Origin of the sequence: Gordonia namibiensis NBRC 108229 (genome assembly GCF_000298235.1) — a bacterium.
Taxonomy (GTDB): domain Bacteria; phylum Actinomycetota; class Actinomycetes; order Mycobacteriales; family Mycobacteriaceae; genus Gordonia; species Gordonia namibiensis.
In genome coordinates this window covers 1-57,671 of the sequence record NZ_BAHE01000023.1, presented here as the reverse complement: position 1 = coordinate 57,671, position 57,671 = coordinate 1, and the positions used below count along the sequence as shown (strand labels likewise).

Here is a 57,671-nt window from a genome sequence, read left to right as displayed (position 1 = left end):
TCGGCACCAACAACGGCATCGCCGGCCAGGTGCTGGTGAACTTCGGCACCGACGAGCAGAAGGCCGCCTGGCTGGAGAAGATCGCCTCCGGTGAGGTCGTCGCATCCTTCGCACTGACCGAACCGGGCGCCGGCTCGGACCCCGCGGGCCTGCGCACCAAGGCCGTTCGCGACGGCGACGACTGGGTCATCTCCGGCGAGAAGCGCTTCATCACCAACGCGCCGCTGGCCGACCTGTTCGTCGTGTTCGCCCGCACCCGCCCGGCCGACGAGAACGGCACCGGCATTGCGGTGTTCCTCGTCCCGGCCGACTCGGCCGGACTCACTGTCGGCGCCAAGGACCGCAAGATGGGCCAGGAGGGCGCCTGGACCGCCGACGTCCACTTCGACGGTGTGCGCGTCCCGAACGCCGCACTCATCGGAGGCAGCGAGGACGTCGGCTACAAGGCCGCGATGATGTCCCTCGCCCGCGGTCGCGTGCACATCGCCGCACTGTCGGTCGGTACCGCCCAGCGCGCGCTCGACGAGTCGATCGCCTGGGCCGCGACCGCCACCCAGGGCGGCAACCCGATCGGCGAGTTCCAGCTGGTCCAGGCCATGCTGGCCGACCAGCAGACCGGCGTGATGGCCGGTCGCGCCCTGGTGCGCGAGGCCGCCCGGGCCTGGGTCGACAACACCGACCGGCGCGTCGCACCGTCGGCCGCCAAGCTGTACTGCACCGAGATGGTGGGCAAGGTCGCCGACCTCGCCGTCCAGATCCACGGCGGCAGCGGCTACATGCGCGACGTCCCGGTGGAGCGCATCTACCGCGAGGTCCGCCTGCTGCGCCTCTACGAGGGCACCAGTGAGATCCAGCGCCTCATCATCGGACGCAACCTCTACAAGCAGGGCACCAAGAACGCCCAGCGCTGAGCTCATGACAAAGCGGCCGGCCCATCCTCCTCAGAGGTGGGCCGGCCGCTTTGTCTGTGCAGGTCCGGAGAAAGATATAGCCCGAAACCGCGCTGAGCGCGGTTTCGGGCTATGAGGTTTCGACGGGGCTCAACCGGCGGAACCGCGAGGGCTCAACCGGCGGAACCGCGAGGGCTCAACCGGCGAAGAGGGTCAGGCGTGCGTCAGACGCTCGCGCAGGGCGACCTTCTGGATCTTGCCGGCTGCCGAGGTCGGCAGTTCGTCCACGACGACGACGTCGCGGATCTTCTTGTACGGCAACACCTGTTCGGCGACGAACGCGGCTACCGCATCTTCGTCGACAACGTGGCCGTCCTTGGGGACCAGGAACGCCACCGGTTCCTGGCCGATGGGTCCGGCCTCGCGTCCGACCACCGCGGCGGCCGCGACATCGGGGTGGGTCACCAGGATCTCCTCGAGCTCACGCGGATACACGTTGTAGCCCTTGTAGATCAGCATGTCCTTGGCGCGGTCGCAGATGTAGATGTAACCGTCTTCGTCGCGGAAGGCGATGTCGCCGGTGTCGAGCCAGCCGTCGACGAACTGTTCCGCGGTCTTCTCGGGATGTCCGAGGTAACCGTCGGTGACCTGCGGTCCACGGACCCAGAGCTGTCCCCGTTCCCCCGCCGGCAGGACGACGGTCGGGTCGTGTGCGGCGCGGATCTCGACCTCGGTGTCGAAGGTCGGGAGTCCGACGCTGCCGAGCCGGTACTGACCTTCGGCGGTCAGCGGCGCCGAGGACACCAGGCAGGTCGCCTCGGTGAGGCCGTAGCCCTCGATGATCGCCGCGGCGGGGAATGCCTTCTCGAGCTGTTCGAGCGTCACCAGGTCGATCGGCGCGGCGCCCGAGGACACGACCCGCACCGAGGTGAGGTCGCGTGACTCGACATCGGGGTGGACGGCCAGCGCATGCCACATCGCCGGGCTACCGGTCACATACGACGCCCGGTACTGCTCGATCAGCGCGAGCATCCGGCCGGGTTCGAATCGTCCGGCGAGCACATGCGTTGCACCACACAGCAACAGGAACGTCATGTTGATCAGCGCGTGGGCGTGGAACAGTGGTGACACGACGACGGTCGCGGCGTCACCCGGAACCACTCCGCGATCGGAGCCCGGGCGCGGAGTCAACCGCAGCAGGCCGTCGTCGCCGACCTCGACCGCATGCCCGGCACGCCAGCCGATCATCTGGGTGGCGTTGCCGAGAACGTTGCGATGAAGTACCCGAACACCTTTCGACACACCGGTCGTCCCGCCGGTGAACGCCAGGTGCGCGACGTCCTCGGTGGTCACGGTGACGGCGGGCGCCTCACTGTGTCCGACGACGAACTCGTCGAGCGAGGTGACCCGCACGCCCTCGACCTGCACGCCCTCGACCGCCGCGGCCGAACCGTCGACGACCACCACGGTGGAGAGTGGCGAGTCGGCGGCGGCCGACAGGAGCCGATCGGACTGCTCGACCTGCGTGAAACCGGCCACCGCGCCCGTCTCGACGATCTGGCGATGCAGGCCGGGAATCGGCTGCAACGGGTTGACGAGGGTGACCGTGGCACCGGCCCGCAGCGAACCGTAGTAGGAGACAACGAATTCGATGCTGTTGGTGAGGTAGATCAGCACGACGTCACGTTCGGCGACACCCGCCGAACGGAGCGCAGAAGCCACCGCCGCCGAACGCGCGTCGAGTTCGGCGTAGGTCAGCGTCGTGTCCCCGTCGACCACCGCGGCACGATCGCCGTACAGCGCGGCCATGCTGGCCGGCAGCACCGCCATGCTCGTGTCCGGGTAGTTGAGCGTCGTCGGCGCCCCGGCGCTCATCGCGGTGCCATGCGGATCGCGCCGTCGAGGCGGATGGTCTCGCCGTTGAGGTAGGCGTTCTCCAGGATGTTCGCCGCGAGCTGCCCGAACTCCTCGGGGCGGCCGAGGCGCGACGGGTTGGGGATGCTCGCCGCAAGCGACTCGCGCACGTCGTCACGCAGGCGGGCCAGCAGCGGGGTGTCCATGGTGCCGGGCGCGATGGTGTTGACGCGGATCAGCTTGCTGGCCAGATCGCGGGCGGCCACGAGGGTCATCCCGACGATGCCGGCCTTCGAGGCCGAGTAGTTGATCTGGCCGATCTGGCCCTCGAACGCGGCGACGGAGGCGGTCATGACGATGGCGCCACGCTCGCCGTCGATGGGCTCGAGGCGCGCGATGCGCTCGGCACCCAGCGACAGTGCATGGAACGAGCCGACGAGATTCAGCTTGATGACGAACTCGAAGTCCTCCGCCGACCCGGCCTTGCCCTCCTTGTCGAGGATGCGCATACGACGGCCCGCGCCGGCGCAGTGCACGAGGCCGCGCAGGCCACCGCGCTCGTCGGCGACGTCGAGGGCGGCCGCGAACTGTTCGGCGTCGGTGATGTCGGCGGCGGCGAAGCTCGCCGACGCGCCGAGACCGTCGGCGACGGCTTGGCCGTCGGAGGTCGGGAGGTCGATCAGGGTGACGAGGCCGCCGGCGTCGAGGACACGCTTGGCGGTGGCGAGGCCCAGACCGGAGGCGCCGCCGGTGATGGCGACCGAGAGTCCCTTGAGTTCCATTGTGCTGATGTGCCTTTCAGTGCTGGCTGACTTCTGGCCGGCCGGCGTGGAGCCGGCCGGCTTCGAGCAGAGGGGTCAGAGGAGTTCGAGGATGGTGGTGTTGGCCATGCCGCCGGCCTCACACATCGACTGGAGTCCGTAGCGGATCCCGTTGTCGCGCATGTGGTGCACGAGGCGGGTCATCAGGATGGCGCCCGAACCACCGAGCGGGTGGCCGACGGCGATCGCGCCGCCGAGCGGGTTGAGCCGTTCGATGTCGGCGCCGGTCTCGGCCTGCCAGGCCAGCGGCACCGGTGCGAAGGCCTCGTTGATCTCGAAGGCGCCGATGTCGTCGATCGACAGACCGGAACGCTTGAGAGCCTTGGCCGTCGACGGGATGGGGCCGGTCAGCATGACGACCGGGTCGTCGGCGGCGACGACAGCGGTGTGGATGCGCGCGATCGGGGTCAGCCCATGCGACTTCGCCGTCTCCGACGACATGATCAGCAGTGCACCCGAACCGTCGGAGATCTGCGAGGAGTTGCCGGCGTGGATGACGCCGTCCTCGGCGAACGCCGGCTTGAGTTTGCCGAGCGACTCCAGGGTGCCGCCACGGCGGATGCCCTCGTCACCTTCGAGCACACCGGAGATCGGGGCGAGCTGTCCGTCGAAGGCACCGCGGTCGACGGCAGCAGCCGCGAGTTCATGTGAGCGCAGGGAGTACTCGTCGAGACGGGTGCGGTCGAAGCCCCACTTGGAGGCGATGGTCTCCGCCCCGAGACCCTGGCTGAACTTGTCGATGCCGTAGCGGTCGAGGACGGTGGCCGGCTGGTGCTCGCCGTTGGGGGCCGAGCTGCCCATCGCGACGCGGCTCATCGACTCGACGCCACCGGCGATGACGATGTCCTGCTGGCCCGAGATGACCGCGGCGGCGGCCTGGCTGACGGCCTGCTGGCTCGAACCGCAGGCACGGGTGACGGTGGTGCCGGGCACCGATTCCGGCCATCCGGCCGCGAGGATCGCGGTGCGGGCGATGTTGCCGGCCTGCTCCGACGACTGGCTGACACAGCCCCAGACGACGTCGTCGACGACTGCGGGATCGAGCCCGGTCCGCTCGACGAGAGCCTCGAGGACGTGGGCGGACAGGTCGGCCGGGTGGATTCCGGACAGGGCTCCGCGGCGGCGTCCGATCGGGGCGCGGACGGCGTCGACGATCACTGCATCGCGCATGAGGTCTCCTAAGAAGGTCGGGCAGTGGATTGCGTTGTGGATGGAACCGAGGACGTCCGTGAGCGGAAATCACCCGTCCTATCGAGCCGACCATGAACAGGTCTGGCGGACAAGTCGATTCCCGCTCACGGACGATGAGGTGCTGCCTATGGGCCTAGGCGGTCAGGACCGCGTTCGGGCGCAGACGCTTGCGGTCACGCACGGGGTTGGCGAAGACCAGCGCCAGCACGGCACAGACCGAGGCGACCAGTCCGAGGACCTGGAACGCGGTGGCATATCCCTCGGCCGGAGTGGCCGCGGCGTCGACGATGACGCCGGTGGCGTACGGCGCGACGAGGCCGCCGATGGCCATGATCGCCAGGAACACACCGAGGGTGCCTGCGGTCTGACGCGGCGGGCAGATCTCCGCGACAGCGGCGTTGAGCAGCGGGAACACCATGGCGGCGAAGCCATAGCCGACCGACAGGATCAGGACGCAGACGATCGGGGCGCTGATCGAGGGCAGCAGGAAGAGCAGGACACCGGAGATGAGGACGCCGACCGACGGGACGACGATGCGGAGCACCCGCGGGGATGCACCCTTGGTGATCATGCGGTCGCTGGTGACCGAGCTCAGCAGCATGAGAGCGAGGCCGACGATCGACGGGAAGGCGAACATCGAACCGGACTGCAGCTGGCTGTATCCCAGGCCGTCCTCGAAGTACGACGGCAGCCAGGTCAGCACGACGGACACCAGTGCGTAGACGCTCATGACCAGCAGGGCGCCGGTGATGAAGGTCGGCGCGAGGAAGATCTTGATCCACGGGGTGGCCGGTTCGGCGTCGGCCGGGGAGGCCTCGGCCTTCTCGGTGTCGTCGACCTTCTTGGTCTTGCCGCTTGCGATGTACGGGCCCGGGCGCCAGACCGTGAGCCATGCGACGGCCCAGACCATACCGGCGGCGGCCAGCGAGAACAGCGCCCAGCGCCAGCCGAAGCTGACCGTGATCACGGTGAGCAGCGGGGCGATCGCGATTTTGGAGATCGATGCGGAACCGGCGAGGAGTGCACCGGGCAGTGCGCGGCGGGCAGGCGGATGCCACGCGTAGGCGGCGGTGTGCAGCAGCGCCGACGACGGCCCCTCGGCGAGGCCGAGGAACAGCCGGCTGATGAGGAGGACCGCGAAGCCCGCCACCGCGATCATCGGCAGCATGGCCGCCGCCCAGCACAGGCCGAGGAGGACCAGCGACCAGCGCAGCGTCATCCAGCGGTTGAGCAGACCGGCGAAGAAGCCGCCGATGGTGAAGGTGAGGAAGAACAGGCTGCCCACGAGACCGATCTGAGCTGCGGTGAGGCCGAGCTCGACACGGAGCGGCTTGGCGATGATGCCCAGCACGGCCTTGTCGGCGTAGTTGATGACGTACAGGCTCACCAGCAGGGATGTGAGCCCCCAAGCGGTGAGGCGGCGTTCGCCGAGCGGGCCGTAGCCGCCGCGCGGGGTGGGAACACTCTCGAAGTCGGAGGTGATGGGGGCGTCGGCAGCAGCGGACGCCGAGGGCTTCCTGCCGGAGCCGGAGCCGGAGGCGGTCGTGACCGTCATGAGGGTTACCTCTTCCAGGGGGAATGGAATCGGGGGGTCTGAGGACGATGCCGATCCAGTGGGATGGATCACATCTGCACCTGATTGAACGGGCCGTGATCCCGTCGCCGCAACAGGCGCTCGGTGAACGCTCCGACTGCCACAGCCTATGTGTCAGCGATCACAACGCCCTGAGCAGCGTTCATTGGTCGGCCCTATCGGAGGGTTAGGCGCGAACACTGTTCGATCCGCCTTCGGAGACGGCGTCTGTCATTGGCCCGCGCTATCGCACCCTTAGCGCATCGCGTCTACTTCGGGCGGCCGCCGGACGGCATGCTTGGTTACGTTGCGTCCCACATCCACCCGTCGGTGCGACCCCGCACCGCCCGTTCACGGGAGAGAACACACCACCATGACCCGTCTCGCGCAGACCCTGGGCCTCACCGAGATCCAGACCGAGATCGTCGCCAACGTGCGGTCTTTCGTCGACAAACAGATCATCCCGAATGCGCAGGAACTCGAGCATGCGGACGAATACCCGCAGGCCATCGTCGACGGCATGAGCGAGATGGGCCTGTTCGGCCTGATGATCCCCGAGGAGTACGGCGGCCTCGGCGAATCACTGCTCACCTACGCACTGTGCGTCGAGGAACTGGCTCGCGGCTGGATGAGCGTCTCGGGCGTCATCAACACCCACTTCATCGTCGCGTACATGCTGCGCCAGCACGGAACCGACGAGCAGAAGCAGCGTTTCCTGCCGCGGATGGCCACCGGCGAGGTCCGCGGCGCGTTCTCCATGTCCGAGCCCGAACTCGGCTCCGACGTCGCGGCCATCAAGACGACCGCCAAGCGCGACGGTGAGGACAACTACGTCATCAACGGCCAGAAGATGTGGCTGACCAACGGCGGGTCGTCGACTCTTGTTGCGGCCCTTGTCCGTACCGAGGAGGGCGAGGAGCGCCCGCACAAGAACCTGACCACCTTCCTGGTGGAGAAGCCCGCCGGTTTCGGCGAGGTGGTCCCGGGCGTGACGATCCCCCGCAAGCTGGACAAGATGGGCTACAAGGGAATCGACACCACCGAGCTCATCTTCGACGGGTACCGCGCGCCCGCCACCGACATCCTCGGCGGCGTGCCCGGCAAGGGTTTCGTGCACATGATGGACGGGGTCGAGGTCGGCCGCGTCAACGTGTCCGCCCGGGCGTGCGGAATCGCCCAGCGCGCCTTCGAACTCGGCGTGAGGTACGCCCAGCAGCGCTCCACCTTCGGCAAGCCCATCGCCGAGCACCAGGCCATCGCCTTCTCGCTGGCCGAGATGGCGACCAAGGTCGAGGCCGCGCACCTGATGATGGTCAACGCCGCCCGCCTGAAGGATTCCGGCGAGCGTAACGACGTCGCGGCCGGCATGGCCAAGTACCTGTGCAGCGAGTACTGCGCGGAGGTCACCCAGGCGTCGTTCCGCATCCACGGCGGTTACGGCTATTCCAAGGAATTCGAGATCGAACGCCTGATGCGCGATGCGCCGTTCCTGCTCATCGGCGAGGGCACCAGCGAGATCCAGAAGCAGATCATCTCCAAGGGACTCCTGCGCGAGTACCGCGAGCAGTAACCCAATCCTCCTCTTCACCAACACCTTTAGGAACCGATATGCAGCGTCGCATCTTCACCGAGGACCACGAGGCCTTCCGCAAGACGATCCGGGACTTCATCGCCAAGGAGGTCACGCCCGTCTACCACGACTGGGAGAAGCAGGGCCATCCCCCGCGCGAGTTCTACAACCGGCTCGGCGATCTCGGCGTCCTGGGTATCGAGGCCCCTGAGGAGTTCGGCGGCGGCGGGGTCAGCGACTTCACCTACTCCCTGGTGATCGCCGAGGAGACCTCCGCGGCCGGCGTCACCTTCGGCAGCTACTCGGTGCACTCGAACCTGATCCTCCCCTACCTGATGGAGTACGGGACCCAGGAGCAGAAGGAGCGCTGGATCCCCGGATTCTGTTCCGGAGACATCATGTTCGCGATCGCGATGACCGAGCCCGGCACCGGTTCGGACCTCGCGAACATCGCCACCACCGCGAAGCTGTCCGAGGACGGCTCCCACTACGTGCTCGACGGCGCGAAGACCTTCATCACCGGCGGCGCCCTCGCCGACCGCATCCTCGTCGTCGCCCGCACCACCCCCTTCGATCCCGAGAACCGTCGTGCGGGTCTGTCGATCCTGGTGGTGGACACCAAGTCCGAGGGTTTCGCGGTCGGCCGCAAGATCGAGAAGATCGGCCTCAAGGCGTCCGACACCGCCGAGCTGTCCTTCGACTCGGTGAAGGTGCCGGTCGAGGATCTCCTCGGCGAGGAGGGTGCCGGCTTCAAGTACCTCAGCCACAATCTCGCCCAGGAGCGTCTGACCATCGCGATCGGCGCGTCGGCCACCGCCGCCGCAGCCGTTCAGCACGCCATCGCCTACACCAAGGAACGCGACGTCTTCGGCAAGCCGGTCGCGGCGTTCCAGAACACCAAGTTCGTGCTCGCCGAGTGCTCGGCCGAGGTCGAGGCGATCCGCGCCATCGTCGACCGTGCCCTCGAGCTGCACAACGAGGGCGAGCTGACCGTCCCCGACGCCGCACGCGCCAAGCTGTTCGCGACCGAGACCGCGGGCAAGGTCATCGACAAGTGCCTGCAGCTGCACGGCGGCTACGGCTATGTCCTCGAGTACCCGATCGCCCGTCTCTACGCCGACACCCGCGTCACGCGCATCTACGGCGGCACCAGCGAGGTCATGAAGACGATCATCGCGAAGGATCTGGGACTCTAGGTTTCCGCTCAGCGATCACGTTGCGTTTTGTGTCGCTTTCCGGGACAAAACGCAACGTGATCACCCGGCGCCGTAACGCCGACCCTCCCGAATGCGAAATCAGTGCCGAGAAGCAGCACCGATGACGCACTCTGCGCACGCGCGTGATCTGCTTGCCTTAATATTCGCTGAGCGAAGCAGTGGGTCGGGACGTGGGAAAGTGCGGGAAACAGTTGGTGCGGAAGTCTAAGCGCGGGGTACGCGTCCTGGCGGCGGTCTTGATCACCGCATTCGTGACGGCACTGGTGGCGGCGACCGCATCCCCTGCGCAGGCGGCACCCGTCCGCTACTCCGGCGGCCCGTACATCGCGATGGGCGACTCACGTGCGTCGGGCGGGTTCTTCACGCCGACGCCGGACTACTTCGACGGCTGCAAGCGGTCGGCGCTCAACTACCCGAAGTACGTGGCGGCGATGACGCTGCCGCGGCGCTTCGTCGACATCTCGTGTGCCGGGGCGCAGTCGACGCACCTCTATCGCACCGTGCAGCACACCCCGCGTGGCGCGAAGGCGGTGCAGCTGAACCTGGTCCCCCGCGACGCCCAGCTCATCACCGTCAGCATCGGCGGCAACGACATGCAATGGGCCGCGATCCTCGCGCAGTGCAAGATCCGTCAGCCGCTCACCGACCGACGCTGCCGGAACAATCCGCAGCTCGAGAACGAGGTCCGGTGGCGCGTGCAGCGCATGGAGGACCGCGTCACCCCGGCGCTCCGGGCGATCCGCAAGAAGGCGCCCCGCGCGCAGATCATCGTCGTCGGCCTCGGCGGTTTCATCGGCAACAGCGGATGCTGGCCGCTGATCCCGCTGAGCGACCCCGACGCCCGGTGGATGCGACAGGTCTTCCATCGCGCCAACGACGCTCTCCTGCGCGCCACGACCAAGGTCGAGGGCCGTTTCGTCGACGCCAATCGCGGGTCACTCGGACATGATCCGTGCAATCTGATCAATCCCTGGTACGAGAGCGCGCTGTCGAACCGGATCGCGATGCCGTATCACGTCAACCAGGCGGGAGCATTGGCGATCGCCATGATGGTCAACGGCGCGATCCGCCGGTAGCGCGCGCATGACCGGTCACTAACCTGGTCGGCGTGGCTCATCTTCTCGGCGCGGAAACCCTAGGTCTGGAATACCCGACGACCAAGGTCTTCGACTCGGTCTCCCTCGGCGTCAACGAGGGCGATCGGATCGGCATCGTCGGGCGCAACGGCGACGGTAAGTCGAGCCTGCTGGCGATGCTCGCCGGCCGCAAGCAACCCGACTCCGGCCGCGTCACCGTTCGCGGCGGGGTGCGCGTCGGCGTCCTGGACCAGGTCGACCGCTTCGACGACGACGAGACCGTCGGCCACGCCGTCGTCGGCGACCGTCCCGAACACGAGTGGGCGGGCGACGCGAAGGTCCGCGACGTGATCGGCGGACTGCTCGGCGACGTCGACTGGAACGCTACGACGAGCTCCCTGTCCGGCGGTCAGCGCCGACGCGTCTCGCTCGCCCGGCTTCTCGCCGGCGAACACGATGTCCTCGCGCTCGACGAGCCGACCAACCACCTCGACGTCGAGGCCATCACGTGGCTGGCCGATCACCTGAAGCGCCGCTGGCCCGCCAACGCCGGCGGACTGCTGGTCGTCACCCACGACCGCTGGTTCCTCGACGAGGTGTGCACGGTGACCTGGGAGGTCCACGACCGGATCGTCGAACCCTTCGAGGGCGGATACGCCGCCTACATCCTGCAGCGCGTCGAACGTGACCGGCAGGCCGCGACCATCGAGGCACGCCGCCAGAACCTCGCGCGGAAGGAACTCGCCTGGTTGCGTCGCGGGGCTCCGGCCCGTACCTCCAAGCCGAAGTTCCGCGTCGACGCGGCCAACGCACTCATCGCCGACGTCCCGCCCGTCCGGGACAAGGTCGCACTCCAGTCACTGGCCACCGCGCGCCTCGGCAAAGACGTCGTCGACCTCCTCGACGTGTCGGTTTCCTACGGTGACCGCGACGTCCTCGACGGAGTCGAATGGCGTCTCGCCCCGGGTGAACGGACCGGCATCCTCGGAGTGAACGGTGCAGGCAAGTCGACGCTGCTCGGGCTCATCGCGGGCACGGTCGAGGCGACCGCGGGAAAGGTGAAGCGAGGCAAGACCGTCAAGGTCGCCACTCTCACCCAGCGGCTCGACGACCTGAACCGCTTCCTCGACGACCCGGTCCGCAAGGTGATCGCCGACCTGCAGACCACCTACACCTTCGGCGCCGGCTCGAAGGCACAGGAGCTCTCCCCCTCGCAGCTGCTCGAACGCCTCGGCTTCGACAGTGCCCAGCTGTCCACTCCGGTCAAGGACCTGTCCGGAGGGCAGAAGCGTCGTCTGCAGCTGCTGCTCATCCTGCTCGACGCCCCCAACGTGCTGATCCTCGACGAGCCGACCAACGACCTCGACACCGACATGCTGGCCGCCCTCGAGGACCTCCTGGACTCCTGGCCCGGCACCCTCATCGTCGTCTCGCACGACCGCTACTTCCTCGAGCGTGTCACCGACCAGCAGTTCGCCGTGATGAACGGCAAGTTGCGCCACCTCCCCAACGGTGTCGACGAGTTCCTGAAACTCCGTGCGGCACAACAGAAAGAAACGGCTTCCGCGACGGCGTCCGGCTCGAGCGGCTCGTCGAGCGAACCCACCTCTGCACTCAGCGGTGCGGAACTACGGGCGGCGAACAAGGAGCTGGCGTCACTGGAACGTCGGATCGACAAGCTGCACAGCAAGATAGACGAGGCCCGCACCGCTCTCGCCGACCACGACCAGTCCGACTATCAGGGTCTGGCCGCCGAGACCGAACGCATCCGGGAGATGGAGTCCGAGCTCGCCGAGATCGAGGAACGCTGGATGGAGCTCGGCGAAGCCATCGAGTGACCTCGATACCGAGCAGATCCCGCTGGTCGAGGAGCCGAGGAGCCTGCGACGAGGCGTATCGAAACCGCTACCGCCCGAAAGCTTCCCGGACCGCCGTCATGACATCGGGCAGCGACCCGTCGACGACGCTGCTGTGGTTTGCGCGGGCGTAGGTCTTCAGGTCGACGTTCGTGCCGCCGCGCTCCATCGACGACCGCAGCGAACGGCTCAACGGGTACGGCAGGATCGGATCGAGCATGCCGTGGGCGATGGTGACCTTCGCCGGGTAGCCGGCGGTGGGGACCTCGGCGTAGGCCCGTAGCGCGTCGCGGAATTTCTGGTCCTTCGTGAACGACGACGCGACAAGCGATCCCGGCGATACCGACCTCAGCGCGGCGACGACGTCGCCGTTGCAGCGGGCGCGGGACCGGTCCAGGAACCGCTTGCCGCTGTCGGTGAGGAAGTCCCCGATCTTCAGCTCCGGCTGCGAATGGTCGAGGCCCGCGAGGGTGTACAGGAACGGCGCACTCAAGCCGTTCAGGGCGCCGAGCCCGGGAATCCGGGGTCCGAACAGGCCGAACAGATTCTCCAGGTTCGAGACCGGGGCGATCGCGACCGCACCCTTGACCGGGAGCTCCGGGGCGTACGCCGGTTGACGGTGCGCCGCATGCAGTGCCGCGTGACCCCCCTGGGAATGTCCGACCGACACCCAGGAGCTGCCCAGCGCGGCGTCCACCGAACGGGCGGCGCGGATCATGTCGATGATCGAGTACGCCGCGGCGGCACCGCCGAGATAGTCGGTTTCCCCGGCCGATCCGAGTCCGGCGTAATCGGTGGCGGTCACCGCGTAACCCGCGTCGAGCGCGGCCCGGACGGGTGCCTCGACCCCGTCCCCCAGTCGGTGCTTCGTCGGCGCACACTCGTCGGCGATACCGACGGTGCCGTGTGCCCAGGAGACCACCGGCCAACCCCCGGCCGGCGGTGTGCCGCGCGGGACCCAGTAGACACCGGTCGCCATCGCCGGACGGCCACGCTGATCCCGCGTGGCGTAGGTCAGACGGGTTCCGGCGGCCGCTGCCGACGGGAGCTGGTCGTCAGGGACGTCGGTGGTGGTGAAGACGAATCCGTTGTCGGGGGCCGCGGCCGACGACGGCGGCGTCGACGCGAGCGACCCGACGCCGACGAGCACTGCGACGACGAACGTCACCACGGCGGTCAGGAGTCTGCGGAGCACCCGGACAACTGTAGTGACTCCCGCGAGAAGACGAGGTCAGGGAGTCGCGGCGGTCTCAGTTCGTGCCGAGGACGCGGGTTCCCGGTGCGGGGCCACTCGCGGTGCGGACCGCGCGGGCGACACCCGCTCCCGACAGCTCGGCGGCCACGTTCACCGCGGACTGCTCGTCCGCACAGAGGAACGCACACGTCGGGCCCGACCCCGACACGATCCCGTTGAGGGCACCTGCGTCGACACCGGCCCGCAGTGTGCGACGCAGCGTCGGCTGGAGGCTCAGCGCGGCCGGCTGGAGGTCGTTGTGCAGCAACGGTGCCACCGCGCGGGGGTCACCGGAGGCGAGGGCCTGCATCAGGTCGTCGGGGGAACGCAGGAAGTCGCCGTCGTCGTCGACGTCACCGGACCTGCTGTCGCGCAGCCGGTCCAGCTCCTTGTACACCGCCGGGGTCGACAAACCCTCGCGTGCAAGGGCGAGCACCCAGTGGAATTCGCCGCGGGAGAGCACGTGCATCAGTTGCTCACCGCGGCCGGTGCCCAGCGCGGTGTTGCCGTGGAGGGCGAACGGGACGTCGCTCCCGAGATCGGCGGCGATCTCGGCTAGTTCGTCACGGGAGATGTCGAGCTTCCACAGGTGCGCGAGCGCGACGAGCGCACCGGCCGCGTCTGCGCTGCCGCCGGCCATACCCCCGGCGACCGGGATCGTCTTCTCGATCTGGATGGCGACGTGCCCCGCACGGTCCGCCCACCCGGCCAGGGCCTGTGCCGCACGGGCCGCGAGGTTGGAGGCGTCGGCGGGCACCGAACCGGCGCCCTCACCCCGGACCGTCACGGACAGCTCGTGAGCGCGGGCCACCCGGATGTCGTCGTGCAACGACAGTGCTTGGAACACGGTGACCAGATCGTGGTAGCCGTCATCGCGGCGCGGGCCGACACCGAGGTGGAGGTTCACCTTCGAGGGGGCGCGCGCGGTGACCGAGTCGGTTACCACCGACAGCGACGTTCGCGACACAGTGAGTCAGACTAGTCGGGCCGGTGCGGATACGCGCTCAGGGCTGCTGCGCGGCGACTCAGGGCCGCCATCCACGTCGCGCGAGTTCCCCGACGTGGTCGACGACCAGGACGGCACCGGCATCGCGGAGTTCGGCCTCGGCGAATCCCCCGGATCGGACCGCGACGCACGCGGCGGGGAGCCGATGAGCAGAGGCGACATCCCACACCGTGTCCCCGACGACGATCGCCCGCGCGCCGCCGGCCTCCTTCAACGCCACCTCGAGAATGTCGGGTGCCGGCTTCGAATCGTCCGCGTCGTCCGACGACGTGACCGCCGCGAGATCGGCCCGCTCGAAACCCATCACTTCCAGTGCGGCGTCGGTGAATTCGGCCTTGCCCGACGAGGCGAGCGCGACCCGGTAGCCGGCGTCGAGCAGTCCCCGGACGAAGTCGACGGCGCCAGGCAGCGGCCGGACGTCGGGTAACAGCTTGCGGTAGTGCCGCTCCCAGTCGTCACGAAGGGTGTCGCCCAGCGACTCCTCGACATCATCGCCGCAGATCTCGCCGACGAGCCGGTCCCCACCCATCCCGATGGCGCGGTGGACCTCCCACCACTGCGGCGTGAGATCGCGCGCGGTGAAGGCCTGCATCCAGGCGAGCGCGTGAAGATAGGTCGTGTCGATCAGCGTCCCGTCGACGTCGAGCAGCACGGTGTCCACATCACTCGAGGTGGTGTCTGGCATCTGCGCTTTCCTTCCGGATAGAGAGAATCCGGTTTACCCAACCGGCTCGGGGGCTACACCGCAACGACCGATCATCGTAGAGACGTACCGCCAGAGGAGTCCCCATGCCAACCCGATTCGGGTACACCCTGATGACCGAGCAGGCCGGCCCCAAGGACCTCGTCCGCTTTGCCGTCGGCGCCGAGGGCGCCGGTTTCGACTTCGAGGTGTCCAGCGACCACTACTTCCCGTGGCTGTCCTCGCAGGGGCACGCCCCGTACGCGTGGTCGGTGCTGGGCGCGGTGGCCCACGCGACCGAACGCGTCGAGCTGATGACCTACGTGACCTGCCCGACGATCCGCTATCACCCGGCGATCATCGCGCAGAAGGCCGCGACCCTGCAGATCCTCGCCGACGGCCGCTTCACCCTCGGGTTGGGTTCGGGCGAGAACCTCAACGAGCACGTCGTCGGTGCGGGCTGGCCCGCGGTCACCGACCGCCAGGACATGCTCGCCGAGGCGATCGAGATCATCCGCAAACTGCACTCCGGCGACCTCGTGGACTTCCGCGGCGAGTTCTTCCAGGTCGACGCCGCGCGCATCTGGGATCTCCCCGAGCAGCCCGTGCCGATCGGCGTCGCGGTGGCCGGCGACGCCGGGATCGAGACCTTCGGTCCGCTGGCGGATCATCTGATCGCGGTCGAACCGAACGCCGACCTCATCTCCTCCTGGAACGCGCAGGCGGCCACGGGGACGATCGACGGCAAGGGCACCCGCGCCATCGGGCAGATCCCGATCAGCTGGGGCCCGGACCGCGATGCCGCCGTCGAGAGGGCCCACGACCAGTTCCGATGGTTCGCCGGCGGCTGGGATGTCAACGCCGACCTCCGCACCACCGCGGGCTTCGCGGCCGCGACCCAGTACGTCACCCCCGACGACGTGGCCGCCAACATCCCGTGCGGGCCCGACCTCGACAAGATCGTCGAGGCCGTGAAGCCCTACTGGGAGGCCGGATTCACCGACGTCGCACTCGTCCAGATCGGCGGCGAGACGCAGGACGACTTCCTGCGGGACGCCGCCCCGGAGCTGTTGGAGAAGTTACGCGCGGCGTCGAGCTGAGAACTCAGACGCCTCCGTGGTTTTCCAGATCGAACAGCGCCACCGTTGCGGCGAGCGGTCGTCGTCGACGCGGAGTACGGCTGAGTGGACCTCTGCCACCGCCTCCCGCCCGTACTGGCTGAAATCCTCGAATCGAGTACCCGTGAAACGGAATCCGGCCGACGCCGCCAGGCGCGCCGATACCACGTTGTCGGTGCGCGCCATCCACTCCACACGTCGCACATCCGCGCCGTCGGGGTCGAAGGCGTGGTCGAGGACCGCGCGCAGCGCCTCACCCAGATAACCGCGCCCACGCTGCCACGCGGCACACCAATAACCCAGTGACGCAACGCCTTCACCGCGGGAATGGAGTCCGGTGACGCCGACGAATCCGCCGTCGAGAAGTTCGATCGTCCACACGCGCGAGCCCTCCGCGCGCGAGATCTCGCGTACGAACTTCTCGGCATCGGCACGCGTGAAGGGGCTCGGCAGCAGGGTGAACCGCTGGATTCCGGGGTCCTGACAGGCCTCGACGATCGGGTCGATGTCACGGTCCTCGGGTGGGCGCAACCGCAGGCGCGGCGTCGTCAGGGTGGGCGCTTCGGACATGACAGACCTCGGTCGGGGATCGTTCGTTGTCCCTACCACGGTACGACCGCACTCGAGGGGCGGGCCAGCGGGTTTCGTCAGACGGTGCGGGCCAGGCGCACGAAGTCGTCGACGTCGAGTTTCTCGCCGCGGATGCCGGGATCGATGTCGGCGGCGCGCAACCGGCGCTCGGCCTCGGCCGGGGAGCCCGCCCAGCCGGCCAGTGCCGACCGCATCGTCTTGCGGCGCTGTGCGAATGCCGCGTCGATCACGGCGAACACCGTCTGTCGGAAGACCGGGTCGATCGGGTAGTCGTCGGTGCGTTCGATGCGCACGAGTCCGGACTCGACCTTGGGTTCGGGCCAGAACACGTTGCGCCCCACCGCACCTGCGCGACTCACGCGGCCGTGGTAGCGAGCCTTCACACTCGGCACGCCGTAGGTGCGGCTGCCGGGCGGCGCGGCGAGCCGGTCGGCCACCTCCGCCTGGACCATCACCAGGGCGGTCGTGATCTCGGGGAACAGTCCGAGCAGGTGCAGCAGCACCGGGACCGAGACGTTGTACGGGAGGTTGGCGACGAGAGCCGTCGGCACGACGGGCAGATCGTCGCGGGTCACCTGCAGGGCGTCGGCGAGCACGACGTCGAAGTTGCCGCTCTGCGCCGGCGCGTATTCGGCGACGGTGTGCGGAATCCGTTGCGCCAGAATCGGATCGATCTCGATGGCGACGACCCGGCCCGCCGTGCCGAGAAGGGCGAGGGTCAGCGAACCGAGTCCGGGGCCGACCTCGAGGACGACGTCGTCGGAACCTACGCCGGAGGCCGTGACGATCCGGCGCACCGTGTTCGCGTCGTGGACGAAGTTCTGACCGAGGGTCTTGGTCGGCCGGACACCGACCTCGGCGGCGAGCTCGCGGATCTGCGCGGGTCCGAGGAGCCGCGGTGCGTCGCCTGGCGTGTCGTCGTTCAGCGGAGACCCAACTTGGACGTGCACGACGGCCATGCGCCCCAGCCCTGGGCGGCCTGAGTCTTCTTGGCGATCGCGATCTGCTCTTCGCGGGTGGCGAGGTCGGCGCGCGGTGCGTACTCGAGGCCGCCCCAGCGCTCCCAGGTATTCTGGTCGAACTGCACGCCGCCGTAGAACCCGTTGCCGGAGTTGATGGCCCAGTTGCCGGTGGCCTCGCACTGCGCGAGGGCGTCCCACACGGAGCCCGGCGGGACGTACGGAGCACCCGGCTTGGTGCCGATACGGACGGTGGCGGCGACGGGCTCGCTGAGCACCTCGCTCGTCAGCTTGTCGCGCTTCACGACTCGTCCGTTCACCTTGGTGACCTTATACGTCACCCGCGCCTCACCGGGGGTGCCCTTCTTTTCGACGACCTTGCGGTCGCGGACGAGGGTGGGATCTTCCTTCTTGATCTCCGGCGGGGCGACCGGCTCGGTGACGGTGACGTCCTCGGTCTTGATGCGTGTGACGACGATCTTCAGGTCGGGGGTGACCTCGGTGTCGGCGGCCGGCACGACCTTGTCCTCGGCGCCGAGCGGCGTGCCGAGGGCCTCCAGCAGGTCCTTGACGGTGTGGGCGGCGACGACCGGGCGCTTCTTGGCCGAACCGTCCACCAGGTGCACCGGCTTGGGGAGGGCGACGTCGATCTTGCCGCCGTCGACGGGCAGTTCGTCGGTGCCGAAGTCGGCTTCCTCGGCGGCGTGCTCCAGGCCCCGCTCCTCGAGCAGCTGGTCCACGGTGGAGGCGTTGGTGATGATGGTCTCGCGCTTGCCCTCGATGTCGAGGGTGAGCTTCTTCAGACGGTTGACCTTGATGGTCTGACCCTCGCCGAAACCGGAGTCGAGCGACGGGCTGACCTTGTCGCCGTCGGCCGGGGCGAGACCCTCGGACTCGAGCAGGCTCTCCACCGACATCGCCATCGTGGACACCTGACGGGTCTGCCCGTCGACGTCGATGGTGACGGTCTTGTGCATCGCGACGCCCATGACACCACCGGCGGCAACGGTCGCGCAGACGGCTCCCACCGCCAGGCGGGCACGCAGGGAATCGGTCCCGTTGATCTTGGAGAAGACCGACTTGGGCGACACTGAGGGAGGCAGAGAAGGCAAGGCACAACAATCTGGTCGGGAACAAGGCGCCGCCGCGACCGGGAGACCCATCCGAGCTGTTCGGGATGCGTGCGCATCACAAGACTGAACCGCTGAGAGCCGGATGTGTCGCTCTGGCCGAGCGGGATCACAGTACGATAACGAACCGGCCAGATTATGGCAAAGGGATGTTGTAGACGCGCCGCGCATTGGCGCCTAACAGAAGCGCCATCTCGTCCTCGGACACTCTTCTGACCTCAGCGATCGCCCGTGCCGTGTACGGCAGGCAGTACGACTGATTCGGCTGGCCACGGTAGGGATGCGGGGTCAGGAACGGCGCGTCGGTCTCGACGAGGATCTGTTCGTCGGGTACGAGTTCGGCGGCGACGCGCAACTCCTCGGCATTGGCGAAGCTCACAGTCCCGGCAAAGCTCAGGACGTACCCGCGGTCGACGCATTCACGGGCCACATTTCGGTCACCGGAGAAGCAATGCATGATCACGGTGTCGGGAGCGCCCTCGGCGGCCAGGATGTCGAGCAGATCCCGATCCGCCTCCCGGTTGTGGATCATCAGCGGCTTGCCGACCCGCTTGGCGAGGTCGATGTGCCACCGGAACGTCTCGTGCTGCACCTCCGGCGACGCGCAGTCGTCGGACTTACCCGGCCAGTAGTAGTCCAGACCCGTCTCACCCACCGCGACCACCCGCGGATGACGGACCATCTGCTCGAGTTCGGCGGCGGTCTCGTCGTTCAGATCGCCCGCATGCATCGGATGCAGCGCGACGGCCGCGTAGACCCGGTCGTCCCACTCCGCCGCGGCGACCGCCCAGCGGGCGTCGACCATGTCGTCGGCGACCGTCACCACCTGGTCCACGCCGACCCCCTGGGCGTGGTCGAGGATGGCGCGGACCGAGTCGGCGTCCCGCCCACCGCACGCCGCGAGGTGGGTGTGGGCGTCGACGAGCCCCGGCAACGGCGTCGGGTCCGGCGGCGGCTCGCGCCGACGACGCTTCTTTGCCGCCTTGTTGCTCAGGGTCTCGGCAGCCGCGTCGGTGGGGGCGCCGGTGGGGGCTCCGTCTGCGGCGTCGCTGGCGTCGCTCATGGCAAACACCTTGGCACAGATACGCGACGTCTCGTGCCCGACTACAGCGCGACTGTGCCCTCGATCACGGTAGCGGTGTCGCCACCGACCCAGATGTTCTCCCCGTCGTCGTGGACGTGGACGCGACCGGCGCGACCGATGGCCCCACCCTGGGCGGCGACATAACTCTCCGGCGCCTGCCCCGTCGCCCGCAGCCAGGTCGCGATCCCCGCGTTGAGGCTGCCGGTGACCGGGTCCTCGGGCACGCCGATGCCCGGGACGAAGGCGCGGACCTCGGCGAAGACGTCGCCGGACGAGTAGAGACCGAGCAGGCCGACCTCGTGGCCGCCGAGGGCCGGGATGTCGGGGCGGACCTCGAGCACCCGCTCCCCCGATCCCAGCTGGATCACCATCCACCCGGGACCGTTGTCGACCCATTCCGCCGCGAGCACCTCATCCCGATCGACGCCGAGTGCGGCGACGACCTCGTCGACGGTCTCCGGGGCGACCGGACCCGACCGGCGCAGCGGCGGCGCGGCGAAGGCGAGTCGTGGACCCGATCGGCGGATGCGGACCAGTCCGACGCCGCACTCCTGCACGACGTCCTCCCCCTTCGGCCGGCCGCCCGAGGTCAGCCAGGCGTGCGCCGATCCCAGGGTCGGGTGACCGGCGAACGGCAGCTCCCCGTCCGGGGTGAAGATCCGCAGCTTGTAGTCGGCGGCCGGATCAGTGGGCGGCAGCACGAACGTGGTCTCCGAGAGATTGGTCCAGCGGGCGAACGCCGCCATCCGGTCCTCGGCGATGGGAGCGCCGGGCCCACCGCCGTCGACGACCACCGCCACGGGATTGCCCTCGGTGCCGGTGGAGGAGAACACATCGACCTGAGCGAAACGACGAGTCATGGCGCCATCGTCTCAAAGGGGTTCACGCATCGGCCACGGAGTTTCCCGGGTGAACGGATACCGGCCGGTAGGGCCCTGCGGCGGTTAAGGTCGATTGACCGACGCACACGGACGGAAGAGTCGATGACGCCCGGACCACTACACAGGACACAGCTGGCCGTCGAGGTGGCCGACTACCTGCGCACCCGGATCATGACCGGAATCCTGCGACCGGGAGACTTCGTCCGGCTCGACGAGACGGCGTCGGCACTCGGGTGCAGTGTCACCCCGGTCCGCGAGGCGCTCGCGACCCTCCGTGGTGAGGGACTGGTGAAGCAGGCCCTGCACCGCGGCTTCATCGTCGAGACGCTCACCCGAGGCGACATCGTCGACATCTTCTGGATACAGGCCGAACTCTCCGCGCGCCTCGCGAGTCATGCCGCCGAGAACCCAGACCTGGAGCAGCATCTGGGCGAACTGGCCGCACTCGCCGACGACCTCGACGCAGCCGTCGACTCCGGACGCGCCGAGGAGGTGCTGTCCGCGGAATTCGCCTTCCACCGCAAGGTGCACCTGATGGCCGAGAGCAGAAAACTCGCCTGGTTCCAGTACTCCGCCAGCAAATACAATCCGCTACAGCTGTATTCGAGCGACACGGAGTGGGGCCGGTCCGCGGCGGCCAGCCACCGACGCCTCATCGAGCTGCTGCGCACGGGCGACACCGCGGGCATCAAGGCCGAGATCGTCGCCGCCTTCGAGGACGCGCGCGACCGCCTGATCGCGCAACTGGAATCGATCGGTTTCTGGGATGAAGGCCGTTCACCGACAACCGAAGCACACACCGTCGGCTCCGCCTGACGCGCGCTATCGCGCTTCACCGCGACTTACCCGACTCGGGCGGGTAGCGTTGCGAATCGTGTTGGGATTGCCAGAAGTGATCACTGTCGCGCTCTTCGATCTCGACGGGGTCCTCACCGAAACCGCGGTGCTCCACCGCAAGGCATGGAAGAAGACGTTCGACGCCTTCCTCGCCGAACGGGCGGGCGGCGTCGACGCGCCCGGTTTCGCGGAGTTCACCGACCAGGACTACCTCGACTATGTCGACGGACGCCCCCGGGAGGACGGTGTGCGGGCCTTTCTGGCGTCGCGCGGGATCACCGACGTCGATCCCGCGACCGTGACCGCGATCGGGAACGGCAAGAACGACATGTTCCTCGTCAGCCTCGCCGAAGACGGTGGTCATGCCTATCCGGGTTCGGTGCGATACCTCAATGCGGCACGCGAGGCGGGTCTGCGCATCGCGGTGGTGACGTCGTCGAAGAATGGAGGACCAGTGCTCGAAGCTGCCGACCTGTCGGAATTCGTGGAGGTCCGCGTCGACGGTCTCGAGATCGCCGCGCGTGGACTCAACGGCAAACCCGCCCCCGACTCCTATCTCCTCGGGGCCGAACTCATGGGTGTCGAGCCGACGGCGGCCGCGGTGTTCGAGGACGCCATCTCCGGCGTACAGGCCGGTAGCGCAGGCAAGTTCGGCTACGTCGTGGGGGTCGATCGGGTCGGCGGCGGACAGGCCGAGGCGATGCGCGCCGCCGGCGCCGACATCGTCGTCAACGATCTCGACGAATTGCTGCCCGCATGAGCGCGGACAAGCCACACGGGTTCGAGATCCACCCGTGGCAGCTGAAGTGGAGCGGCGGAGTCGATCTCGACATGCTCGGCCGCACCGAGACGTTGTTCGCGTTGTCGAACGGACACATCGGTTTACGCGGCACCTTCGAGGAGGGTGAACCGGTCGACCACCCGGGCACCTACCTCAACGGCTTCTACGAATTGCGCGGCCTCCCCTACGCGGAGAGCGGCTACGGCTATCCCGAATCGGGCCAGACCGTCGTCAACGTGACCGACGGCAAGATCATCCGTCTGCTCGTCGAGGACGAGCCGATGGATCTTCGGTACGGCCGTACCGAAGAGCACGAACGGACCCTGGACTTCCGCACCGGCACGCTGCGTCGACACACGCTGTGGACGTCGCCGACGGGCCGGACCGTGCGCATCAAATCCGAACGACTCGTCTCGTTCACCAAGCGCACCATCGCGGCCATCCGCTACGAGGTGGAGCCCGTCGACGAGGACATGAAGCTCGTCCTGCAGTCCGACCTGCTGGCCAACGAGCCGGTCCCCGCCCCCGGCAACGACCCGCGTCTCGCGGCGGCGCTCGACGCCCCGCTGGTGTCGGACCTCGCGACCTGCCGCAACTACTGGGGCATGCTGGTCCACCACACCAAGCAGTCCGGCCTGCACATCGCGGCCGGCATGGATCACGAGATCTACTTCCCGGACAAGGCCGACACCTTCATCCGTGCCGACGGCGACCTCGCCCGCCTCACCATCGCGGCGAACGTGCCGAAGGGCAAGAGCCTGACCCTCACCAAGTACATGGGTTACGGCTGGTCGGCACGACGTTCGGTCCCGGCGCTGCGCGCACAGGTCGACGCCGCGCTGGCGATGGCGATGGAGACCGGTTGGGACTCGCTCAAGGCCGACCAGGTCCGCTACCTCGAGGACTTCTGGCGCGACGCCGACATCGAGCTCGACGGGGATCCCGAACTCCAGCAGGCGGTTCGGTTCGCACTGTTCCACGTCCTGCAGGCCGGTGCCCGCGGGCAGTCGCGCGCGATCCCGGCCAAGGGACTCACCGGTCCCGGCTACGACGGCCACACCTTCTGGGACACCGAGAGTTTCATCCTGCCGATGCTCACCTACACGGTGCCCGCGGCGGCCGGTGAGGAACTCCGCTGGCGCCACGCCACCATGGACAAGGCGAAGGCCCGCGCCGCCGAGCTCGGGCAGCGCGGCGCGATGTTCCCGTGGCGGTCGATCAACGGCGACGAGTGTTCGGGCTACTGGCCCGCGGGCACGGCCGGTGTGCACGTGTCCGCCGACATCGCCAACGCCACCGCCCGCTACCTGCGCGCCACCGACGACGAACAGTTCGAAACCGAGTGCGGCGTCGAACTTCTCGTGGAGACCGCCCGGTTGTTCGCCGGCCTCGGACACCACGACGTCAACGGCAGGTTCCGCATCGACGGCGTCACCGGCCCCGACGAGTACACCGCGGTGGTCAACAACAACACCTTCACCAATCTCGCCGCGCAGCAGAACCTGCGCGACGCGGTGGCCGCCGTCCATCGGCGTCCCGACCTCGCCGAGCAATTCGGGGTGACGACAGCCGAAGCGGCGCACTGGGAGTCGTGCGCCGACGACATGTCGATCCCCTACGACGACGCGCTCGGCGTGCACCAGCAGTGCGAGTCGTTCACGCTGCTCGGTGCCTGGGACTTCGAATCGTCCGTCGGTCGCTATCCGCTGTTGCTCAACTACCCGTACTACGACCTCTACCGGAAACAGGTGGTCAAACAGGCCGACCTGGTGTTCGCGACCTACCTGTTCGGCGACTCGTTCACCGCGGAGCAGAAGCTCCGCAACTTCGACTACTACTACCCGATCACCGTGCGCGACTCCTCGCTCTCGGCGTGCTGCGAGGCGGTGACGGCCGCCGAGGTCGGTTATCTCGACCTCGCCTACGACCTGCTCGCCGAGTCGGTGTTCACCGATCTGCACGACCTGCACAACAACGTCAGCAGCGGTCTCCACATCGCCGCGCTCGCCGGCGCGTGGACCGACTGTGTCGCCGGCTTCGGCGGGATGCGCGACTTCGGCGGGCAGATCACCTTCGCGCCGCGGTTGCCGAGCCGGTTGACGTACATGTCCTTCCGCATGATCGTGCGGGAGTCGAAGTTCGTGGTCGCGGTGGACAAGGAACACGCCACCTACCGGCTGTTGTCCGGACCTCCGATCGATCTCTCGCATCACGGCGAGAAGTTCACCCTCACGTCGGCACCGGTGAGCATGAAGATCCCCGACCTCGAGTACCGGGAACCGCCCAAGGCGCCTCCGGGCTGCGAGCCCTACCGGCGCGAGATCTGAGCGGGCCCCGATACCTCTGCAACACCGACACCTCGGCAACACGCCTCTTGACCTTGACACTGTGACAGGGTCTGTAGTGGGTGCCCGAGGAGGTGTTGACCATGACCCAGGCGATCACGGCCGCACTGCATGCACCCGACCCGTCGACGCGTCTGCGTGCGGCGATGGCGGCGGGTACCCAACCGGACCCGCTCCTGACCGACGAGCTGATCGCGCGCTGCCGCGTCGAAGAAGATTTCTTCGTCCGGGACATGCTGACGTGGGCGCTGACCAGGCTGCCCGCGCAGGTGACGGTGCCGCGGCTCGTCGGCGAGCTGGTCTCGGAGCTGCCGCAGGCCCGCAGCCAGGCACTGCACACGCTGTCGAAGGTCGGCGACCGGTCGGCATGGCCGGCCGTCACCGCTGATCTGCTGCACGACGCCGATCCCGAGGTCGCGCGGACCGCATGGCGCGCCGCGGTGGCCCTCGTCCCGCCGGGCGAGGAGACTGCACTCGCCGGCGAACTCGCCCGGGAACTCGGGCGAGGCCCGATCGACGTGCAGCGCAGCCTGAGTCGGGCGCTGGCCGCACTGGGCGAGGCAGCCGTCGATGCGCTCGCCACGGCTCGTCGACATCGGGATCCCCCGGTCCGCGCGCATGCCGAGGCGACCGCCCGGATCATCGACGACCCGGACAACGACTTCGCCTACGAGCTCGAGCAAGCCACTCGGATGACGAACACTGTTGTATCCGTTCAGGATTCGAGTCCGCCGTGCTGATCGGCGAGGTGGCGCGGCGTTCGGGTGTCAGCTCCCGGATGCTGCGCCACTACGACACGCTCGGTCTCGTCCGCCCGACCGGCCGCACGACGGGCGGCTACCGGGAGTACTCCGATGCCGACATCGAGCGTCTGTTGCACGTGGAAAGTCTACGGTCGCTGGGGTTGTCGCTGCGCGACGTCGGCCGCGCCCTCGACGACCCGGACTTCGCCCCGGATACGTTGATGGAGAAGCTGATCCAGGACACGCGGGACCGAATGGCCGCCGACGCCCGGTTACTCGATCGACTGGAACAGATCCAGGTGGCCGGCGCCGGGGACTGGCCGGCCGTGCTCGACGTGGTCGGCCTGCTCCGTGCGGTGCACTCCGAACACCCCGCCCACCGCCAGCGCGCGGCGCTGCGGGCGGGAGACGCCGGGTTGTCCGCCGGGGCGCTGACCGATGCCCTGGTCGCCGAATCCGACGAGAACGTCGCCGGCGCGCTCCGCTGGGCGCTCGCGCAGACCCCGGGTGCCCTCGACCAGCTCGCCCCCCGGGTCACCGACGGCGACGCGACGGTCCGGCGACGCGCGGCCACCGCACTCTCCGCGCTTCACGACGCCCGGACCACCGCGGTGCTCGAGGCGTCGCTGACCGACCCCGACCCCGAAGTCCGGCGAACGGTCGCCCTCACCCTCGGCCGTCGCGGTGTCGAGGCCGCGGTGGACGTCCTCGTCGAACTCGTCGCCGCCGGTGACCGCGATGTCGAGGCCGCCGAGATCCTGGCTACGCAGTACGACGACGACGGGATCGTCGGGCGGCTCGTCTACCGCCTGGGCGCCGATCCGGACCCGTCGGTGCGGCTGCGGCTGGTCCAGGCCCTGGCGGAGATCACCGGCGGCGCTGCGTCGAAGGCCCTGACCGAGCTCGGCGACGACGCCGACGTGACGGTCGCCCGTACCGCGCGGGCGATCGGGTCGTTGCGATCCCGCTGAACGGAGCCGACCCGCGATTGGCTGTCGGCGGCTGCCGGTCGGTACTCTGTGGAGCACTATGGCACCCGATCTGACCAGCCCTGATCTGTCCAGCACGACCGAGGACGGCACCTCGTACGGTGCGGGGCGGCCGTACTACCTCACCACCGCGATCGCGTATCCCAACGGCGCGCCGCACATCGGGCACGCCTACGAGTACATCTCCGCCGATGCTCTCGCGCGGTTCAAGCGCCTCGACGGTTTCGACGTCCGGTTCCTGACCGGCACCGACGTCCACGGGCAGAAGATGCAGCAGACCGCGCAGGCCGAGGGCATCCCCACCGCCGAACTCGCCAACCGGAACTCCGACCGATTCCAGTCGCTGCAGGAGCGTCTCGGCTCGAGCTTCGACCGCTTCATCCGCACCTCCGACGAGGACCACAAGCGGGCGTCGGAGGAACTGTGGAAGCGGATGAGCGACCGCGGTGACATCTACCTCGACAAGTACTCCGGCTGGTACGACGTCCGCGACGAGACCTTCTACGCCGAGTCCGACACCGAGGTCAACGACGCCGGCGAGCGCGTCGCCTCCGACACCGGGCACGTGGTGACCTGGACCGAGGAGGAGACCTACTTCTTCCGGCTCTCGGCCTACCAGGACAAGCTCCTCGAGCTGTACGAGGCGCAGCCCGACTTCATCGGTCCCGACGTCCGCCGCAACGAGGTCATCAGCTTCGTCAAGGGTGGGCTCACCGACCTGTCGGTGTCGCGCACGACGTTCGACTGGGGTGTCCCGGTCCCCGACCATCCCGAGCACGTCATGTACGTGTGGGTCGACGCGCTGACCAACTACCTGACCGGTGTCGGCTTCCCCGACGACGCAGCGACCTTCGAGCGTTTCTGGCCCGCCGACCTGCACATCATCGGCAAGGACATCATCCGGTTCCACTGCGTCTACTGGCCGGCCTTCCTGATGAGCGCGGGCGTCGCACTGCCCAAGCGGGTCTTCGCGCACGGCTTCCTGTTCAACAAGGGCGAGAAGATGTCCAAGTCGGTCGGCAACGTCGTCGACCCGGAGAACCTCATCGACGAGTTCGGCCTCGACCCGGTGCGCTACTTCTTCCTGCGCGAGGTGTCCTACGGCCAGGACGGCTCGTACTCCGCCGAGGCGATCGTGTCCCGCATCAACGCCGACCTCTCCAACGAGTTCGGCAACCTCGCCCAGCGCACCCTGTCGATGATCGGCAAGTACTTCGACGGCGTGGTGCCGGCGACCGCCGACCTCACCGACACCGACAAGGCCCTGCTGGACCGAGCCGACTCGCTGCTCGGGACCGTCCGCGAGCACTTCGACAACCAGGCCATCCACCTCGGGCTCGAGGCACTGTGGTCGACGCTGGCCGAGACGAACCGGTACATCTCCTCGCAGGAGCCGTGGAAGCTCGCGAAGACCGACCTCGACCGCACCGGCACCGTGCTCTACGTGTGCGCCGAGGTAGTGCGCATCGTCGCGGTGCTGAGCCAGCCGGTGATGCCGGAGTCGTCGAACAAGATCCTCGACCTGCTCGCGGTCGGCGACGACCGTCAGTTCAGCGCCGTTGCCACCCGCCTCGCGGCGGGAACCGCGCTGCCGAAGCCGTCCCCCGTGTTCCCGCGTTACGAGAACTGACCGATCCCGCCACACATGGCCGCGTCCGCGCTCGATGCACTCCGGGCTCTCCACGCCGAGACCCTCACCCGCGGACTCCCGCCGCCCGCGGCGCTGATCGGCGACTGGCTCGACGCCGACGCGGTGGTGGCGCCGAGTATCGAGATCGTGCCGGGTTGCACCCCGCCCGATGACCCGGACCGCTTCTGGCTGGGCCACCTCGGCTTTCCGGTGCGCGCGGAGGAGTCGGTGTTGCCGACGAATGCCGGCGGTCTCACCGACGGTGTCCTCGTCCTTCGCGACGGCGAGTGGTCGACTCTCGGCACCGGCGTCCCGGACTGGGCGTACGCGGTGCTCGACGCCCCGGACACGGTTGCCGGCCAACCCACGACGACGCGGTGGCGCCCCCCGGCGCATGCCCCGCATCTGACCGCGATCGAGCACTGTCTCGACGCGATCCGCGCCGGCGAGGTGTACCAGGCATGCGTGTGCACCCGCTTCACCGGCACGCTGTCGGGAGCCCCGGTGGACTTCTTCGCCGACCTCGCCGCCGCCACAGCACCTGCGAAAGCCGCTTTCCTGCAAGGTGATTGGGGCGCGGTGGCGAGCCTCTCGCCGGAGACCTTCCTGCGTCGTACCGGCAACATCATCAGTTCCTCACCGATCAAGGGGACACTCCCCGCCCACGCCGACCCCGACGCACTGTCCGCCTCCGCGAAGGACGTCGCCGAGAACATCATGATCGTCGACCTCGCCCGCAACGACCTGGGCCGCATCGCCGTGACCGGCAGCGTGCGGGTTCCGGAACTCCTGTCGGTGGTGCCCGCGCCCGGCGTCTGGCATCTGGTCTCGCGGGTCGAGGCGATCGTGCGGCCCGGCACGGGCAACGACGCCGTACTCGACGCCACCTTCCCGCCCGCATCGGTGACCGGCACCCCGAAGCTGCGCGCGATGGAACTGCTCGCCGGCTGGGAGCGCGACGCCCGCGGCGTCTACTGCGGGGCGATCGGCATCGCCGGACCCGGCCGGGCCCTCGATCTGAACGTGGCCATCCGAACGGTCGAGATCGCGCCGGACGGCAGTCTCGGGCTCGGCGTCGGGGGCGGCATCACCATCGACTCCGTCCCGGAGAACGAGTGGCAGGAATGTCTCGACAAGGCGGCCAGCATCGTCGCTAACATTTGACTGCATACGCTGCGCCATCCCAAATACCGGACTTGATCGTTGATTTCGGTAATATTTCGTACATGACTCTGTCCATCCAGGCGACGACCGATCTCTCGGAGCTCGTCCGGGAGATCAATCGCGACCGCGAGGCCATCATGTCCGGTGCGACGCCGCCTCCCGGATTCGCGGGTGAGGTCGCCGAGTCCTGGAGCCGCGTACAGGCTGGAGACCATCCCTCGACGCTCGACGACCACCATCGCGGACGCATCGGTCGCGACGAGCTCGAAGCCCGTCGGGAGGCCCATCCGCTCCGTCACGCGGTGGACTCCCTCAAGCGGGTGTTCGCGCAGTCGACCGACGACCCGCTGATGGCCCTGGGCATCTTCGACGCCGACGGCGTGATGCTGTGGCGCGGCGGCTCACGCGCGGTGATCCCCGAGGCGAACCGTCTCGGACTCGTGGAGGGGAGCCGGTGGGACGAGGATTCCGCCGCGACCACCGCGGTGGGCCTGGCGATCCGCAACCGGCGACCCAGTCGGCTCTTCGGCCCCGAGCACTACAGCCGATCCCTGCACGGGTTGTACTGCACCGCGACGCCGGTCCACGACCCGCGCACCGGCGAGATGATCGCGGTCGCCGGACTCGCCGGCCCGGCGATGCAGATGCAGCCCGCGGTCTCGGCGTTCACGGCTGCCCTGGCCATGCTGAGCGAGCACGAGGTGACGCTCGCCCACCAGCGCACTCTCGCCGACCTCCGCTATCACGGGGCCGCCCAGCTGGCCGGCCTGCACGGGCCCGGTCTGCTCATCGACGACAACGGCTGGGTGGCCGAGGGCCGCGGGTGCACGCCGCCGGTGCGGGTGGCCGCGCCCACCGAGGACATGCGTCAGTTCGTACCCGGACTCGGGATGTGCGTCGTCGAACGGCTCGGGACGGGCTGGCTGGTGCGCCCGGCAGGGCCCTCGGGCCCGGTCATCGCCGAACTCGACCTCGACGGCGAGCCGACGATCACGGTCACCGGCGACGACGCCCCGTGGCGGACGGTCCTCACGCGGCGCCACGCGCAGATCCTGCTGCTGCTCGCCGATGCTGGCGACCAGGGTCTCACCTCACAGCAGTTGAGCCAGTTGCTCTTCGGCGACCAGAACCACACCGTCAGCGTGCGCGCCGAGCTGTCGCGGCTACGCCGCGTCGTGGGGGCGCTCGTCTCGAGCCGGCCCTACCGGTTGGCGCCGCGCGTCGAGCTGCGGGTCAGCTCGGATCAGCTCGACGCCTATCGAGAACCGACTGGTAGACGTCGCGCCGCGAGGCACCCGAACCCTGCGTGACCTCTGCGCAGGCGTCTTTGAGGCGCATCCCGCCGGCCACCAGCTCCTCGGCGCGGTCGGCCAGCTCCTCGATGTCGGGTTCGGCGGCCACGGCACCGGCGATGACGACCGTGATCTCACCCCTCACGCCCTCGGCGGCCCATTCGGCCAGTTCGGCGAGTCCGCCGCGGCGGACCTCCTCGTAGGTCTTCGTCATCTCCCGGCACACGGCGGCACGACGGTCGGGTCCGAGGATCTCGGCCGCTGCCGCCAGGGTGTCGGCCAGCCGGTGCGGCGACTCGAAGAACACGGCCGTGCGCGGCTGTGCAACGAGTTCGCGCAGCCAGTCCGCGCGTGCCCCGGGCTTCCGCGGCGCGAATCCCTCGAAGCAGAACCGCTCCGACGGCAGTGCCGACACCGCGAGTGCCGTCGTCACCGCCGACGGGCCGGGCAATGCCGTCACCGGCAGACCGGCCTCTGCGCAGGCCACCACGATCCGATAGCCGGGGTCGCTGACCGACGGCATTCCGGCGTCGGTGACCAGCAGGACGGTCTCACCGCGGGCGATCGCCTCGACGAGCCCCGGGGTACGCGCGGCCTCCACCTGGTCGTAGTAGCTGACCACGCGGCCGCCGATCTCGACGCCGAGTGCGGCGGCCAGTGCACGGGTGCGGCGGGTGTCCTCGGCGGCGACGATGTCGGCCGTCTGCAGGGCCTCGCGCAACCGCGGCGACGCGTCGCCGACCTGCCCCATGGGTGTGGCGGCCAGCACCAGTCGTCCGGTCGTCCCGGTGTCGGGTGCGGACAGGTCGAGTGCGGCGTCGTCGGTGGGGTGCGTGTCGGGCTCGGCGGCATTCATCGTCAGCCAGCTTACGAGGGCCCACTAGGATCGAGCGGGTGACCATCACCGCCGCGCGTGACACCTCTGTGCCCGCCGGTGTCCCGGTCCCCGCCGTGGTCCCGCCGACCCGCCTCGGACCGGAGGTCCCGGCCCCGCTGTTCGGCGCCCCGGATCGGGGTCGCGGCCGTCTGGTCGGTGTCGTCATCACGCTCATCGCCGCCCTGACCCGGTTCTGGAACCTGAGCCATCCCACCGACAAGGGCACCCCGGTCTTCGACGAGAAGCACTACGTGCCGCAGGGCTGGCAGGTGCTCACCGGCGGCAACTGGATCGAGGACAACCCGGCCTACGGGCTCGTGGTGCATCCCCCGGTCGGCAAGTGGATGCTCGCCGCGTCGGAGGCCGTCTTCGGATACGGGCCGCTCGGCTGGCGGGTCGCACCGGCGATCTCCGGCGTCCTCATCGTCGTCCTGGTCTACTGCGTCGTGCGGCGGTTGACGCGGTCCACACTCGTCGGTGCGATCGCCGGCATCTTCGCGATCTGCGACGGCGTGCTCTTCGTGCAGTCCCGGATGGGGATGCTCGACATCTTCCAGGCCCTGTTCATCGTCGCCGCCTTCGCCGCGCTCGTCGCCGACCGTGACCAGGTCCGTGAACGGATGTACCGCGTCTACCTCGAGGGCCGGATCGACGACAGTCCGTTCGGACCGCGCCTCGGTTTCCGCTGGTACCGCTTCACCGCCGGTGTGATGCTCGGGCTCAACTGCGGGACCAAGTGGTCGGGCGTCTACTACGTCATCTTCTTCACGGCGCTCGCCATCGGCTTCGACGTCGCGGCCCGCCGGGCGTATCACGTGCGGCGACCGTGGGTCGGCACGCTCGTCCGCGACGTCGTGCCCGCCGGCGCGAGCCTCGCGGTGATGCCGGTGGTCATCTACTTCCTGACCTACATCCCGTGGTTCAACAGCGAGACCGCCGTCTACCGCTATTCGGAAGGCAATGCGATCGGGACCGGCGGAACCTTCTCGTGGGTACCCGGGGCGTGGCGTTCGCTCTGGTACTACGAGTCCGGCATCCTCCAGTTCCATTCGGGGCTGACCAACTCCGCGGGAAACCAACATCCCTGGGAGTCCAAGCCCTGGACCTGGCCGATGAGCCTGCGGCCGATGCTCTACGCCCTCGAGAACGGGCCCGACCAGTGCGGCACGGGCGAGTGCGTCCGCGCCCAGATGCTGATCGGGACCCCGGCCCTGTGGTGGCTCACCCTGCCGATGTTGCTGTGGGGCCTGTGGTCGTGGATCGTCCGCCGCAACTGGCGCTACGCCGCGGTCGTCGTCGGCTACTGCGCCGGCATCCTGCCGTGGTTCCTGGCCCTCGACCGCCAGATGTACTTCTTCTACGCGACGGCGCTGGCCCCGTTCCTGGTGATGGGCCTCGCCCTGTGTTGCGGTGATCTGTTGCGCTCGACGGCGGCCACGGCCCGCGCCCGGCCCGAACGACGGGTGCTGTCGATCATCGTGGTCGCCGTCTACGTGGCGCTGGTGGTCACCAACTTCGTGTGGCTGTGGCCGATCCTCACCGCGTCCCCGATCTCGCCGGGACTCTGGCGGCAGCAGATCTGGCTACCCAGCTGGGGCTGAGCGCGCCGCCAGAGTCCTCGGCAACCCGTTGCTCCCTGATCCGAAAGAGCGTGACGCCCCCAGGTCCGATGCCTGAGGTGCGAAGAGCGCAAGCCGCCGGGCTGAGTAGCGACGGAGGAGCGTATCGAAGTCGACGAGCCACGAAGGGCCGGTGACCGACCCGTCAGGCCGGTGAACCGTCCTTGTCGGCGGCCGGCGTCGTCCCGTCGCCGTTGAGCCCGGCCTGTTCGACGATGTCGGGCTCGATGATCTCCAGGTGCCGCACGGCGTCGGCGTGGATCGAGTCGAGCTCACCGGTGGCGATCGCCTCGGCCTGCTCCCGGACATGCTCGTCGACGCGTGCGGACAGGACGGTGCGGGAGACGATGAGCGGATCGTGCCGGAGATCCAGGTACAGCGACAGGCACATGCCGATCATGACCAGGACGAAGGGCAGGGCCGCGATGATCGCCATCGTCTTGATCCCGTCGAGGGCGTCGTCACCGCTGATCGCCAGCAGCAGTGCGGCCACCACGCCGGTGAGCACACCCCAGAACACCGTGATCAGGCGTGACGGTTCCTCCGCTCCGCGCTGGGACAGCGTCCCCATCACCAGCGAAGCGGAATCGGCACCCGAGACGAAGAAGATCGCCACCAGGATCATCACCAGCGCTGAGGCGACACCGGTCCACGGCAGGTTCGCCAGCACGTCGAACAGGGTGTCCTCGCTGGCGTCGTTCGCCGCGTCGAAGTTCAGCACGCCGGTCATCTGCTCCCGGATCGCGGTACCACCGAACACGCAGAACCAGACCAGCGACACCGTCGTCGGGACCACCATCACGCCGATCACGAACTCGCGGATGGTCCGCCCACGACTGATCTTGGCCAGGAACAGGCCGACGAACGGGGTCCACGAAACCCACCACGCCCAATAGAAGATCGTCCAGTCGGCCAGCCACTGCTCCCCGGCCTCGGTCGCGACCGTCGCATCCGAACGCGCGGCGAAGGTCGTCAGGTCGGTGAAGTAGGCACCGAGCGTGGTCGGCAGCAGGTTGAGGATGAAGATGGTCGGGCCGACGACGAAGACGAAGGCCGCGAGTACGACGGCGAGCACCATGTTGATGTTCGACAGCCACTGGATACCGCGGGCGATGCCCGAGACCGCGGACGCGACGAAGGCGGCGGTGAGGATCGCGATGATCCCGACCAGGAGGAGCTTCGTGGGTTCGTGGACCCAGCCGACCTTGTCCAGACCCGAACCGATCTGCAGCGCACCGAGACCCAGCGACGCGACCGTACCGAACAGCGTCGCGAAGATGGCGAGGATGTCGATGACCTTGCCGGCCGGGCCGGTGGACACCTTCGGGCCGAACAGGCGCTCGAACACCGAGCTGATCAGCTGCGTACGACCGAGGCGGAATGTGCTGTACGCCAGCGCCAATCCGACGACCGCGTACATCGCCCAGGGATGGAATCCCCAGTGGAACATCGTGGTGGCCATCGCGGCGCGAACGTCCTCGGCGGCGATCTCCGGTGGCGGACTGACGAAGTGGAAGAGCGGTTCGTAGGCGCCGAAGAACATCAGGCCGATACCCATTCCGGCGCTGAACATCATCGCGATCCAGCTGACGGTGCGGAACTCGGGTGCCTCGTCGTCACGGCCGAGAGGTATGCGGCCGTACTTGGACACCGCCAGGAACACCGCGAAGATGACGAAGCCGGTCGCGGACAGGATGAACAGCCAACCGAGGTTGGTGGTGATCCACCCCAGGACGTCGGAACTGGTCGAGTTGAGGCCGTCCTTGTCGGCAAGACCCCAGGCGACGAAGGCGATGACGATGAGGGCAGTGACCGAGAAGACCACGGGATCCAAGCGTGGTCGTGCGGGCCGACTCCCCCCACCAGGTCCGCGCGAGGAGTCCTGCGCACGGCCAGACGGCACGTTCTGTTCACTTGTCATGAGTCCACCAAAGCAACGTCGGTGCCGCTATTTCAAGTCGCGCGCACTGCGCGCTGCACCAGAGCGACGATCGTTTCGTCGTCGAGACCCAGGTCACGGGCGGTCTCGACGTAGGTCGACGCAGCGGTGAAGCCGGCGTCGTGCGCATCGTGCCGACCCGCCTTGACGAACGAACCCGACCGTCCGCGCGTCTCGATGACGCCGGCCGCCTCGAGTTCGCGGTAGGTCTTCGCCACCGTGTTGGGGGCGAGGTCGAGGTGGGCGGCGAGTGCCCGGACGGTGGGCAGGCGATCACCGGTGAGCAGCGTGCCGTCGGCGATCAGTTCGATGACCCGGAGCCGCACCTGCTCGAAGGGTGGCCGGTCGGATGCCGGGTCCACCGTCAGATGGTCCAACAGCGATGAGCTCATGGTCGGCCCCTCACAACAGATCCCGCGCCAGCGGACACGACATGCACCGGGGCCCACCACGACCCGAGCCGAGTTCGCGGCCCTCGATCTCGATGACCTCGATGCCCGAATCACGCAGGCGACGATTGGTTTCCACGTTGCGGTTGTAGGACACGACGACCCCCGGCGACAGGGCGAGGGTGTTGTTGCCGTCGTCCCACTGCTCGCGCTCGGCGGTCACCGGGTCGAGACCGGTGTCGATCACCCTGAGCTTGCCGATACCCATTGCCTCGGCGGCCGCTTCGACGAACGGCCGCTCCCCGGTGACGTGTACGGCGTCGGTGTCCGGGTCGTGGACGAGGGTGAACGCCGACATGTGGTCGCGGATGTTGGGGTACATCACCACCGCATCGGTGTCGACCATGGTGCACACGGTGTCGAGGTGCATGAACGCCCGCGCCTGTTCGATGGGTACGGCGAGCACGGTGTGGGCGAGATGATCGTCGAAGAGGCTGCGCGCCAGAGCTTCCGCACCGGCCGGCGTGGTGCGCTCCCCCACCCCGACGGCCACCACACCCGGCGCGAGGAGCAGCACGTCACCGCCCTCGACCGGCGCGACCTGCGACTCGTAGGCGCGCCGGGCACCGGTGAAACGGGGGTGATGCGCGTAGATGAGATCGGTCAGCGACGTCTCGCGTGTCCGCGCGTGGAGTGCCAGGGAGGTGATCGCGAACCGCGAACCGATCCAGAACGAGCTGTCGCGGGTGAACAGCAGATTCGGCAGCGGCTCGATGGCGAACTCAGGGCCGTGATGCATCCGGCGCACCAGCGACGACCGCTCCGCGGACGGCGTGATCGGCAGTTCGTCGAACGTCATCCCGGCCGTCAGGACGTGCGACAGATCCGCGGGCGCGAGTCCGCGGAGGTGCCTCGCGAGGTCCTCGGCGAGGTGTGTCCCCAGACGGCGTGCGCTGACGGCCGCCGCGATGCCCTGGATGCGGGCGGCCCCGCTGTGCGCGATCGTCTCGGTGAGCAGGTCACCGAGCAGGTAGACGTCGACCCCGCGATCCCGCAGCACCGCGGCGAACGCGTCGTGTTCCTCCTGCGCACGGTCGACCCAGGGCAGACCGTCGAAGAGCAGTTGATCGTTGTTGCGGGGCGTGAGGCGTCGCAATTCGTCACCGGGACGGTGCAGCATCACCGCACGCAGCGTGCCGACCTCGGAATTCGCTCCCAGCGCATAGTCCCACCCGGTTGCGGCAGACCCCGCTGCGCCAGACCCTGCTGCGTCTGACCCCTGTGCAGCATCCTGCTGCCCGTCACGCATCATCGCTCAACCGTAATTCGTTCCGTCACGATCGGTCGCCTCATCGTGGGTCAACGTCGGACCCTGACCGACGATCGCCGGCGCGGTCTCCCGGGCGAACAACCAGGTGACCAGGGCAATCGATGCGACCACACCGGTCAGCACGAACGCGGGACCGAAGCCGACCCGATCGGCCACGAACCCGACGATCACCGGCCCGGTCACCGCACCGAGGTCGGAGGACATGCCGAACGCGGCGAGCGCCGACCCACCCTGCTGGCGGTTGCCCAGGACGTCGGCCAGCGCGGCCTGATGGGTGGGCGCGAACAATCCGGACCCGACACCCGCGAGCACCGACAATGCCAGCGCGACGGGGACGTTGGGCGAGAAACCGAGCGCGATGGTGGCGACGACGGTGATCGTCAGGCCCGGCAGCATGATCGGCCGACGACCGAACCGGTCGGAGAGCCTGCCGGCGACGAGGATCGCGAGGACGTTGCCCGCCGCGTAGACCGCCAGCACGATCCCGGCCATCCCCGCGCCCGCACCGAGCCCCTCGGTGATGAACAGCGGGACCACCGCCACGCGCACGCCCATCGACGCCCAACCCTGCGTGAAGTTCGACGCGAGGATGGCCCGGTAGGCGCTGTCCCGCAGGGCGGTACGGAAGCCGATGAGTCCGGCTGTCGGCCCCTCGGCCTGGTCCGGGGCGATGACCTCGCGCAGCTGGGTGGCCACGACCGCCGACGCCACCAGGAGGGCGACGGCGTACACGACGAACGGCACGCGCAGACCGAAGCCCACCAGCGCGGCGCCGATCAGCGGTCCGGTGATGGAACCGATCAGGAATCCCGCGGAGAACAGGCCCGATACCCGGCCGCGAATGTCGCTGGGCGCCATCCGGATCAGCAACGCCATCGCCGAGATGCTGAACATCGTCGACCCGATGCCACCCAGACCGCGGAACACCAGCAGCTGCCAATACGACTGTGCGAAGGCACAAGCCAGCGTGCTGGCCGCGACGATGAGCAACCCGGTCAGGTAGATGCGCCGTTCGCCGAACACCGACACGAGCCGTCCGCCCGCGGGCGCGAACAGCAGCCGCATGATCGCGAAAGCAGACACCACCGCGGTGGCCGCGGTGAACGAGACGTTGAACGCGCGAGCGAAACTCGGCAGGGCAGGCGCGATGAAGCCGTAACCGAGTGCGATGACGACGTTGGCCGACAGCAGCACCCAGATGCCGCGGGGGATCTGCCTCATGGCAGCTCGGGCAGATCGTCGAGGGCCTTCGCGGTGAGTTCGCGGCCGAGATCGATCATCTCGGTGGCCTTGTGGAAGTCGAGGGTGCGCACCGTGCGGCGAGGCACCCGGATCAGGACGTCGGGCGGATAGCCGGCGACCTGGTAGCGGGTGAGCGCATCCTGCATGATGTCGAGCGACCGGCTGAGCACCTCGACGCGACCCATCCGCTGGGGCTCGTCGGCGGTGTCCGTCGACACCGCCGCGGTGTCGACCACGACCGCGCCCTCCTCGTGGGGGGCGGCAGCCGGAGCCACCTGGTCGGCGCCGTCGGCGGCGGCCTCGGTGCTCACCTGCTGGGTGTTCGCGGACTCCGAACCCGCCAGGTCGCCGGCCTCCGAGCCGAAGCGGTCACGCACCGAGCGCACGAACTCGTTGTCGAGGATGGGCGCGACGTTGCGTCGGAGCAGGCCTCTCGCTTTGGGCTGCCGACTGGCACCCGTCTCGGGCCCACCGTCGGAGCCGACGATCACGCCGATCGTCACGTCACTCGGGACGCCCGAGGTCGGCGCGACGGGCAGCGGGTCGAGGATGCCGCCGTCGGCGAGGAGCCGCCCCTTGTGTTCGTGTGGGCTGATCACTCCGGGGATCGCGATCGACGCACGCAACGCGTCGGCGAGATTGCCGCGCTGGAACCACACCGCACGACCGGCGGACAGGTCGGTGGCGATGGCCGTGAACGGGATCGGCAGGTCCTCGATCACGGTGTCGCCGAGGATCTCCCGCACCCGGGTGAGGATGCGTTCGGCACCGATGACCCCCGGTTTGGTGAGGGAGACGTCGAGCAGCCGCACGACGTCGAGCTGGGACAGGCCCGAGATCCAGTCGACGTAGTCGTCGAGTTTGCCCGCGCAGTACAGGCCCCCGACCAGTGCACCCATGGATGATCCCGCGACGGTGACGATCTCGAATCCGCGTGCCTCGAGCTCGGCGATCACGCCGATGTGCGCGTACCCGCGAGCGCCGCCACTTCCCAGAGCCAGCGCCACGCGCGACGGTCGAGCCATGCCGCAACCCTACCGCCGCAGGTTGTCCCGCCGAGATCGCGGGACGCCGATCACTCGCCCATGAGGCGACGGGGACCGGGACCGAGTTTGTTCAACTCGTCTCCGGGGTTCAGCAGGTGGCATTCGCCGAGCGACAGGCATCCGCACCCGACGCACGACCCCATCATGTCGCGCATGTTCTCCAGCAGTGCGATGCGGTGGTTGATGTCGTCCACCCAGCGCTTCGACGCCGCCTCCCACATCGACTTCGACGGGGATTCGTGGTCACCGAGTTCGGCGAGCACCTCGCCGATCACCGACAGCGGGATGCCCGCGACCTGCGAGGCCCGGATGAACGCGACCCGGCGCAACATCGCCCGGTGGTAGCGCCGCTGGTTGCCGGCTGTCCGACGGCTGAAGATCAGGCCCTGCTCCTCGTAGAACCGGACCGCCGACGGCGCGATGCCCGCCCGCTGCGCGAGCTCCCCGACCGAGAGCTCGAGTCTCTTCAGCGTCATGCGTCGATGGTAGGCACCGGAGTGCTCAGTTGCGCACCACCAGCACCGGGCATTCGGCGTTGTGCATGACCTTCTGGCTGGTCGAGCCGAGCATGAGTCCGCGGAATCCGCCGCGTCCGCGGCTGCCCACGACGACGAGCTGGGCATCGGTTCCGGCCGCGTCGAGCAGCGCCTTGGCCGGCTCCTCGGGCAGTACGCGGCGTTCCACCCGGACGTCCGGGTAGTCCTGCGCGTACCCGGCCAGCCGCTCGGCGAGCACTTCGACCGCGTCCTGGGTCATCCGTTCGACCTCGTCGTGCCCGATCCCGTACCCGTGCAGGGCGTCGGCGTCGAGCGGGGTCCAGGTGTGGACCGCGACGAGCGGGGCGTTGCGGAGCGACGCCTGCCGGAACGCCTCGGCGACGGCCACGTCGCTGATCGGCGAACCGTCCACGCCGACCACGACCGGGCCGGTGTCGGAGCCCTCCGCGGCGACGACGGCCACGCGGCCGTGTGCGTGGGCCGCCACGTTGATGCTCACCGAACCGAGGAACAGGCCCTTCACACTTCCCAGCCGGCGGGTTCCGATCACGATCATCGCGGCGTCTTTGCCGAGTTCGAGGAGCACGCGCGCCGCGTCGCCGTCGACGATCGACGTGGTCACGCTGACGTTCGGTGCTGCCGCCTTGGCGACGTCGTTCGCGGCATGTACGGCATCCGAGGCGTCCTGCCGGATGGCGTCGACGACGTCCTGCGGGATGATCAGGCCGGGCGCGTAGTCGCTGGTGCTCGCGTCGTAGGCGCCGACGATCTTGAGGTCGAGGCCTTCCGCCGCCGCGGCCTTGGCCGCCCATCGCACCGCGCCGGTGGCCGCGTCCGAACCGTCCACGCCGACGAGTATCGCGTTCATGTCGGTCATCTCCTCTGGGCTCATCTCCTCTGGCCACGACCGCCTGATGGAGGCCGGGTCCTCGACCTCCATCCTGCTCCCGGGAACCGGCGGCATCAATGAGCACTAAGTCCTTCACGCCGTGGCGTGTAGCGTGGTGGTCACCATGACCTCCCCGACTCCACAGAACTCCAACGACTTTCGTGCGATCGTGATCCACGTCGCCATCACCGTCGTGTTGGGACTCGGCCTCCTCCTCGTCGGACTCGGGGCGTCGGACTCGGTGCAGAACGTCCTCGTCATCGCCTCACCTGTCGTCGTACTGATCGGCGCGATCGCGATGCTGGTGCGTGCCTACCGGGTCTGGAAATCCGGTGGACGGTGGCAGATGTGGCAGGGCGGGGCCTGGTTCCTGCTGGTGTTCTTCATCGTGATGCTGTTCAATTCCGCACCCGTGCTGTTCGAGTCGAACACCGAATAGCGCCGCGGGCGGCCGGTAGAATCCGAGCTCTCACACCACAGGGAGCCAAGCGTGTCCTTCGACGTCACCCGCGGCGCTTCGCCCGTGCGCGGCTCGGTCGTTCCGGGGTCGATCATCGCCGCGCATCGCATCGAGTGGGTGCTCCGGAGATCCGACTTCGGCACGACCTGTCGCGCGGTCCCGGTGCCGCCGACTCCCACTCCCCCGGGTCGGTCGGCACCCGACCCGGTCGTGCTCACCGTCGTTGACCCCGCGCGTTCCGCCGATGCCCGGTTCCGCAGCTGGTTCGCCCACTCCAATGAATTGGCCTCGGGCATCAGGAATCCCGCGATCGCCCGGATCGCCGGACACGGCCTCACCGATGGCCGGTTGTGGGTCGCCACTGTGCCGGTGCCCACCACCGACGCGGCCGAACTCCTCCGACGCCACCCCGACGGCATCGACATCGATCTGGCCGTGCGGATCGTGGCCGCGGTCGGGGAGGCACTCGACGCCGCCCATCGTCGACGGTTGGTGCACGGCGGTGTCACCACCGCCGACATCCTGATCACGACCGGCCGAGATCCCGCCGCCGAGATCACCGCATCCGACATCACCGACCCGGGTGCGGTCACGCTGCGCGGGTTCGGCCTGTCGCCACCCGCCGCCGGAGAGGACACCCCGCACCCGGACTCCGACGTGGCCGCCCTCGGACGCACACTCGTCGAACTCCTGACCGGGACCACATCGGTTGCCCGGCACCGTGTTTCCGGCGACGTCTCACCCGCTTTCCATTCTGTCCTGGCACGGGCTCTCGATCCGGACCCCGATCACCGGTATCGGACCTGCGCCGAGTTCGTCCGGGCCGCCGACCTCGCTCTCCACCTCACCCACACCGACGGGGAGCCACCGACCGAGAACATCGATCCCGCACCGCGGGTCTTCCACCCCGCCGGGCATCCCGATCGGCCGACCGAGGTCGTCGTCGCACACCCCGGGGGTCACCACCGGGATGTCGAGTCCCGTTCTGGCCGGCCGACTTCCGGTTCTGCTGCCGCGCGACGACGCCAGAACATCGCACCGGTCCTGGTGGCGCTCGTCGTGGTCGCGGTCTGTGTGGGCGCGGTGGTCGTCCTCGGCGCGCGCAACGCGCCACCGCCGTGGCCGTCGACGGTCGCACCGATCGCCGATGCCTTCCCACGACTGCTGCCCGACTCCCCCGATCAGCAGGGATGGCGGGATGCGTCCTGTCAGGCCATGTTCCGCGACGGTCTCGACGCCATCGCCTGCTCCGACGCCGAGGAGGTCACCTACGTCGTCTGGCACACCGCCACCCCTGGCGCCCGGGACAGCGTCACTGCACCGCTCGAGGGTTATCCGGGTGACAAGATCCAGTGGCGGGACGGCCCCGCATCGTCGAGCCGCGACAGCCTCGCCGACGGCTGGGTGGTCACCAACTTCGTCGAACCGGTGCGCGAGCCGTTCACGGTGATCACCACGTGGCCGGGCCATTCCGGCCGGCAGATCCTCGACGGCTGGTGGCGCACCGCGCCCCTCGGATGACCGGCAACGATGTCAACGACCCCGCAGGGCGTCGATCCGTTCGGCCACCTGCAGCGCGGTCGACGGCCGGGTCCCGGCCAGCGCCAGACAGTTGGCGATCAGCGTGCGCTCGTCGCGGTCGAGCTTCTCCGACAGGGCGGGTGGCGTCGACAGGGCGGCCCGGATCGCCAGCAGCGGCTGGGCGTCGGGCACCTCTCCATACACCCCTTCGTCGGTGAGTGCACGGTGCAGACATGCTCCGAGAGACCAGATGTCGGTCGCGCGGGACGGCACGTCACCGGCCAGCAGTGCCGGGTCCATGTACTGCACGGCTCCGGGCTGGGCGAAGCTGGTGATCGGTTCGTCGGCCGCGAGCACGCGGGCGAGCCCGAGATCGGAGATCTTCCCGCCCGTCTCGGTCACCATGATGCTCGACGGGGTGATGTTGGCATGGGCGATGCCGGCCTCGTGCAGGGCATCGACACCGCGCGCCGCGTCGGCGACCGCGGCCAGACGTTCGTCCCGGCTGAGGGGACGTGCAGGTGTGCCGAGCGATCCCATCGGGAAGAACTCCATCGCGTACATGAACTGGCCCTGTAGCACCGCGTCGTAAAGACCGGCCAGGTAGGGCGAGGCGACCGCGGCGAACGCACGCAGTTCCCGGACGCCGCGACGGTAGGCGTCGTCGCTGCACACCCCGCTGAACACCTTGACCACCACGCGGTCGGTGGCCAGCCCGAGGCGCGCGGGCGGCACGGCGAGATAGAACGTTCCGTTGCCGCCGACTCCGAGCTTCTGGAGCACGGTGAAATCCGCGAGCTGCTGCGGAATCTCGACTGTGGCCATGTCAGTGCCTCTCTGGTGATGACGTGGTGGAACCGGTGCCGGCGCTCGGCGTGGGGTCGGTCGGTGCCGTCGCCTCGGCGTACAGCGTGGTCATCCGGTCACCCAGTGCTTCTTCGCTGGTCTCGGTGTTGTCGACGACGGTCACCGGGATGTCCGGACCACGCATGTGAGTGGGGTCGTCGGCAGCGGCGGCGACGGTGAAGGCGGCGTCCTCGCCGCGGTGACGCTTCGGCTCGACGAGGGAGACCCGGACACCGCGCTCGATCACGGGCCGCAGGTCGGCGAGCCAGCGCCGCCGTGAACCGGTGGACACGATCGTGAGGGAACGAGACCCGAACAACGCCAGTCCGGCGCCCACCACGGCGGCGGTCCGACCGCTGCGACTGTCCGCGACCTCGCAGGTGATGACGCTGCGGCTGGGTGCCGCACCGGCTGCGGCGTTCTCGTCGACGATCGCCACCGGTGCCGCGCGCAACATCTCGCCGAGGGCGCGGTCGGCGGCGTCGATGACGATCACGTCGGCGTTGGCGTTGCGGGCCATCGCGTCGAGGTCGGCGGCCGGGTCGGATCCGAAGCGGCACAGGACCGACACCGATCCGGCTCCGGTCAGCGAGGCACCGAGCAGGTTCAGCTTCTCGACGGCGGAGGCCATGGCCGCGAAATCGGGTACCACCGGCACGCCGACCTCGAGACGTCGGGCCGGTTTGTCCGTCATGGTGAGCAGTCCGGCCAGCACGACGTCGTAACCCGTTGCGCAGTCCAGCAATCGACGGTGTCGTGCGCGGAGGTCCTCGACCGTGCCGTCGGGGTCGCGTAACACCACCAGCACCCGCGGGGCGGTCGCCGCGGCCAGGGCCCGACGTTCGGCCGCGGCGATGTCGTTGGCCACCACCGTGTCCGGGTAGACGAGCCGCAGCAGGGGTTCGGTCAGCACCGTCGTCACCAGTGCCATCACCACGAGCATCGCGAAGAGGTCGTCGCTGAGGACACCGAGATCGCGTCCCGCCGAGAGGATCACCAGCTCGGTGAGACCGCGGGTGTTCATCAGCACGGCGATGGCCGCGCTCTGACGTGTGGGGATCGCCGAGACCCGGGCGCCCGCGTAGGCGCCGAGGAACTTGCCGGCGATCGCGACGACGAGCACCAGGCCCAGTTGCCAGAGCCCGGACAGTCCGATCCCCGCGAGATCGACGCTCAGGCCGGTGACGACGAAGAACATCGGCAACAACAGCAGCACGCTGACCTGTTCGAGCCGCTCCAGGATCTCGCGGTGCAGCTGCTCGGCACCGACCTTGGGCATCACCGCACCGAACATGAAGGCACCGAAGATCTGGTGGATGCCGATGACGTCGGTGGCAGCCGAGGACAGGAACACACCGATGAGGATGACCGCCAGGATGTCCGGGGTCAGGCGTCCCGCCGCGTCGCGCCACTCGACCAGCTTGGCCAGCAGCGGACGCACGATCCCGAACATGATGACCGCGTACACCAGGGTCATCCCGACGATCTTCGCGACTTCCAGCGGACTGCCGCCCTCGATGATCGCGATGATGAACGCGAGCAACGTCCAGGCGAGGATGTCGTCGACCGCGGCCGCTGCCAGGCTGAAGACGCCGGGGACGGTCCGCATCATCCCGCGGTCGGCGAGGATGCGCGCCAGCACGGGGAACGCGGTGATCGACATCGCGACGCCCATGAACAGGACCATGCCGAGCCGTTCGATCTCGACTCCGCCGACGGTGTCATGCGACGGGTACAGCAGAAGCCCGAGTGCCGCACCGAGTCCGAACGGAAGCACGATCGAGCATGCGGAGATGCTCGCCGCCGCCCGCTCACGGCCGCGGGTCAGTCGCATGTCGAGTTCGAGCCCGACGATGAACATGAACAGCACGAGCCCGATCTGGGCGAGGCCACCGAGGAGTGGCCGTACCTCTTCGGGGAACAGCCACTGGTCGGGGTTTCCGGGGAGGAGCCCCAGAAGGCTCGGCCCGAGGGCGATCCCGGCCGCGATCTCGCCGACGACGGCCGGTTGCCGCACCGCACGCGCGATCATCCCGCCGACGCGGGCGACCGCGATGATGACCGCGACGTCCAGGAGGAGGAATGCGACCGTGTGCTTGTCCATCTCAGGTCCCGGCCGTCTCAGATCCGCGCATGGTGCGACTCGAAGATGAAGTGGCGCCCTCCGATTCGTACATGCGACCCCGGGACCAGGACGTGTGGACGGTGCGGGAGCAGGCGCACCTCGCGGTTCCCACTGCTCGGGTCGGCGACGAAGGTGCCGTTCGCCGAGCCGAGGTCGACGAGCTGGACGGTCCACTCCACCAACCGGATCTCGACGTGCCGGCGTGACAGCTGGCCGGTCTCGTCCTGCACGCGAATCGGTTTCGGCGAACCCGCCCGTCCACCGCCGGACGACCCGGGTTCGCGCCCGATGACCAGGTCCTCGTCGAGCAGGAAGGTGAAGCCGTTGTCGAGCAGCAGCCAACCCAACGGCGGCCGCTCCCCTTCCACCAGGAAGGTCGTCAGCTGATCCATCCGGATGCCGCAAACGCCGCACAGCCATGACTGTGGGTGGTTGAGGTGCCCTCGCGAGCAACGGATCCCGTGCACCTTGGCCCGCGACGCCTCGATCTTCACGACCTCGGTCGCGGGACGCTGATGCTCTTCCTTCGGCAGCGGGGCGCGCGGTTCGAGGGGCTCGGCGAACGGGCTCGGTCGGACAACGGGTGCGGCCGGCATCGGATCCGTCGGGAGAGGTTCGACCGGGTCCGGTTGCCCGACCGGCGTCCCGCCGAGCGGGGTCGACGTGAACGGCAGTGGCTCGGCGACCTCCGGTCGCATCCGCTCGGTCGTCCCCATCGGATCGGGGTCGCCGGCAACGGGTTCCGGTTCTGGCTTCGGTTCGGGTTCGGGTTCGGGTTCGGGCTCCGGCTCCGGCTCCGGCTCGGTCGCCGGGGTCTGCGTCGACGCGGGCAGCGGGTGGAATTCGGTGCCGCGCAACCCGAGCGGTGTGTGCAGCAACGCCCCTGCGGCGGGCACGACACCGTCGACCAGGTCGAAACGCTCCTCGCCGACCTCCGCCGGGACGGTGCCCTCGAGGTAGAGACCGAGTCCCTCGAACGGCCACGGAATGGCCTTGTCGTAGGTGTCGCCGGGGGGCGGTCCGATCCGCTTTCCGTCGGTCTCGCCGTAGACCCGCCCCGACATGAAGATCGCGATCCCGACGTTGTCGGGCGCGGCGAACGCGATGTCGATCTGTTCATCGGCGGTGAGCACGAGCTGCGCCAGCGCGCGGACGAGATGACGACCACGCCGGGGTGCCGAATCCGGGACGGACACCGCGGATTCGACGTCGAGCAGGTCGGTGATGAACGCCGCGGGCACGGTGTCGGAGATCAGGCAGAGGAACGCCGGTTTGCGGATCACCATCCCCGCACCGGGGATCAGCGTCACCGTCGGGGTCACGCTGGGGATGTCACCCGGGATGGTCACAGGAACCGGCCTCCTTGGAATCGCCAGTGCGGGAAGATCACTCGCAGCGGACCGTTGACCGCGACCCACACCAGCAGCCAGGTGGTGAGGAACTGGACGGTGAACACCAACGGCGACGGTCGCAGCTCCGCCGGCAGCAGACCTGTCTTGTCGACGACGAGCCACACCACGATGCCCTCGTTGATCGCGGTGAGCAGACCGAGCAGGATGGGCCAGTCCTTCTCCCAGCGGAACTGCTGCAGGAAGTGGTAGACGAACTCCCAGGCGACACCGAGCACGATGACGGTGAACAACACCGTGAACGCGACGCGGTAGACCTCGAAGACGGTGGGGTCACCCGACGAGATCAGCCACAGGAACGGAGCCAACACGACGGTCCACGCCCCGCCGAGGACGCCCAGCACCAGCACGCGGGTCTGGATACGTCCCCACAGGGTGGGCAGCATCAGTCGACTCCCTTGTTGTTCATCCATCGCCACCACTGGGCAGTCGAACGCCACGGGGTCAGTCGCTTGCAGAAGCCCTGCCGCGCGAGGTCGTCGACGATCTCGAGAGCGGCGATCTGCAGACCGAGAAAGGTGTCGACACCCGGGAAGTACCCGCCGAGCGTCGCACTACCCGATGCGTACAGCTTCCCGTCGCCGTTTCGGGTGCCCTTCAGCTCGAAGTCGCGTTCGACGTCCATCCGGCCGACCGGGTTGATCCCCGCCCCGGTGTGGTCGAGAAGATCGCGCAGCAACCGGTGTTCGCGCACGTCGGCCTCGAGCCCGGTGCAGTCGATGACGTAGTCGGCGTACAGCTCGAAGGTGCCGTCCGGACGGTGCTCCTGCCTGATCGGGGCGTGGGGGTCTACGCGAACCGTCGTCACCACGCCCTGGCCGCCCGGCCCGGGAACCAGGCTCTCGGCCTTGCCGACCGCGGCGCGGTACCAGCCTTCGCGGCGTCCACGAGCGAGCTGTTCCTGCCAGTCGTCACGGATCGGGGTGTTGGTGCCGCCCATCTGTTTGTAGGCCTCGGCGCGGTCGTGACCCTCGAGTTTGCGCATGCGCGCCTTGAGCTGGCCGCCCCACACCGATTTCGGATAGTTGAAGCCCTGGTAGGCCCAACCGTCCTTGCCCTTGCGCCGCATGAAGATGTGCGGGCCGTGCGGCTTGTCGTAGTACGTGCGGAACAGGTGCACGATCTGCGTCTGCAGGCCGAGCGCATCCCGGTCGTCGATGAGGCGTTGCAGCACACGGGATGCGACGATCCCGGCGCCGCGGATCAGGACGGTGCCCGGTTTGCGCTGCAGGGACTGGTAGACGTGTTCGTGGGATTCGTAGGCGTTGACGACCTTGCTGGCGTCGCGATAGGTCTCACGGAACGCCTGCAGGTCCGGCAACAGTTTGATCCCCGGGTACCCGATGGCCACGTGCACCCAGCGACTGCGGAACGCCACCCGCTTGGTCGGTGAACTTCCTTGTGGCGGTGTGAGGATCGTGAAGTAGCCGCCGCCCGCGCGGCGTCGGATCATGCGGACCTGCCCACGGTGCAGGCACTTCAGGTAGCCGATGCGCTGACACTCCTTCTCCATCGACTCGAACGCCTGTCCCGCCTTCGGGGTGTAGTAGTTCGCGAAGATCGGCTCCACCAGGACGTTCCACAGCGGCTTGATCGTCTTGTCGGCCCACGCCTCGCGGACGGCGTAGGACGGGAACCCCCAGATGTTGTCGGGGGTCGAGGCCGAATCCGATCGGAGTCGTTCGCCGCGCGGGATCTGTGACACCCGGGTCAGGTACTCGTAGCTGTGCCACGGCACGTCCTGCGGCCCGAGGACCGCGATCTGCTCGAGCGGGACACCGCAGATCCGGAGATAGTCGACCGTGACGAAGGAACCGATCCCCGAACCGACGGTGACGAACGGGACGTCGACGATCGGGATACCCGCCGCCTCCACCATCGCCTCGGTCCAGACGTCGGTGGCGACCAGTTGCGGCGTGAGATCACCGAGGCCGCCGGGGCCGGGTCGCGCGGCGGGACGTGCCGGGAACTGCTCCGGCCGACGCGGCGGGAACGGTCCCGGCGCGTACGGGACACGACGGGACATCGCTTCCTCCGATGAGGTCGGGTGGCACGGGACGGTGCGGTCACTCTAACGCGCGAAGTGGTCCGGAACAGGGTGAAACCAGCCGATCGAATTACGGCCGTCTCGGCAGGTCAGCGGGTGAACCGGACACGATCGGGCGCAGCCCGCGCAGGCACCTCGGCCGCGGAACGTGACATTGACTGTTGACAAATAGCGGAGCGTCGAAATACGTTCGAGTCATCCGCTGTGGCCGCCCTCACGCAGCCCGGCCCACCTCGAAGGACGCGACGATGACCAAAGCATTGACAAATCCGAACTCCCTGCACACCGCCGGCGACGGCCCGGCCCGCTACGTTCCCGAACACGACAAAACGGGCGGCCAGCAGGACTACGGACAGGTGCTCGACGACCTGTCCTCGGCCTCGGTTCACCGCAACTTCGATCCCTACGTGGACATCGACTGGGATGCGCCGCACATGGCGATCACCGAGAACGATCCGCGCTGGATCCTCTCCTACGAGGTCGACCCGATCGGCCGCCATCCCTGGTACCAGCAGCTTCCGGAGAGCAAGCAGATCGAGATCGGCATGTGGCGTCAGGCCAACGTCGCCAAGGTCGGCCTGCAGTTCGAGTCCGTCCTGATCCGCGGCCTGATGCAGTACAGCTTCAAACTGCCCAATGGTGCACGCGAATTCCGGTACACCACGCACGAATCCAAGGAGGAGTGCAACCACACCCTGATGTTCCAGGAGTTCGTGAACCGGGTGGGCATGGACGTTCCCGGCGCGAAGATCGGATACCGCCTGATCTCGCCGTTCGTCCCGCTGGTCTCGACGGTCTTCCCGATCGTGTTCTTCTTCGGCGTCCTCGGCGGCGAAGAGCCGATCGACCACATCCAGAAAGACTTCCTGCGGACCCGCGCCCGCCTGCACCCGACGATGGCCGCGGTCATGCAGCTTCACGTGGCCGAAGAGGCGCGGCACATCTCCTTCGCCCACCACTTCATCCGCGAGCAGGTCCCGCAGCGCAACCGCTTCCAGCGTTTTCTGCTGTCGCTCATGCTCCCGCTGACCATGCGTACCCTGTGCAGCGCGATCGTGGTGCCGCCGCGCTCCTTCGCCAAGGAGTTCGACGTCCCGCGCGAGGTCATGAAGGACATCTTCTGGCGGTCCGAGGAGTCGAAGCGCTTCCTGCGCAACGTCTTCGGCGACGTCCGGATGCTCGCCGACCAGAGCGGTCTGATGAACCCGGTGTCGCGCCTGCTCTGGCGTGCGCTCGGAATCTACGGCCGCCCTTCGCGTTTCCGCAGCGAGCCCACCTACACGGCCGCCTGATCTCCCCTCTCACCCACAGGTAGCGAACCGACCCTCATGCCTCACGTCGTCACCCAGGCGTGCTGCGGCGACGCGTCGTGCGTCTACGCATGCCCCGTCAACTGCATCCACCCCACCCCGGAAGAGCCGGATTTCGGCATCGCCGAGATGCTCTACATCGACCCGGCCACCTGCGTCGACTGCGGCGCCTGCGTCAGCGCCTGCCCCGTCGGCGCCATCGTTCCCGGCCACCGGCTGCCCGAGGGCCAGGAGCGGTTCGCGGAGGTCAACGCCGCGCAGTACCGCGAAACCGTCGACGGGGCAGCACGTTTCCCGGTTGACCCCGCGCGCCGGCTTCCGCTCGCCCCGATCGACCGGCCACGTCAGCTCGCGGTCGACGCAAAGGTGTCGATCGGCATCGTCGGGTCGGGTCCGTCGGCGATGTACGCCGCCGACGAACTACTGCGGCAGCCCCAGGTGTCGGTGACCATGTACGAGCGCCTCGACCGGCCGTTCGGCCTCGCACGCTTCGGCGTCGCCCCGGATCACCTGCACACCCGCAAGGTGATGCGCCTGTTCGACGACATCGCACGCAACCCGAACCTGGAAATCCTGCTCGACACCGAGGTGGGACGCGACATCACACTCGACGACCTGCGGTCCCGCCACCAGGGCGTCATCTGGGCCGGCGGCGCCCCCACCGACAAGACGCTGGACCTGCCGGGGATCGATCAGGCGGCTGTCACCTCTGCCACGTCGTTCGTCGGTTGGTACAACGGCCATCCGGACTTCACCGACCTCGACGTCGACCTGTCCACCGACCGCGTGGTGGTCATCGGCAACGGCAACGTCGCGCTCGACGTCGCTCGTATCCTCGTCGCCGACCCGGCGGCACTCGCCGACACGTCCATCTCGCCGGCCGCGCTGGCCGCGCTGGCCGAATCGTCGGTGCGCGAGGTGGTCGTGCTGGGACGACGCGGACCCGCCCACGCCGCGTTCACCCTGCCCGAGCTGATCGGGCTCGTCGATTCGGGTGTCGCGGTGACCGTGGATCCCGCCGATCTCGAATCCGCCCAGGTGGACGGCGAACTCGACGCCACCATCCGCGCCAAGCTCGACATCCTGGCCGAGTGCGCCGCCGCCGAACCGAAGGGTCGTCGAATCCGCTTGGCGTTCTTCGGTTCTCCGCTCGAGGTGACGGGCGACCACGGACGCGCGACCGGCGTCGTCGTGGGCCGCAATCGGCTGACGGTCGACGATGCGGGTGTCGTGACCGGGATCGAACCGACCGGTGAGACCACCACCGTCGACGCCGGACTCGTGCTGACCTCGGTCGGTTACCGCGGGGTCGCCGTGCCAGGTCTGCCCTTCGACGACGCGACCGGCGTCATCCCGCACCGCGCCGGCCGGGTCATGGACGGCGAGCAACCGGTTCCGGGCGTCTACGTGACCGGTTGGATCAAGCGTGGACCGTCGGGCTTCATCGGGACCAACAAGACCGACTCCGCGGAGACGGTGGCGTCGTTGCTCACCGATCTCGAAACCGGCGCACTCTCGGATAGATTGATCGACCATGGGGCCCGCGTACCAGCGCACCACCGTGCGCGCCGATTTGTCCGCTCTTCCGGCCGACGTCGCGGCGGCGTTGCGTGACCATGCCGAGTCGCGGCAACTGACCGTCACCGACGACCTGCCGGCCTGGAGCACCCGGAGCATCAACCCGCCCGCTTCCTCCACGATCGGCAGATTGCTCGGCCGGCGCGCGAACCCCGTCGACCCCGACTCCGAGAACCAGACGCTCGTCGTCCTGCATCCGACGCACCTTCTGATCGCCAACTCCGGGGCGAAGCGCGGGATCTCGGCGCTGTCGGTGCCGCTGGCGATCGCCTCGATCGAGACACCGGAATCCCCGGACGGGTTCGCAGTGGTCGGCTTCGCCGGCGAGAGCGGCCGTCCGGGCAGCTACTACCTGGGCGTCGGGGAACCACACGGCGAGGAATGCCGGGAAGCGGTACGTGCGGCGATCGTGGCCGCGAAGAACCCGTGAGCGGTCCGGTCCGGACGCGTGGCCACCGGCCGTCGGTCGGTATCGCGCTGGCGCTGATCTCGTCGGCTTGCTTCGCCATCTCCGGTGTCCTGGCCCGGGCGATGATCGACTCCGGGTGGTCGGCGGGCGCGACTGTGACCGTGCGCATCGCGGTGGGCGCTGCCGTACTGGCGATTCCCGGGTTCCTGGCCTTCCGTGACCGGCAGCCCCTGCTGCCTCCGCCGGTGCCTCCGCAATCCGCCGCGCGATCCTGGTGGGTGCTGATCGCCTACGGACTACTGGCCGTCGCGGGATGTCAGCTGGCCTACTTCTATGCCGTCACCTACCTGCAGGTCGGGGTGGCGCTGCTGATCGAGTACACCGCACCGGTCGCGGTCCTGGTGTGGATGTGGCTGCGGCACGCCCAGCGACCCACCCGCGTCACCGTGTTCGGGGCCGCTCTTGCGATCGCCGGACTCGCCCTGGTCCTCGACCTGACCGGGGAGGTCTCGATCAGCGTCGTGGGCGTTCTGTGGGCTCTGGCCGCGATGGTGGGTGCTGCTGCCTATTTCGTGATCTCCGCCGACGAACGAACCGGCCTGCCGCCCCTCGCGCTCGCGGCCGGCGGTCTCGTGATCGGTGCGATCACGCTCGCCGCGGCCGGGCTCGTCGGGGCGCTGCCGATGACCGCGTCGACCTCGCAGGTCCGCATCGGCGACCTCTCGCTGCCCTGGTGGGCTCCCCTGCTGATGCTGGGTGTCGTGTCAGCCGCGATGGCCTATGCCTTCGGCATCGCGGCCGGCCGGGTACTCGGCGCCCGGGTGATGTCGTTCGTCGCCCTGTCCGAGGTGTTGTTCGCGGTGTTGTTCGCCTGGCTCGCCCTCGACGAACTCCCGGCGCCGATCCAGCTTCTCGGTGGCCTGCTGATCGTCGCGGGTGTCGTGTTCGTCCGATTGGGCGAGGCACCCTGAACCTGGACTCCAGACCTCGGATCAGCGCGACGCCACATCGGATGCCGTTGTGCGCGTTCCCTATCGGCACCGGAACCCGGCCGGTTCCAAAGTATGTGTCGCACGTCGCATTACGCACGAGTAGTCTTGCGCCCCATGTGGGGGAGGAACCACGCGTGACGGGGATGTTCTCGAGGTTTGACTACACCGACGCCGCGCTGACCACCGGGGAACGCTTTCTGGAACTCGTCGAGGGGGTCGACGAGCCGGAGACGCGTGTGCCGGACACACCGGGATGGACGCTGGTCGACTGTCTGGGGCACGTTGCCCTGGCGCCGACCCGATTTCTCGAACTCGCGCGCGGTGAGGGGGAATGGTGTCGCCAGGCGGTAGACGTCCCGGACTTCAATGCGAAGCAGATCGCGAACCTGCCGACCCGTGAGGTGTCGGTTCTGGCCCGCCAGCTGAGGGAAGACCTCGACACGTTGGTCGACGCCGTCTCACACTTCAACGCGCAGGTCCCCAAGATGCGGTTCGACGGTGACCGGCTGATCCGCGCCGATGCCGCACTGGGCATCCTCATCGGCGAGTTCGTGGTGCACGGCTTCGACGTCGCGCGAGCGATCGGCGCCCGTTGGTGGGTCGAGCCCGAGGTGGTGCTGATGATCGTCCGCGGACGACAGCAGATCCTGCCCAGCTGGGTGGACACGACGACGGCGGCGGGACACCAGGCCACCTACGACATCCGGCTGCGCGGATGTTCGGAACGCTACGTCTACGAGTTCACCGACGGCGAGCTGGTCATCAACCCCGACGAGCCCCGACGCCCCGATGTCCACATCAGCGTCGACCCGACTGCCGCACTGCTGACCGGCTACGGGCGGCTCTCCCCCACCTGGGCCGCGCTGACCGGAAGGGCCTTCGCATGGGGAAGCAAGCCGTGGCTTGCGCCACGGCTTGCTTCGAAGTTCCTACCCGCCTAGTTCGGCGGGCTTGATTCAGTTATGTACTGCGTTGGTTCAGCGGTTGGTCGGTGAGCCGGCCGGACGGCTGGAGGAACGGCGTCCGCCCTGTGCGCGTCCACCGGCACGATGCTGGTCGCCGGTGCGGGGCTGACCCGCCGAGCGACCCTGCCCTGCCGAACGCGACTGACCCGCCGAACGGGATTGGCCGGCCGAGCGACCGTCGGTGGAACGCTGCCCACCGGAGCGCGACTCTCCGCCCTGACCGCGTGCGCCGCCACGGCTCTCCCCGCGAGCGGCACCGTTGCCACGCCCTTCACCGCGAGCGCGTCCCGGGCGTCCGCCGCCACGACGACCACCTTGCGAACGGCCACCCTGCGAGCGACCGCCCTGCGAACCACCGCGCTGACCGCCACGAGCGGCCTCGGCGGCCGCACGCTCGGCAGCGGAGACGCGGGGTGCGCGCTCGCCGACGAGCTCGTCGACGGCGTCGGCCTTGGCGTCGACCTGCTTCGGGGTGACCTTGATCTTGGCCTTCCGCAGCAGCTGCGAGACCTCACGACGCTGCTCGGGCAGGCACACGGTGACGACGTCACCGGAGCTGCCGGCACGCGCGGTGCGGCCCGAGCGGTGCAGGTATGCCTTGTGCTCGGCGGGCGGATCGACGTGGACGACCAACTCGATGCCGTCGACGTGCACACCGCGGGCGGCGACGTCGGTGGCCACGAGGACGCGGACGTCTCCCTCACCGAAGGCGGCGAGGTTGCGGTCGCGCTGGGCCTGGCTCAGGTTGCCGTGCAGGTCGACTGCCGGGATGCCCTGCTCGGTCAGCTTCTTCGCGAGCTTCTTGGCCTGATGCTTGGTGCGCATGAACAGGATTCGACGACCGGTACCGGAGGCGAGTTCGGCGACCAGGTCGGCCTTGCCTGCCGAGGAGACCTCGAAGACGTGGTGGGTCATGGCGGCCACCGGGGACTCGGCGGAGTCGACCGAGTGCAGGACCGGGTTGTCGAGGAAGCGCTTGGCCAGCTTGTCGACCCCGTTGTCGAGGGTCGCCGAGAACAGCAGGCGCTGACCGTCGGACGGGGTGGCGGCGAGAAGCTTGGTGACGACCGGGAGGAAGCCGAGGTCGGCCATGTGGTCGGCCTCGTCGATGACGGTGACCTCGACCTCGTCGAGCTTCACGATGCCCTGGCGCATCAGGTCTTCGAGGCGTCCCGGGCAGGCGACGACGATGTCGACGCCGCGGCGGAAGGCCTGTTCCTGACGCATCTGCTTGACGCCGCCGAAGACGGTGGTGACGGTGAGCCCGACGGCGGCCGCGAGCGGCTCGACGACAGCTGCGATCTGGGTGGCCAGCTCGCGGGTCGGAGCCAGGATCAGGCCGGTGGGGGCACCGACGTAGCGCTTGACCTCCATCTCGGCGAGTCCGGCGACCAGCGGGATGGAGAAGGCGAGGGTCTTACCCGAGCCGGTCTTGCCGCGGCCGAGGACGTCCTTGCCGTCGAGGGTGTCGGGGAGGGTGTCGGCCTGGATCGGGAAGGCGTTGGCCTTGCCCTGCGAGGTCAGGACCTCGACCAATTTGCTTGGCACGCCGAGAGATTCGAAGGAAACCTGGGGTGCGGTGGTGCCGGCGGGAATGGTCTCGACCATCTGGGTTGCAGTGGCCGAGGGGGTCTCGAGGACAGCAGTCATTGTGTGAGCGGAGCTCTTCCTGTGCGTGGCACGCGAGCAGGACGGCAGATCACTGCCGAAGGTCGGTGCCGATGGCGAACACGCGGGTACGCGGGCTCGTTCGCCGTATGAAGTCAATGGCAGGCGGTGGACATCTGAAGTGTCCTACCTCGGCGACCACCTTCAGTGGGCCCCGACCTGCGAGAGAGGCGTTCTACGACGCGGAGATGCATCCATCAAGGTGCATCACTGCGACCGACACTACGCGCCGGTAGCGAAAGAAGCGAATTGTTGTGACGGAGGTCGCGACCCGGGACGTCCCGCTAGAACGCCTCACTCAGCATGACCGCGACCGTGCCGGGTTCCACGGCGTCGAAGACGTGCTCGACATCGCCGGGGTAACAGATGTAGTCACCGGGGCCGAGGATCTCGGCGGCGTCGATGGGTCCGAGACGGGCGCGACCTGCACTGATGACGACATGTTCGAGGACCCCGCGCGCATGCGGCGCGGACACCCGCGGCTTGCCGGGCTCTGCCCGGATGACGTACATGTCGCGGCGGGAACCGGGTGCGGCGGTCGACAGCAGCGTCGCCGAATAGTCAGCATCGGCGGCCGGGATCACCCGCCCCTCCCCGAATCTGATCACCTCGACGGTCGGCGCCGGCGAGTCCAGTAACGCCGAGAACTGCACGCCGAGGGCCGTCGAGAGCGCCCACAACGTCTCCACGCTGGGGTTTCCCTCCCCCGACTCGAGCTGGGACAGCGTCGACTTACCGATCCCCGCTCGTCGGGCCAGCTCGGTGAGCGATAGTCCGGCGCGGTTCCGTTCGCGCTTCAGCGACGCCGCGACCAGCTCTTTCGGGTTCGCCTGCCCAGCATTGTTCATTGAACCGTCCGATCGTCCATCTTGACGAACACTCGTCGTGTGTTCACTATGATAGTCATGCGTTCGGCATGGAGAACACTCGATTCGGCGACCCTGCGCGCCGTGATCGTGATGTGCCTGTCGGTACTCGTGATCGGCGCGTCGTACGGCGTCGCGGCCCACAGCGCGGGGCTGGCCCTGTGGCAGATCGTGCTGATCGCGACCGTCGTGCTCGCCGGGTCGTCGGAGTTCGTCTTCGTCGGGGTGCTCGCCGCCGGTGGCGTACCCGTCGTCGCAGCCCTCGCCGGACTTCTGGTCAACACGAGGAACTTCGGTTACGGACTCGCGGTGGGCAAGCACTTACGCGGACTCCCGGAGATCCTCTTCGGTGCGCACCTGATCAACGACGAGACGGCGGCGATGACCACCGCGGAATCCGAGCCGCGTCGTGCGCGCGCCGCATTTCTGCTGTGCGGCTTGGGAATCCTCATCTGCTGGCCGGCCGGCGCCGGACTGGGCGCCCTGCTCGGCAGCAGCGTCGCGAGCCCTGAGATCCTCGGGCTCGACGCCGCATTCCCCGCTCTGCTTGCCGCACTTGCCATTCCGGCGCTGAAAACGCGCGCGACCTGGGCAGCGGTCGCCGTCGGCGGTGCCATCGCGTTGGCGTCGACACCATTTCTACCGGCCGGGTTGCCGATTCTCTGCGCGCTGGCGGGTTTCGCCGCTGTCGAAGTCGTTCGGAGCCTTCTGCCACGTCGGACCCCTGCCCCAGCCCACACTCTCGTCGACAGCGAGGTACTTCGATGACCTCCGGACTGTCCCTCGGCATCGGAATCGCCGTTCTCGCCGTCGGCACCTACGTGATCCGGCTGGCCGGACCGTTGCTCCGTAACCGCCTGTCCGTGTCGGCGAATGCGGAGAAGCTGATGGACCGCGCCACCGTGGTACTGCTGGTTGCAGTGGCCCTGACCGGCGCATTCTTCGTCGACCACGACTTCGCCGGATGGGCACGACCGGCAGGGGTCGCCGTCGGCATCCTCGCGGCGATCTTTCGCGCCCCGATCGCGATCGTGGTCATCCTCGCCGCGGCGACCGCCGCCGGCCTACGGGCGCTCGGCGTCGCCTGACCACCTGCAAACCCACCCTTATTCGGCAGAATCACCACCCGTCGG

Annotated in this window: 51 protein-coding genes (1 of these 51 running past the window's edge); 24 read left to right on the top strand and 27 right to left on the bottom strand. The window is 68.6% G+C overall.

What is annotated here, in order from left to right; translation table 11 throughout:
• On the top strand, positions 1–911 hold the 3' portion of the coding sequence (locus GONAM_RS13950) for an acyl-CoA dehydrogenase family protein (protein ID WP_006867400.1). The gene continues 289 nt to the left of window position 1, outside the view; only the last 911 of its 1,200 coding nucleotides appear in the window; the start codon falls outside the window, past its left edge; its stop codon occupies positions 909–911.
• Positions 912–1,103: 192 nt separating this feature from the next.
• Here GONAM_RS13950 and GONAM_RS13945 read toward each other — a convergent pair whose 3' ends face one another.
• The 4 genes from GONAM_RS13945 to GONAM_RS13930 form a co-directional block, all read right to left on the bottom strand.
• Positions 1,104–2,765 (bottom strand): class I adenylate-forming enzyme family protein, encoded by a 1,662-nt coding sequence (locus tag GONAM_RS13945; RefSeq protein ID WP_006867399.1) that lies wholly within the window; start codon positions 2,763–2,765, stop codon positions 1,104–1,106.
• Entirely contained in the window at positions 2,762–3,526 is a 765-nt protein-coding gene (locus GONAM_RS13940; RefSeq protein ID WP_006867398.1) for an SDR family NAD(P)-dependent oxidoreductase, read from the bottom strand. Before GONAM_RS13940 ends, GONAM_RS13945 begins: the two co-directional genes overlap by 4 nt.
• Positions 3,527–3,601: 75 nt before the next feature.
• Complete coding sequence (locus GONAM_RS13935) at positions 3,602–4,735, bottom strand: thiolase family protein (protein ID WP_006867397.1); 1,134 nt, start codon at positions 4,733–4,735, stop codon at positions 3,602–3,604.
• A gap of 154 nt (positions 4,736–4,889) precedes the next feature.
• Positions 4,890–6,311, bottom strand: a complete 1,422-nt coding sequence (locus GONAM_RS13930; RefSeq protein WP_006867396.1) for an MFS transporter — start codon at positions 6,309–6,311, stop codon at positions 4,890–4,892.
• A 391-nt stretch (positions 6,312–6,702) separates the two neighbouring features.
• On the opposite strand from GONAM_RS13930, the gene GONAM_RS13925 reads away from it, so the two are divergent.
• From GONAM_RS13925 to GONAM_RS13910, 4 genes are all read left to right on the top strand, one after another.
• Complete coding sequence (locus tag GONAM_RS13925; protein WP_006867395.1) at positions 6,703–7,899, top strand: acyl-CoA dehydrogenase family protein; 1,197 nt, start codon at positions 6,703–6,705, stop codon at positions 7,897–7,899.
• Between the two features lie 38 nt (positions 7,900–7,937).
• On the top strand, positions 7,938–9,095 hold the full coding sequence (locus GONAM_RS13920) for an acyl-CoA dehydrogenase family protein (RefSeq protein ID WP_006867394.1): 1,158 nt from the start codon (positions 7,938–7,940) through the stop codon (positions 9,093–9,095).
• Between the two features lie 212 nt (positions 9,096–9,307).
• Positions 9,308–10,192 (top strand): SGNH/GDSL hydrolase family protein, encoded by an 885-nt coding sequence (locus GONAM_RS13915; protein ID WP_040536485.1) that lies wholly within the window; start codon positions 9,308–9,310, stop codon positions 10,190–10,192.
• 32 nt (positions 10,193–10,224) lie between these two features.
• The gene (locus GONAM_RS13910) at positions 10,225–12,030 is read left to right on the top strand and encodes an ABC-F family ATP-binding cassette domain-containing protein (RefSeq protein ID WP_006867392.1); all 1,806 of its coding nucleotides are present in this window, start codon (positions 10,225–10,227) and stop codon (positions 12,028–12,030) included.
• A gap of 67 nt (positions 12,031–12,097) precedes the next feature.
• Here the strand turns inward: GONAM_RS13910 and GONAM_RS13905 are convergent, their stop codons facing one another.
• Genes GONAM_RS13905 through GONAM_RS13895 form a run of 3 tightly spaced genes read right to left on the bottom strand, consistent with a single transcriptional unit; the run spans position 12,098 to position 14,973 of the window.
• Positions 12,098–13,243, bottom strand: a complete 1,146-nt coding sequence (locus GONAM_RS13905) for an alpha/beta fold hydrolase (protein WP_006867391.1) — start codon at positions 13,241–13,243, stop codon at positions 12,098–12,100.
• Between the two features lie 55 nt (positions 13,244–13,298).
• A complete protein-coding gene (locus GONAM_RS13900; RefSeq protein ID WP_006867390.1) occupies positions 13,299–14,249 on the bottom strand; it encodes a 4-(cytidine 5'-diphospho)-2-C-methyl-D-erythritol kinase in 951 nt (316 codons plus the stop codon).
• A gap of 58 nt (positions 14,250–14,307) precedes the next feature.
• On the bottom strand, positions 14,308–14,973 hold the full coding sequence (locus tag GONAM_RS13895) for an HAD family hydrolase (protein WP_006867389.1): 666 nt from the start codon (positions 14,971–14,973) through the stop codon (positions 14,308–14,310).
• A gap of 104 nt (positions 14,974–15,077) precedes the next feature.
• On the opposite strand from GONAM_RS13895, the gene GONAM_RS13890 reads away from it, so the two are divergent.
• Positions 15,078–16,070, top strand: a complete 993-nt coding sequence (locus tag GONAM_RS13890) for an LLM class F420-dependent oxidoreductase (RefSeq protein WP_006867388.1) — start codon at positions 15,078–15,080, stop codon at positions 16,068–16,070.
• Here GONAM_RS13890 and GONAM_RS13885 read toward each other — a convergent pair.
• The 5 genes from GONAM_RS13885 to GONAM_RS13865 form a co-directional block, all read right to left on the bottom strand.
• Positions 16,050–16,658, bottom strand: a complete 609-nt coding sequence (locus tag GONAM_RS13885) for a GNAT family N-acetyltransferase (protein ID WP_006867387.1) — start codon at positions 16,656–16,658, stop codon at positions 16,050–16,052. The genes GONAM_RS13890 and GONAM_RS13885 overlap by 21 nt on opposite strands.
• Positions 16,659–16,735: 77 nt before the next feature.
• Positions 16,736–17,638, bottom strand: a complete 903-nt coding sequence (rsmA, locus tag GONAM_RS13880; protein ID WP_006867386.1) for a 16S rRNA (adenine(1518)-N(6)/adenine(1519)-N(6))-dimethyltransferase RsmA — start codon at positions 17,636–17,638, stop codon at positions 16,736–16,738.
• Complete coding sequence (locus GONAM_RS13875; protein WP_006867385.1) at positions 17,602–18,729, bottom strand: resuscitation-promoting factor; 1,128 nt, start codon at positions 18,727–18,729, stop codon at positions 17,602–17,604. The genes rsmA and GONAM_RS13875 overlap by 37 nt, the downstream gene beginning before the upstream one ends.
• A 175-nt stretch (positions 18,730–18,904) precedes the next feature.
• Positions 18,905–19,831, bottom strand: a complete 927-nt coding sequence (locus GONAM_RS13870) for a TatD family hydrolase (RefSeq protein ID WP_006867384.1) — start codon at positions 19,829–19,831, stop codon at positions 18,905–18,907.
• Between the two features lie 41 nt (positions 19,832–19,872).
• Positions 19,873–20,712: a PhzF family phenazine biosynthesis protein gene (locus GONAM_RS13865; protein WP_006867383.1), complete on the bottom strand. Its 840-nt coding sequence runs from the start codon at positions 20,710–20,712 to the stop codon at positions 19,873–19,875.
• Positions 20,713–20,835: 123 nt separating this feature from the next.
• Here GONAM_RS13865 and GONAM_RS13860 point away from each other — a divergent pair, with 123 nt between their 5' ends.
• The 8 genes from GONAM_RS13860 to GONAM_RS13825 all read left to right on the top strand — a co-directional run bounded on the left by GONAM_RS13860 (position 20,836) and on the right by GONAM_RS13825 (position 30,532).
• Complete coding sequence (locus GONAM_RS13860) at positions 20,836–21,549, top strand: GntR family transcriptional regulator (protein ID WP_006867382.1); 714 nt, start codon at positions 20,836–20,838, stop codon at positions 21,547–21,549.
• Between the two features lie 58 nt (positions 21,550–21,607).
• Complete coding sequence (locus tag GONAM_RS13855) at positions 21,608–22,330, top strand: beta-phosphoglucomutase family hydrolase (RefSeq protein WP_040536466.1); 723 nt, start codon at positions 21,608–21,610, stop codon at positions 22,328–22,330.
• On the top strand, positions 22,327–24,678 hold the full coding sequence (locus tag GONAM_RS13850) for a glycoside hydrolase family 65 protein (protein ID WP_006867380.1): 2,352 nt from the start codon (positions 22,327–22,329) through the stop codon (positions 24,676–24,678). The genes GONAM_RS13855 and GONAM_RS13850 overlap by 4 nt, the downstream gene beginning before the upstream one ends.
• A gap of 101 nt (positions 24,679–24,779) precedes the next feature.
• Positions 24,780–25,436: a HEAT repeat domain-containing protein gene (locus GONAM_RS13845; protein ID WP_006867379.1), complete on the top strand. Its 657-nt coding sequence runs from the start codon at positions 24,780–24,782 to the stop codon at positions 25,434–25,436.
• Complete coding sequence (locus tag GONAM_RS13840) at positions 25,430–26,410, top strand: HEAT repeat domain-containing protein (protein ID WP_006867378.1); 981 nt, start codon at positions 25,430–25,432, stop codon at positions 26,408–26,410. The genes GONAM_RS13845 and GONAM_RS13840 overlap by 7 nt, the downstream gene beginning before the upstream one ends.
• A gap of 58 nt (positions 26,411–26,468) precedes the next feature.
• Positions 26,469–28,058, top strand: coding sequence for a methionine--tRNA ligase (gene metG / locus GONAM_RS13835; protein ID WP_006867377.1), 1,590 nt, complete (start codon positions 26,469–26,471; stop codon positions 28,056–28,058).
• A 15-nt stretch (positions 28,059–28,073) separates the two neighbouring features.
• Positions 28,074–29,222: an aminodeoxychorismate synthase component I gene (locus GONAM_RS13830; protein WP_006867376.1), complete on the top strand. Its 1,149-nt coding sequence runs from the start codon at positions 28,074–28,076 to the stop codon at positions 29,220–29,222.
• Between the two features lie 62 nt (positions 29,223–29,284).
• Positions 29,285–30,532, top strand: coding sequence for a helix-turn-helix domain-containing protein (locus GONAM_RS13825; RefSeq protein WP_006867375.1), 1,248 nt, complete (start codon positions 29,285–29,287; stop codon positions 30,530–30,532).
• Here the strand turns inward: GONAM_RS13825 and rsmI are convergent.
• Positions 30,456–31,370, bottom strand: a complete 915-nt coding sequence (gene rsmI / locus GONAM_RS13820; RefSeq protein ID WP_006867374.1) for a 16S rRNA (cytidine(1402)-2'-O)-methyltransferase — start codon at positions 31,368–31,370, stop codon at positions 30,456–30,458. The genes GONAM_RS13825 and rsmI overlap by 77 nt on opposite strands.
• A gap of 38 nt (positions 31,371–31,408) precedes the next feature.
• Between rsmI and GONAM_RS13815 the strand changes: the two genes are divergently transcribed.
• Positions 31,409–32,992 (top strand): dolichyl-phosphate-mannose--protein mannosyltransferase, encoded by a 1,584-nt coding sequence (locus GONAM_RS13815; protein ID WP_006867373.1) that lies wholly within the window; start codon positions 31,409–31,411, stop codon positions 32,990–32,992.
• Positions 32,993–33,155: 163 nt separating this feature from the next.
• Here GONAM_RS13815 and GONAM_RS13810 read toward each other — a convergent pair whose 3' ends face one another.
• From GONAM_RS13810 to GONAM_RS13780, 7 genes are read right to left on the bottom strand one after another with little or no spacing between them, the layout of a single operon-like run.
• Positions 33,156–34,931, bottom strand: coding sequence for a BCCT family transporter (locus GONAM_RS13810; RefSeq protein ID WP_245548619.1), 1,776 nt, complete (start codon positions 34,929–34,931; stop codon positions 33,156–33,158).
• A 32-nt stretch (positions 34,932–34,963) separates the two neighbouring features.
• Positions 34,964–35,341, bottom strand: coding sequence for a GntR family transcriptional regulator (locus GONAM_RS13805; protein WP_006867371.1), 378 nt, complete (start codon positions 35,339–35,341; stop codon positions 34,964–34,966).
• A gap of 10 nt (positions 35,342–35,351) precedes the next feature.
• The gene (locus tag GONAM_RS13800; RefSeq protein ID WP_006867370.1) at positions 35,352–36,650 is read right to left on the bottom strand and encodes an arginine deiminase; all 1,299 of its coding nucleotides are present in this window, start codon (positions 36,648–36,650) and stop codon (positions 35,352–35,354) included.
• Positions 36,651–36,653: 3 nt separating this feature from the next.
• A complete protein-coding gene (locus GONAM_RS13795; protein WP_006867369.1) occupies positions 36,654–37,889 on the bottom strand; it encodes an MFS transporter in 1,236 nt (411 codons plus the stop codon).
• A complete protein-coding gene (locus tag GONAM_RS13790; protein ID WP_006867368.1) occupies positions 37,886–38,935 on the bottom strand; it encodes a patatin-like phospholipase family protein in 1,050 nt (349 codons plus the stop codon). The genes GONAM_RS13795 and GONAM_RS13790 overlap by 4 nt, the downstream gene beginning before the upstream one ends.
• Before the next feature lie 50 nt (positions 38,936–38,985).
• Complete coding sequence (gene soxR / locus GONAM_RS13785) at positions 38,986–39,432, bottom strand: redox-sensitive transcriptional activator SoxR (RefSeq protein WP_006867367.1); 447 nt, start codon at positions 39,430–39,432, stop codon at positions 38,986–38,988.
• A gap of 25 nt (positions 39,433–39,457) precedes the next feature.
• The gene (locus GONAM_RS13780) at positions 39,458–40,321 is read right to left on the bottom strand and encodes a universal stress protein (RefSeq protein WP_006867366.1); all 864 of its coding nucleotides are present in this window, start codon (positions 40,319–40,321) and stop codon (positions 39,458–39,460) included.
• A 145-nt stretch (positions 40,322–40,466) separates the two neighbouring features.
• Between GONAM_RS13780 and GONAM_RS13775 the strand changes: the two genes are divergently transcribed.
• Both GONAM_RS13775 and GONAM_RS13770 read left to right on the top strand, forming a co-directional pair.
• A complete protein-coding gene (locus tag GONAM_RS13775) occupies positions 40,467–40,781 on the top strand; it encodes a hypothetical protein (protein WP_006867365.1) in 315 nt (104 codons plus the stop codon).
• Between the two features lie 51 nt (positions 40,782–40,832).
• Positions 40,833–42,323 (top strand): serine/threonine protein kinase, encoded by a 1,491-nt coding sequence (locus GONAM_RS13770; RefSeq protein ID WP_006867364.1) that lies wholly within the window; start codon positions 40,833–40,835, stop codon positions 42,321–42,323.
• Between the two features lie 12 nt (positions 42,324–42,335).
• Here GONAM_RS13770 and GONAM_RS13765 read toward each other — a convergent pair whose 3' ends face one another.
• The 5 genes from GONAM_RS13765 to GONAM_RS13745 are packed head-to-tail and all read right to left on the bottom strand — an operon-like array spanning position 42,336 to position 48,729.
• Positions 42,336–43,148, bottom strand: coding sequence for a protein kinase domain-containing protein (locus GONAM_RS13765; protein ID WP_006867363.1), 813 nt, complete (start codon positions 43,146–43,148; stop codon positions 42,336–42,338).
• 1 nt (position 43,149) lies between these two features.
• Positions 43,150–45,273, bottom strand: coding sequence for a cation:proton antiporter (locus GONAM_RS13760; RefSeq protein WP_006867362.1), 2,124 nt, complete (start codon positions 45,271–45,273; stop codon positions 43,150–43,152).
• A gap of 17 nt (positions 45,274–45,290) precedes the next feature.
• Positions 45,291–46,643 (bottom strand): FHA domain-containing protein, encoded by a 1,353-nt coding sequence (locus GONAM_RS13755; protein ID WP_006867361.1) that lies wholly within the window; start codon positions 46,641–46,643, stop codon positions 45,291–45,293.
• Entirely contained in the window at positions 46,640–47,089 is a 450-nt protein-coding gene (locus tag GONAM_RS13750; RefSeq protein WP_006867360.1) for a hypothetical protein, read from the bottom strand. Before GONAM_RS13750 ends, GONAM_RS13755 begins: the two co-directional genes overlap by 4 nt.
• Complete coding sequence (locus tag GONAM_RS13745) at positions 47,089–48,729, bottom strand: FAD/NAD(P)-binding protein (RefSeq protein WP_006867359.1); 1,641 nt, start codon at positions 48,727–48,729, stop codon at positions 47,089–47,091. Before GONAM_RS13745 ends, GONAM_RS13750 begins: the two co-directional genes overlap by 1 nt.
• A gap of 269 nt (positions 48,730–48,998) precedes the next feature.
• Here GONAM_RS13745 and GONAM_RS13740 point away from each other — a divergent pair, with 269 nt between their 5' ends.
• The 5 genes from GONAM_RS13740 (at position 48,999) to GONAM_RS13720 (ending at position 53,980) form a co-directional block, all read left to right on the top strand.
• The gene (locus GONAM_RS13740) at positions 48,999–50,042 is read left to right on the top strand and encodes an AurF N-oxygenase family protein (RefSeq protein WP_006867358.1); all 1,044 of its coding nucleotides are present in this window, start codon (positions 48,999–49,001) and stop codon (positions 50,040–50,042) included.
• 36 nt (positions 50,043–50,078) lie between these two features.
• A complete protein-coding gene (locus tag GONAM_RS13735) occupies positions 50,079–51,674 on the top strand; it encodes a 4Fe-4S binding protein (protein WP_006867357.1) in 1,596 nt (531 codons plus the stop codon).
• Positions 51,595–52,068: a hypothetical protein gene (locus GONAM_RS13730; protein ID WP_006867356.1), complete on the top strand. Its 474-nt coding sequence runs from the start codon at positions 51,595–51,597 to the stop codon at positions 52,066–52,068. The genes GONAM_RS13735 and GONAM_RS13730 overlap by 80 nt, the downstream gene beginning before the upstream one ends.
• On the top strand, positions 52,065–53,018 hold the full coding sequence (locus GONAM_RS13725) for an EamA family transporter (protein WP_006867355.1): 954 nt from the start codon (positions 52,065–52,067) through the stop codon (positions 53,016–53,018). The genes GONAM_RS13730 and GONAM_RS13725 overlap by 4 nt, the downstream gene beginning before the upstream one ends.
• A 155-nt stretch (positions 53,019–53,173) precedes the next feature.
• Positions 53,174–53,980, top strand: a complete 807-nt coding sequence (locus tag GONAM_RS13720) for a maleylpyruvate isomerase N-terminal domain-containing protein (protein WP_006867354.1) — start codon at positions 53,174–53,176, stop codon at positions 53,978–53,980.
• A gap of 36 nt (positions 53,981–54,016) precedes the next feature.
• On the opposite strand, the gene GONAM_RS13715 is transcribed toward GONAM_RS13720, so the two are convergent.
• Both GONAM_RS13715 and GONAM_RS13710 read right to left on the bottom strand, forming a co-directional pair.
• Positions 54,017–55,654, bottom strand: a complete 1,638-nt coding sequence (locus tag GONAM_RS13715) for a DEAD/DEAH box helicase (protein WP_006867353.1) — start codon at positions 55,652–55,654, stop codon at positions 54,017–54,019.
• A gap of 302 nt (positions 55,655–55,956) precedes the next feature.
• Positions 55,957–56,520: a helix-turn-helix domain-containing protein gene (locus GONAM_RS13710; RefSeq protein WP_006867352.1), complete on the bottom strand. Its 564-nt coding sequence runs from the start codon at positions 56,518–56,520 to the stop codon at positions 55,957–55,959.
• 57 nt (positions 56,521–56,577) lie between these two features.
• Between GONAM_RS13710 and GONAM_RS13705 the strand changes: the two genes are divergently transcribed.
• Entirely contained in the window at positions 56,578–57,306 is a 729-nt protein-coding gene (locus tag GONAM_RS13705) for an AzlC family ABC transporter permease (RefSeq protein WP_006867351.1), read from the top strand.
• Positions 57,303–57,626: an AzlD domain-containing protein gene (locus GONAM_RS13700; protein ID WP_006867350.1), complete on the top strand. Its 324-nt coding sequence runs from the start codon at positions 57,303–57,305 to the stop codon at positions 57,624–57,626. Before GONAM_RS13705 ends, GONAM_RS13700 begins: the two co-directional genes overlap by 4 nt.
• Positions 57,627–57,671: the final 45 nt, after the last annotated feature.

What these genes read in the sequence shown, in the direction of transcription:
- GONAM_RS13945 (WP_006867399.1), bottom strand. Translation starts at nt 2,765, where the DNA reads ATGAGCGCCGGGGCGCCGACGACGCTCAACTACCCGGACACGAGCATG.
- GONAM_RS13940 (WP_006867398.1), bottom strand. Translation starts at nt 3,526, where the DNA reads ATGGAACTCAAGGGACTCTCGGTCGCCATCACCGGCGGCGCCTCCGGT.
- GONAM_RS13935 (WP_006867397.1), bottom strand. Translation starts at nt 4,735, where the DNA reads ATGCGCGATGCAGTGATCGTCGACGCCGTCCGCGCCCCGATCGGACGC.
- GONAM_RS13930 (WP_006867396.1), bottom strand. Translation starts at nt 6,311, where the DNA reads ATGACGGTCACGACCGCCTCCGGCTCCGGCTCCGGCAGGAAGCCCTCG.
- GONAM_RS13925 (WP_006867395.1), top strand. Translation starts at nt 6,703, where the DNA reads ATGACCCGTCTCGCGCAGACCCTGGGCCTCACCGAGATCCAGACCGAG.
- GONAM_RS13920 (WP_006867394.1), top strand. Translation starts at nt 7,938, where the DNA reads ATGCAGCGTCGCATCTTCACCGAGGACCACGAGGCCTTCCGCAAGACG.
- GONAM_RS13895 (WP_006867389.1), bottom strand. Translation starts at nt 14,973, where the DNA reads ATGCCAGACACCACCTCGAGTGATGTGGACACCGTGCTGCTCGACGTC.
- GONAM_RS13890 (WP_006867388.1), top strand. Translation starts at nt 15,078, where the DNA reads ATGCCAACCCGATTCGGGTACACCCTGATGACCGAGCAGGCCGGCCCC.
- GONAM_RS13885 (WP_006867387.1), bottom strand. Translation starts at nt 16,658, where the DNA reads ATGTCCGAAGCGCCCACCCTGACGACGCCGCGCCTGCGGTTGCGCCCA.
- rsmA (WP_006867386.1), bottom strand. Translation starts at nt 17,638, where the DNA reads ATGGCCGTCGTGCACGTCCAAGTTGGGTCTCCGCTGAACGACGACACG.
- GONAM_RS13870 (WP_006867384.1), bottom strand. Translation starts at nt 19,831, where the DNA reads ATGAGCGACGCCAGCGACGCCGCAGACGGAGCCCCCACCGGCGCCCCC.
- GONAM_RS13865 (WP_006867383.1), bottom strand. Translation starts at nt 20,712, where the DNA reads ATGACTCGTCGTTTCGCTCAGGTCGATGTGTTCTCCTCCACCGGCACC.
- GONAM_RS13860 (WP_006867382.1), top strand. Translation starts at nt 20,836, where the DNA reads ATGACGCCCGGACCACTACACAGGACACAGCTGGCCGTCGAGGTGGCC.
- GONAM_RS13850 (WP_006867380.1), top strand. Translation starts at nt 22,327, where the DNA reads ATGAGCGCGGACAAGCCACACGGGTTCGAGATCCACCCGTGGCAGCTG.
- GONAM_RS13845 (WP_006867379.1), top strand. Translation starts at nt 24,780, where the DNA reads ATGACCCAGGCGATCACGGCCGCACTGCATGCACCCGACCCGTCGACG.
- metG (WP_006867377.1), top strand. Translation starts at nt 26,469, where the DNA reads ATGGCACCCGATCTGACCAGCCCTGATCTGTCCAGCACGACCGAGGAC.
- GONAM_RS13830 (WP_006867376.1), top strand. Translation starts at nt 28,074, where the DNA reads ATGGCCGCGTCCGCGCTCGATGCACTCCGGGCTCTCCACGCCGAGACC.
- GONAM_RS13825 (WP_006867375.1), top strand. Translation starts at nt 29,285, where the DNA reads ATGACTCTGTCCATCCAGGCGACGACCGATCTCTCGGAGCTCGTCCGG.
- rsmI (WP_006867374.1), bottom strand. Translation starts at nt 31,370, where the DNA reads ATGAATGCCGCCGAGCCCGACACGCACCCCACCGACGACGCCGCACTC.
- GONAM_RS13810 (WP_245548619.1), bottom strand. Translation starts at nt 34,931, where the DNA reads ATGACAAGTGAACAGAACGTGCCGTCTGGCCGTGCGCAGGACTCCTCG.
- GONAM_RS13805 (WP_006867371.1), bottom strand. Translation starts at nt 35,341, where the DNA reads ATGAGCTCATCGCTGTTGGACCATCTGACGGTGGACCCGGCATCCGAC.
- GONAM_RS13800 (WP_006867370.1), bottom strand. Translation starts at nt 36,650, where the DNA reads ATGATGCGTGACGGGCAGCAGGATGCTGCACAGGGGTCAGACGCAGCA.
- GONAM_RS13795 (WP_006867369.1), bottom strand. Translation starts at nt 37,889, where the DNA reads ATGAGGCAGATCCCCCGCGGCATCTGGGTGCTGCTGTCGGCCAACGTC.
- GONAM_RS13790 (WP_006867368.1), bottom strand. Translation starts at nt 38,935, where the DNA reads ATGGCTCGACCGTCGCGCGTGGCGCTGGCTCTGGGAAGTGGCGGCGCT.
- soxR (WP_006867367.1), bottom strand. Translation starts at nt 39,432, where the DNA reads ATGACGCTGAAGAGACTCGAGCTCTCGGTCGGGGAGCTCGCGCAGCGG.
- GONAM_RS13780 (WP_006867366.1), bottom strand. Translation starts at nt 40,321, where the DNA reads ATGAACGCGATACTCGTCGGCGTGGACGGTTCGGACGCGGCCACCGGC.
- GONAM_RS13775 (WP_006867365.1), top strand. Translation starts at nt 40,467, where the DNA reads ATGACCTCCCCGACTCCACAGAACTCCAACGACTTTCGTGCGATCGTG.
- GONAM_RS13765 (WP_006867363.1), bottom strand. Translation starts at nt 43,148, where the DNA reads ATGGCCACAGTCGAGATTCCGCAGCAGCTCGCGGATTTCACCGTGCTC.
- GONAM_RS13760 (WP_006867362.1), bottom strand. Translation starts at nt 45,273, where the DNA reads ATGGACAAGCACACGGTCGCATTCCTCCTCCTGGACGTCGCGGTCATC.
- GONAM_RS13750 (WP_006867360.1), bottom strand. Translation starts at nt 47,089, where the DNA reads ATGCTGCCCACCCTGTGGGGACGTATCCAGACCCGCGTGCTGGTGCTG.
- GONAM_RS13745 (WP_006867359.1), bottom strand. Translation starts at nt 48,729, where the DNA reads ATGTCCCGTCGTGTCCCGTACGCGCCGGGACCGTTCCCGCCGCGTCGG.
- GONAM_RS13740 (WP_006867358.1), top strand. Translation starts at nt 48,999, where the DNA reads ATGACCAAAGCATTGACAAATCCGAACTCCCTGCACACCGCCGGCGAC.
- GONAM_RS13735 (WP_006867357.1), top strand. Translation starts at nt 50,079, where the DNA reads ATGCCTCACGTCGTCACCCAGGCGTGCTGCGGCGACGCGTCGTGCGTC.
- GONAM_RS13730 (WP_006867356.1), top strand. Translation starts at nt 51,595, where the DNA reads ATGGGGCCCGCGTACCAGCGCACCACCGTGCGCGCCGATTTGTCCGCT.
- GONAM_RS13715 (WP_006867353.1), bottom strand. Translation starts at nt 55,654, where the DNA reads ATGACTGCTGTCCTCGAGACCCCCTCGGCCACTGCAACCCAGATGGTC.
- GONAM_RS13710 (WP_006867352.1), bottom strand. Translation starts at nt 56,520, where the DNA reads ATGAACAATGCTGGGCAGGCGAACCCGAAAGAGCTGGTCGCGGCGTCG.
- GONAM_RS13705 (WP_006867351.1), top strand. Translation starts at nt 56,578, where the DNA reads ATGCGTTCGGCATGGAGAACACTCGATTCGGCGACCCTGCGCGCCGTG.
- GONAM_RS13700 (WP_006867350.1), top strand. Translation starts at nt 57,303, where the DNA reads ATGACCTCCGGACTGTCCCTCGGCATCGGAATCGCCGTTCTCGCCGTC.